Raw genomic sequence first — 57,671 nt, 5'->3', positions numbered from 1 at the left:
TGGTAGGCTCATCGAGCACTAATATATTGGCAGGCTTTAACAGCTGCTTGGCGAGCAGTACCCGGTTACGTTCACCACCGGACAAGGCTTTGACAGGGGTACGCGCGCGCTCCGGCGCAAATAAGAAGTCTTGTAAATAGCTCATGATATGGGTCTTTCGGCCGCCCACTTCGATGAAGTCTGAGCCTTCAGAGACGTTTTGAGCAACGCTAGCTTCTAGATCGAGCTGATCGCGCAGCTGATCGAAGAAAGCGATTTGCAGATTAGTCCCTAGCTCCACAGTACCGCTCTTAGTGACTTCATCGTCAGACATATCGAGTAGCGCTTTTATTAAGGTGGTTTTACCAGCGCCGTTAGGACCGATGATACCTATCTTGTCACCACGCATAATGGTGGTACTAAAGTTGTCGACGAGCATATTGCCATCGTATTCAAGATGAAGGTTTTTGACCTTACAAACCAGCTTACCGCTTTTTTCGCCTGCATCCATTGTGATGTTGACGTTACCGACTTGCTCACGGCGCTGGCTACGCTCTTCACGCAGGGCCTTTAGATCGCGCACGCGGCCTTCGTTACGTGTACGGCGGGCTTTGATTCCTTGGCGAATCCACACTTCTTCTTGCGCCAGTTTTTTATCAAAGTTGGCATTACTTTTTTCTTCAGCGAGCAATTGTTGCTCTTTTAGCTCTTGATAGCGCGCGTAGCCTTTAGCGCCTTGAGTGACATCATAGCTGGTCAATAGACCACGATCTAATTCGACGATGCGCGTTGCCAGCTTATTGACAAAGGCTCTATCGTGCGTGACAAATAACAAAGTTAGTCCTTGCCAATCTAACAAGAAGCGCTCCAGCCACTCAATACTATCGACATCCAAATGGTTGGTCGGCTCATCAAGCAATAATACGTCAGGCTTAGTGACTAAGGCTCTTGCTAGCAGTACTCGGCGCTTACGACCACCCGATAGCGAGGATAAGTCATCATCCGCGTTAAGCCCCATAGTGGTAATCAGCCGCGTCGCTTCACGCTCTAAATCCCAGCCATGTACCGCGTCGATATCGTGTTGCAAAGTCGCCATGCGCTCGCAGGCATCCATATCACCCTCAGCGCATAGATCGGTTTGCTGGTTATAGGCCATGAGCAGGTCAGCGGTTTGCCGACTGCCGCCCATGACGATGTCTAGTATACGCCCCGAAGTTTCAGGAACATCCTGCTCAAGCATAGCAACACGCACGCTGCTATTGATAATGACTTCGCCGCTATCAGGTTGTATAGAGCCGTTGATAAGCTTGAATAAAGTGGATTTACCTTCGCCATTACGACCGATCAGACAGACGCGTTCGCCAGCCTCAATGCTAAAGTCGACACCATCAAGGATAGGTGCTACGCCAAAAGCGAGGTGGATGTTTTTTAGATGTATCAGTGCCATAGAATGTCTTAAGCTTATATATAAGAGAGTGGAATAAATGATAAAATAGCGAGTTGCCCATTATTAATCATAAATTGATAATAAATTGTAGAGACTAGCAAATAGTCAGCAGTATAACATGAGCCTAGAGGACTTTAGGATGCGTCATGTTTTTTTATCGCTGTGACTCAATTTGCGAATATTCAATACCGCTTATCACCACCCAATAATCACATAATCGACCGGATATGTACTATGAAAGACGCTTCACACCACACCTCAGGGAATATAGAAAAAGAGCCTATAGCGAATGACTCGCTAGCCTCAGCGGAGCTAAAAGGTGAGATGATTGAGCTACAGATGAGTATGGCGCATCTTGAGCTGACCGTAGAGCGCCTAGATCAAGTGATTGCTCGTCAAGATAAAGATATTCAAACGCTACAGCGACAGTTGCAGCTTATCTATAACCAAATGCAGAGTCAAAACCAAAGTGACGGCATCGCTCCTTTTGATGTCCTAGCAGATAAACCTCCGCATTATTGAGAAAAATGTTATTTTCATCATTGCAATGTTTAAGTATCAGCCTGCTTAGATAGCCGCTTGTATGGTTTGAATCAAAACGCAGACCGAATTATATGAGCTTTTCTAAATGTAAAGTTGTGACTATATTGTGACGGCATAGTAATTAAATAATTATTTTTTATGGTTGTCATCAACTTCAAAAGCTATTAGTATTTTGTCCTTCAATCCCCCTTGTTTAGCGAAGTTTGGTTGAGTTAACTGTTCTTAGCTATGCTAAATAAGGAAATAAAACAGTTAGGATGTTTGGAGAGATTCAATGCGCAATACTTTTAGTTTGAAGACGCTTAGCGTAGCAGTAGCTGCATTTTCTGTAGCGAGCGTAGCTAGTGCAGCGGGCCTTGATCGTTCTGGTCAAGATATTACCGCATTTTTGCAAGATGGAACTTATGCAGAAACTGTCTATACTTATATCGATGCCGATGTAACGGGTAAAGATACCTCAGGTAATAAGATCGACGACATTGCTGAGGATTATGATTTTTTCCGCTATGGTGTAAAGACTGACATCAACGATACCTTTAGCATTGGTGTTTTATATGACGAGCCTTTTGGCGCAGCAGCTGATTATGTGGGCGATAGCAACTTTGTAGATGCAACAGGCGAAGGTACCAATGTTGAAGTTCGTACTGAAAGCTTAACCGGTATCCTTGGTGCGAAGTTTGGTCAAAATAAAAACTTCCAAGTGTATGGTGGTCCTGTCGCGCAGCGTGTCAAAGCTGACGTAAAGCTACGTGGTGAGGCTTATAGCGTTGCTAATGGTTATACTTTAAATGTTAATGCGGATCAAGACTATGGTTGGTTAGCAGGTGCGTCGTATAGTAAGCCTGAGATTGCTTTAAAAGCAGCATTGACTTACCGCTCGGAAATTGAGCATACTGCTAATTCTGCTGAGCTATATCCTTTTGTCGATAGTCTACCTATCCCGGGCCTTTCAGCAAATCGAAGTGGTGATATTGAAATTACCACACCTGAGTCAGTAAACTTTGATTTTCAGACCGGTATCAACCCGACGACATTAGCGACTGCAAAAGTACGCTGGGTACCGTGGAGTGATTTCGCGATTACACCAGGACTATATAATGGTTTTAGTCAAGTATTAGCAACTCTGCCTCAAGGTACTGGTATACCTCCTGAAGGTTTAGATTTAGTCAGCTATGATGACGATCAGTGGCAAGTAGAGCTTGGTCTGGCCAAACGTCTAACTCCTGCATTAGCAGTTTCAGGTAATATCGGTTGGGATAGTGGTGCAGGTGACCCAGTGACGTCACTAGGTCCTATCGAGGGCTACTATAGTGTTGGCCTTGGTGCAAAGTATAATATTACCGAGAACTGGGCCGTATCTGCTGGTGGTAAATACTTATGGTTTGGTGATGCTGAAGGTCAAATTCCAAGTAAAACGGTTGTTAGTAACTTCGAAGACAATGACGGTTATGTACTTGGGGCAAAGATTTCTTATCAGTCTAAGTAATAAGTCTGATTTAAGCTCAATAAAAAAGCGATCCTTAGGGGTCGCTTTTTTAGTTAGTAATAAAGTAATAAATTAGTCGGATATTGAGTCAGTTGACAGGTGATTACGGATAGCTACGTTTTGTACTGTTTAGTCATATTTAAGAAATAAAGTGTTTTAAATGTTGTTTTAGTGCAAAAAAGCCATTACTATTCAGTCTAGGACATCGTTTACATATTTAGTAACACCTACTTATGTCGATGATAAAACAATTGGGATGTTTGGAGAGATACAATGCGCGCCACCTTTCATTTAAAAACCCTTACAGTAGCTATTGCTGCTTTTTCAGTCGCTAGTGTAGCTAGTGCTGCTGGTCTTGATCGTTCAGGTCAAGATGTCACTGCCTTTTTCCAAGATGGCGTTTACGCAGAGGCTGTCTATACTTATATCGATGCTGATGTTAGCGGTAGAGACAACGCATTTAATGGAGACAGTAATACGCGGTTTGAAGAAGGCAACAAGACAGGGGATATTGCCGAAGACTACGACTTTTTCCGTTATGGTGCAAAAGCCGATGTTAATGATACTTTTAGTGTAGGTATTATTTATGACGAGCCTTTCGGTGCTTCTGCAGAATATACAGGTGATAGTAATTTTACAGGTTCACCAACTACTGCAATTAATAATCTTATCGGTCAAAGAGTAACTCCATTGGTACCGCAAGTTACCAACGCTCAAGAATTAAGTGCTTTTGTAGATCAGACTCAGCAGGGCTTAGCTCAGGCTAGAGAACAAGTAGCACAAGCACAAGCAGCACTAGCTGCCAATCCAGCACTAGCACCAGTTTTAGGACCACAAATTGCTGCTGGTCAAGCGGGTATTGCGGCTGGAGAAGCACAAATAGCGCCATTGGTAGGCTTTGACAACTATGCTGATGCTCAGCTCGCAAACACTCAAACGACTAAAGTTGAAGTACGTAGCCAGAGTTTAACAGCTCTTCTTGGTGCTAAGTTCGGTGCTAATAAGGAGTTCCAAATCTATGGTGGTCCAGTTGCTCAGCGTATTGAGGCTCAAGTAAGATTACGTGGTAGTGCATATGATCTTGCTACTGGTTATACCTCTAATAGCAACCCAGATATGGATTATGGTTGGATTGCAGGTATGTCTTATAGTAAGCCTGAGATTGCGCTAAAAGCCGCATTGACTTACCGTTCTGAAATTGACCATAATATAGATATTACTGAAACTTACCCACTAGCAGGACTACTAGCTGGTGATCCCGCTGCCGCTACACAAACTAATGATTACGAGATTACAACCCCTGAGTCCGTTAACTTTGATTTTCAAACAGGTATCAACCCAACGACGCTAGCTACAGCAAAAGTACGCTGGGTACCTTGGAGTGATTTTTCAATTACGCCGCCATTATATAATGAAGTTAGCAAAAATAATCCACTATACGCTGATGATGGTTTAAATCTGGTTGACTATGAAGATGATCAGTGGCAAGTAGAGCTAGGTTTAGCTAAGCGTCTTGCTCCAGCCTTAGCAGTTAGTGGTAGCATAGGTTGGGATAGCGGTGCAGGCGATCCAACGACATCTCTGGGCCCTGTTGATGGTTACTATAGTGTTGGTTTAGGTGCTAAGTACAATGTCACAGAGAACTGGGCTGTATCAGCGGGCGGTAAATACCTATGGTTCGGTGATGCTCAAGGCGCGTTACCGACAGGAAAAGTTGTTGTAGATGCTGAAGACAACGATGGCTTTATCTTAGGTGCCAAGATCTCTTATCAAGCTAAGCAAGGCTTCTAATCTAACTTTTAGAAAGTAAGTTTTGCAAAAAAAAACGATCCTTAACGGGTCGTTTTTTTATGGGTCTTTATATTCTAAGTGAAGTGTTTGAAAGTTATCTAAAACCATGATTGCTGTTGAATACACTTTTAGCTTGCCTCAAAGCGAGTAAGTAGTTTATACAAAGTTATAGACCTAGTAGAGGGCAAGCAGGGCTTATAACGTAATAAGCTTTTCTCAAAAGTTCAATTGTAGGTAGTTCTTGATAAGGAGTGTTGACGAAGTTTGTGCTGTAAGCAAACTATATTATGCAGTGTAAGTAACTTTGCCTATTATGATGATCGTGATGAAAAGACAGCAACGATACTATTAACCAAGACTTTCTAAGTATCTTACCAGTTTTGTATGAGCCAAATAAAGCCCTCGCTATCTGAGATAGCGAGGGTTTTTAGTGTTCGATAGTTTATGAATTTATTTGTTTAAATTCAGCTCCATTTCTTTATATCTAGCAGATACCGTAGGTCTTGGACCGCCAGTCATGATACTTACTGCAAAGATCGCAATGGTGCTCAAGATAAAGCCTGGAACGATAGCATATAACCAACTATTTAGGGCGACTCCATTCATCTCGAATGGACCATAGACCCACAAGATGACCGTCAATGCACCGACAACCATACCGGCGACAGCGCCGTTACGGTTCATGCCGCGCCATGTCAGACTAAAGATAACGAGCGGGCCAAATGCCGCGCCAAATCCTGCCCACGCGTTAGAAACGAGGTTCAGTACTGAGCTGTCTGGGTTTGATGCCAGCAAAATAGCGACAACAGCAACGACAATCACAGAAATACGGCCGACCAGTACTTGACGCGCCTCTGGGGCTTCTTTATCAAAGAACAGCTTATAGACGTCTTTCGTCAATGAGCTTGATACCACCAATAGCTGAGAGGAGATGGTACTCATGATAGCGGCCAAGATAGCCGCTAATAAGAAGCCTGAAACCAATGGATGGAATAAAAACTGCGTGAATACCAAAAAGATAGTCTCAGGATCATCTAGTGTCATGGCAGTCTTTTGCACATACGCACGACCAGCAAAACCAGTCATCAGGGCACCGATAAGGCTGATAATCATCCAGCTCATACCAATATTACGGGCGGTCGGAACGTCTCTAACTGAGCGAATCGCCATAAAACGTACGATAATATGCGGCTGACCAAAATAACCCAAGCCCCAGGCCATCAGTGAGATGATACCAAGTGCTGTCATACCACTGGTAATATCGAGCAAGCTTGGATCGATATTTTGAACTGCGGTTGTCGTAGCTGAAATGCCGCCAAGATCAGTAAAGGCAACGATAGGGACGATCACCATAGCAAATAACATGATGACCCCTTGTACGAAGTCAGTCATGGATACAGCGAGAAAACCACCGAATAGTGTATAAGCAACTACCACACCAGCAGTAACCCATAGGCCTGTGCTATAAGATAGGTTTAATGAGCTTTCGAAAAGTTTACCACCCCCTACAAGACTTGCAGCGGTATAGACGGTAAAGAATAGAATGATGACAACGGCTGAGATGACACGTAGCATGTGTGACTTGTCTTCAAAGCGGTTAGCGAAGTAATCGGGTAGGGTAATAGCGTTGTCAGCTACTTCGGTATACACCCGAAGACGCGGTGCCACGATCAGATAGTTTAATAATGCCCCTAATGTCAAACCAAGTGCGATCCAAATACTAACCACACCATCGGCAAACATATAACCAGGTAAGCCAAGTAGTAACCAACCTGACATATCTGAGGCACCCGCTGAGAGTGCCGTTACTGCTGGGCTGAGATTACGGCCACCGAGCATATAGCCTTCTGTGTCATTGGCCTGCTTAAAGTAAGCATAAATGCCAATCCCAATCATCACTAGGAAATAGGCGGCAAGCGATATCAGCACGCCACTAGAAACTCCGTTCATATAAATTGTCCTTAACCAACGCTGTTGGCTGTTATTATATTTTGCTATCGAGATAAAAATAGAAACTCAGCACAAAAGATAATATCTAAAAACAATAAAAGCCATTAGATATCTCGTAATGGCTTTGCACTTATTAACTTTGCACTTATCAATAAGTGATTACTTTTGACTTTACAGGATTGATATAATTACAGTCAGCTTTAGGCTTACACCGATAAATAAAAGTAAGTCATCCTTTATTCATCGCAGTGAAGGATATCAATCGTTTAAAATCGTCAGTTTTACCATACGTTTATCGATATGACTCTAAGAGCAGATAATAAGCTCTTTTTGAAAATGAGCTGTCATTTATGGTTGTATAAGTCATCTTACTCACAAACATAAAGGAAACTGGCTGCTAATTATACTGTCTTTAGTTATGACCTTTAATACTTAAGCAGATCTTAAATCAATAGCATTGCAAATCAGTGATACTGTCAGCTACTTTTAACACTAGATTCATCACTAAATTAAGTAGCATCAGTTATCAAGTAGATCAGTCAGTAACCTTACTTCAATAATGATAAAGCATTAATTAAAATGACATAGTTATCACTGAAGTAACTGAATGTTAAAATTCATACTTAAGAATTATAACGCATCACAATATCAATTACTAATCGTAGGTTAGATGCGACTAGCGTGACATAAGCTCCTCAATACTTTTGAGCTATAGAATAACTATAAAAAAAACGTGACCTTGTAGATCACGTTTATCATATTTGTTACGTTTATATTACTAACGGTATCATGAATTAATCAATAGGTGCAAGTAGCTCCAATAGCGCCTCGACACTGCTAGAGCGCGTCAATTTTGGATTGATAACCACGCCTAAGTAGCGTTGCAGCTCGATATTATCCGCCATATTGATACGCTCTAAGTCTTGGCTTATCAGGGTTTGCGGCAGTACCGACCAGCCCAGTCCTACGGAGACGAGCATACGAATCGACTCAAGTGGATTGGTACTCATTGTGGCATAAGGCTTTAAGTTATGTTTGGCAAATTCAGCCAAGGTGATCTGACTCGTAAAGGTATTGGCAGAAGGTAGAATAGCTGGATAGTGTGCTAGCTGCTCTAAAGTCACATTGGTTTTTTGCGCTAAGGGCGATAACGTGCCGGTCATGAAATATAGGGGATCGGACCATAGCGTATGATAAGTCAAGCGCTTGTCATAGACGGGCGGTAAGGTTAAGAAAGCCAGAGATAAGTTACCATCAAGAACGGATTTGTGTGCCTCTTCAGAGTCGACAAAATGCACTTCTAACTGCACAGCAGGATAAGTTTGAATAAAATGCTTGAGCACTGGCGCTAAGTGATGTAGACCAATGTGATGACTCGTACCAATGACTAGCTTGCCTGAGACCACTTGTTCTGAGTGCTGAAGATTAATCCTAAAATTATCATAATCATCGAGCCAACGCCGGGCGTGCGGCAGCATCTCGTTAGCGGCTTGGGTAGGCACGATACCGCGGCCTACGGTGTCAAATAGCGTAATATTGAATTCGTCTTCTAAGTTTTTGATACGTTTGCTGACGGCAGGCTGAGTGATAAACAGCTTTTCTGCTGCTCCTGAGATACTGCCTGTTTGCATAACGGTGACAAACGTTGTCAAATTGGTGGTATTCAAACCGGTATCCTTAGCTATATGTAGAGCTATAATTAAAAGTTGGCTAATCCAATCACAATTTATTAGAAATATAAGTTTGGGAATGGATAAAAATCATCAATTATTATTATAGGATTAGGCTGCTATAATCACAAGAGATGAACCCACTTTTTAACACTTTTACTTTGTTATTTTTGTTAATTGTTAAGTTTAGCAAATAAATAGTTATTAATTAAATAGACTACAGCGTTATCGATTTAGCTTATAAGGTATAATTAGGATATTAGCGTTAAGTATAGGCGCATACTAATTGAAGCTCAGTTCAAAGATCAATAACCGGAAAAGGACAGCTACATGGCCGCTCAAACATTATACGACAAACTTTGGAATGCTCACGAAGTCAGTAAGCGTGATGATGGTTCTAGCCTTATTTATATTGACCGTCATCTACTGCATGAGGTGACGAGTCCGCAAGCTTTTGAAGGCTTAGAGCTGGCCAACAGAGCGCCATGGCGTCTGTCGGCCAATATCGCAAGTCCAGATCATAATGTACCGACGGTGACCAAAGAGCGTCTAGAAGGCGTTGAAGGTATCAAAGATAAAGTATCGCGTCTGCAAGTGGTCACGCTCGATGACAACTGCGCCAAATTCAATATTGCTGAATTTACGATCAATGATGCGCGTCAAGGTATCTTGCACGTGGTAGGACCTGAGCAAGGTTTAGTGTTACCGGGTATGACGGTTGTCTGCGGAGACTCACATACCGCTACTCATGGTGCGCTTGGCTGCTTAGCGCATGGTATCGGGACCTCTGAGGTTGAGCATGTCTTAGCGACGCAGTGCCTGATCACCAAAAAAATGAAAAATATGCAGATCCGTGTCACCGGTGAGCTTGGTGCTGGGGTGACGCCAAAGGATGTGGTGCTCGCGATTATCGCGAAGATCGGTACCGCCGGCGGCAACGGTCACGCTATCGAGTTTGCCGGTCAGGTCTTTGAAGAGATGAGCATGGAGGGCCGGATGACGGTCTGTAACATGGCGATTGAAGCAGGCGCGCGCGTTGGCATGGTGGCAGTTGATGATACTACCATCGATTATGTCAAAGGTCGTCCTTACGCACCCACTGGTGAGCAGTGGCAGCAAGCAGAGCGCTACTGGCGTACTTTGTATTCAGATGCTGATGCGGTATTCGATACTGTCGTTGAGATTGATGGTAGCCAGATTGCCCCGCAAGTCTCTTGGGGCACCTCTCCTGAGATGGTCGTTGATGTCACGGGGTCCGTTCCGACGCCAGAGCAAGCGGCAGATGCCACTCAAGAAGAGGGCTGGATGCGCGCATACCGTTATATGGGACTCAAGGCAGGTCAGCCGATCACAGATATTCATCTTGATCGTATTTTTATCGGCTCTTGTACCAACTCGCGTATTGAAGATTTGCGTGATGCGGCGGCAGTAATTAAAGGGCGCACGGTCGCTGATAGCGTCAAAGAAGCGATCGTCGTTGCTGGCTCCGGACAAGTCAAACTGCAGGCAGAAGCTGAGGGCTTAGATACGCTATTTACTGATGCAGGGTTTGAGTGGCGCGAGCCTGGTTGCTCAATGTGCTTGGCGATGAATGCCGATAAGCTTGAGCCCGGTGAGCACTGCGCGTCGACCTCTAACCGTAACTTTGAGGGCCGTCAAGGCAATGGTGGGCGCACGCATTTAGTGAGTCCAGCGATGGCGACAGCGGCCGCATTGGCGGGTCACTTTGTCGATGTGCGTACTTTTTAGAAGAGGATAATCGATTACTCTTCTAACATTCGATAGTTATTTATAGGAAACACTATGCAAGCTTATAATATTCAAACGGGCATTGTATGCCCTTTAGACCGCTCAAACGTTGATACCGATCAGATTATCCCTAAGCAGTTTTTAAAATCTATTAAGCGCACCGGTTTTGGCGTCAATTTATTTGACGATTGGCGATATTTGGACGAAGGGTTTCCGGGGCAAGATAATAGTAAACGCCCGATCAACCCTGATTTTGTCTTAAATCAGCCCCGCTATCAAGGCGCAACAATTTTGCTTGCGCGTAAAAACTTTGGTTGTGGCTCTAGTCGCGAGCATGCGCCATGGGCCCTCTCAGAATACGGCTTTCGTACGGTGATTGCGCCAAGCTTTGCCGATATCTTTTATAATAACTGCTTTAAGAACGGAATGCTGCCCATTATTTTAGATGAAGCTATTGTCGATACGCTTATGCAAGCCACGCAAGCGAATGAGGGCTATGAGCTGACCGCTGATCTAGAGCGCCAAGTGGTCATCACCCCGACAGGAGAAGAGTATGCGTTTGAGGTCGATGAGTTTCGCAAGCATTGTCTGTTAAATGGTCTAGATGATATCGGTCTAACCTTGCAACAAAGCGATGCTATCAAAGACTATGAGCATAAAATGATGCAAAAGACGCCTTGGATATTTAATCAAGTGCATGCTTAACCGAAATTTCTAGGCGATGCTCTATCGGCAGTAGCGTCTTATGAGTATTTAACACTCTTAAGGCTATTTACTTATTTATACCAGCGTTAATAATAGTTATACAGTGAGCAATACTGTGTTGAGTTATGGCGGCAAGATAGCTATTAGACCTCTTGCAAAAGTCATAGTCTAAGCTCGGAATTAATGATACCAGCAAACAGCTTCATTCTAAGATCATAGCGCTGACGACGGTTGCGATATTTATGAGCCACGATTTTAAACAACTTGATTAAGCCTATTTTGTGCTCAACCACAATACGGAACTTTGCCAGATAGTGATTGGCCTGTTTGCATATCTCCAGTAACTGACCACCACGTGGCTTTTTAAAAGGGGTGAAGGTTTGCTTATGTAGCTTTGCTATACCTTGATAGCCACTATCTGCTAGTAATTTAGCATTGTCAGGAAGCCAATCAGGACAAGTATCTTTATAGAGCTTAAAATCGTGGATTGACCCTTTGCAGGTTTGCACATCAAGTATCAAGCCGGTTTGCCAATGGACGATAACCTGCGCTTTTAAGGTGTGTTGTTTTTTCTTGCCGCTGTAGTAGTCGCTTTGGTTTTTTTTGGACGCTCAATAGGGGTTTCGGTGGCATCGACGATGACGACTGACCAATTGATGTCCTCATCGACACGACTAGGCAGCTTTTTAGGCAATTCAAACTTGCCAGAGTCAATCAGTGTGTCTTCTACTTTACGAATGATACGGCTAGCAGAAGACTCATGAATACCAAAGTCCATACTGATATGATAAAGCGTGCGGTATTCACGCCAATAAGTCAGGGCTAGTAGTATCTGCTCCTTAAGACTGAGCACACTTGGTCTGCCTGATTTGGTCTTAGATGCTTCATGCTCTTGCATGGCATCAAGCATCTCATAAAAGGTGGCTTTATGAATGCCAGTGTAGCGTTTAAAACCAGCGTTACTTTGTTTGAGTAGCTTATTTATGTTTGGCATATCTATTAAGTAAGTAGAGTTCAATAATATACGTTGTGTCTTACAACTACTTTTGCAAGAGGTCTATTATAAAAGCAACTTTATCATTTAAAAAAAGTAGCCGTCATTATGAAAAAAACACGTTTTGCCGCTTATGTTGGTGCCACTTTCGCTATGAGTGCACTGTTATCAAGTTGTCAGCTTTTTACAGGCTATCATCAGATAGAAGCTGCTGATAGTGCTGACAATTGGTCTGGCAAGATTTACCCGGTGGCAGGCGAGACTAATATCGCTTGTGTAGGTACTTATCACTGTGAGATTACTCGCATCGATCAAACGCCGACTATTGCAGAAGAGACGCATCAGCCTGTTGACCGTAACATTGTAATAGTAGAACCTGAAAAAGATAAGGTGCCACTAGTCGATACTAAAGCTGTTAAGCTGGTGCCGTTATCGGCCTCTGGCATCTCCGGTTTGACTAATTATTACGCCCGAGTAACACCTATCAAGCGCGAAGTACAAGTGAATTTTTATCCTGAAAATAACTTAGAATACGTCGAGCGTTTCACGGTTATTCACGAGTTCGTTGCGGGTACTTATCAGCTGCGCGCTTATAAAGTTCAATCTCCACAAAAAGACAGTAGCTTATTAACGAGTGCATCGCCGAACCCTCTATGCATAGAGCTTATTCAAGATGGCACTATTGAGCGTCGTTTTTGTAAGCAAGTTGATACTGAGCGTCAAGGCGAGTTTGTAGAAACTGGCGTGTTTGATGATACGGTGACCAGTTAAATCCCTTTATAACGTTTTATCGCAATTATTAAAACCTCCGATTCCCACAAATAACTAAGTTTTGACAAGCTCTAGTTTTATTACAATATTCAAAGACAAGGAAAAGTATGGCGACTATATTGACACTAGCAGGCGATGGCATCGGTCCTGAGATTATGACTCAAGCTATCGATGTCCTAAAAGCGGCCAATGATAAATTCGATTTGGGCTTTACTCTGGAGTCGGGGCTTCTTGGCGGTGCGGCGATTGATGCGACTGGTGAGCCGTTGCCCGAGGAGACTTTAAGGCAGGCTCGTGCAGCCGACGCTGTACTGTTAGGCGCAGTTGGTGGCCCTAAGTGGGATAACATTGAGCGCAGTAAACGTCCTGAACGTGGTTTGCTCAAGATTCGCAGTGAGCTTGGTCTGTTTGCTAATTTGCGTGTCGCCAAACTATATCCGCAGCTAGCGAATGCTTCGAGTATCAAAGCCGATATCATCTCAGGGCTTGACTTATTAATCGTCCGTGAGCTGACGGGTGGTATCTATTTTGGTGAACCGCGCGGCATCCGTACTTTAGACAACGGCGAGCAGCAGGGCTACAACACTATGGTGTATAGCACCAGCGAGATTGAGCGTATCGGCAAAGTCGCGTTTGAGATGGCGCAGACTCGCTCCCAATCCAGCGGCAAGCCGGCTAAGATTTGTTCAGTTGATAAAGCCAACGTGTTAGAGGTGACTGAGCTGTGGAAGCAGACGATGATTAAGATGCAAGAAGCGGATTATAGCGATGTTGAGTTGTCGCACATGTACGCTGACAACGCTTGTATGCAGCTCATAAAGGATCCCAAACAGTTCGATGTCATGGTCACCGGCAACATGTTCGGCGATATTTTATCGGATGAAGCGGCTATGCTCACAGGCTCTATTGGGATGCTGCCATCAGCGAGCCTCGATGAGGACGGTAAAGGTATGTATGAGCCTTGTCATGGCTCGGCTCCTGATATCGCTGGACAAGATAAAGCCAATCCCTTAGCGACGATTCTATCGGTGGCTATGATGCTACGCTATACTTTTAAGCAAGAGACCGCTGCACAAGCGATAGAGCAAGCGGTCAGCGATGTGTTGGATGATGGTCTACGTACGGTTGATATCTTGGATAACAGCGAAAGTGGCCTGACGCAAGTGGGCTGTCGTCAGATGGGCGAGGCGGTATTGGCCAAACTGCTATAACTGTTTTTAAGTGCTAGTCCATATTTATGGATTTTTATCTCTCATTTAACCTATAAATCGTTTGCCGATTTATAGGTTTTTTTGTCCAAAAGAGCTTATTTATATATTTACTAAGTAAGCAGTTTTTTACGTAGATTTTACATAGTTGTTATATTTACATAGATACTATATGAGTAGACCGCTATTAACATAATGGGCTTATATGCTAACAGGGCGCTATGTCATTATTATTGAAGTATTTATATTAGTAAATACTTTCACAATAATAAAAAGTCACTATAAGACTATATTGAATATTAGAGGAAACTATGTCTCAATTAACCAAAATTACCAGTGCCATGCTAGCGAGCAGTCTATCTACTGTGCTACTAATGAGTCCAGCGCTAGCGGCAACTAACAGCGATGTTAGCCCCGTTACTAATGGCGTCAGTCAAAAGATAAATAGTGATAAAGCAGCAAGTAAAGCGACAGCTGAGTCTCTTAACGAGCTACTACCAACCATTAAGTATACGACAGAGGGACTATCAAAATCTGCAAAAAAAATAAACCGTGTTAATTGGAAAGAGGGGGAGAAGATAGATCGTGAAGTTGGCACTCGCTTGCAAGCGCTATTAAATTGGCACCATAGCGGCGTCGGCTCAGTGGATGGGTACTGGGGCAAAAACACTCGTAAAGCGATGCAAGCGTTTCAAAAGGCTAATGGTTTGAGCGTCACTGACCAGTTAAATACCGAAACTTGGGATGCACTGACAGCGAGTGAGGCATTAACCCGTCAACCTGTACTAGTGCGCTATAAATTAACCCCTGATGATGTCAATATCAAAACGACCACGATTCCAGCTGGCGCAGAAGCCAAGTCTAATCTGGAGGGCATGTATTATGAATCCGTGCTTGAGGCATTAGCTGAGAAGTTTCATATGAGTGACAGCTACCTGAAGTCTCTAAATCCGAAGGCTAGCTTTAATGCTGGCGAGACCATCACCGTCTATAATCCGGGCAATCCTAATACAACGCCGGTCAGCCGTGTGGTCGCGGATAAAACTACCGAAACTCTCTATGCCTATGATGAACAAGGCAATCTTGTGGCAAGCTATCCCACGACAGTCGGCAGCACTGCTACGCCTTCACCAACAGGTACGCATGAAGTAAAAGTGAAAGTCTATGGCCCCAACTATACTTATACTGGCGATAACGGAGAGAAGTTTATTATTCCGCCAGGTCCTAATAACCCAGTAGGCAAGGTTTGGATTGGCTTGTCAAAGCCGTCTTATGGTATACATGGTTCGCCAGATCCTGATCGCATTAGTCGCCAAGCCTCAGCAGGCTGCGTGCGTTTGACCAACTGGGACGCGTTATCTTTGTTAGGAGTTATCGACGATGACGCTACAGTAGAGTTTAAGTGATTTTATCTTACAACAAATCAAGTTGCTTACATCCTTAAGCTAGAATATCAGGCAAAAAAATACCGCTAGTACAATTATTAGCGGTATTTTTTTGCCTGACAAGAGATGCTAAGCGTGCTTAATTCTCTAGACTAGATCAAAACTTAAAGGTCATACGAAGTAAGTAGTTTAGTTCTTACCACGATAAGTAATACGACCTTTGGTCAAGTCATAAGGCGTCATCTCGACTTTGACTTTATCACCAGTCAAAATACGGATGTAATGCTTACGCATTTTGCCAGAGATATGGGCAATGATTTCGTGTCCGTTTTCTAAACGAACCTTAAACAGAGTGTTTGGCAAGGTATCGATGACTTCGCCTTCAAACTCGATAATATCGTCTTTTTTAGCCATAATTTATATCAATCAATGAAAAATAAGCCAATATTATACGTAAGTTTAGCGATTAAAGCAATATGGCAACGGGTTTTTGCTTGACAGCGTTTAGTGGTTATGTATGTCAAATTATAATTGAGCTTGAATATCTAAAAAATTAATCTGGCAGATTGAGCCAAATTGGAGTCAATGGCTCTTTTGGGAGCAGCGACTCGTACTCGTCAGGATAATACGCTTTTATAAAATAAAGTCCATCACCAGCAGCGGTCGGCGGGGCAATCGTACGATCTTTTTGCGCTAAAATAGCTAAGAGGTCGTCCGGCTGCAGCTCGTGACGGCCGATAGCGTACAGCGTACCCATTAAGTTACGTACCATATGATGCAAAAAGCCATCGGCTTGAATATCAAATACAATAAAGGCGCCATGAGCAAAGAGCTTGGCATGACTGATGGTACGCACCGGCTGATTGGACTGGCAAGCTGCGGCGCGAAAACTTGTAAAATCATGCGTTCCTACTATGTCTGCAGCAGCCTTTTGCATTGCGGCTAGATCAAGTGGCTGATGAATGTGAGTCACTTGGTGGTTTAAGATAGCCGGGCGCGTGTCTTGATTGAGCGTAACATAGCGATAACGCCGAGCGATGGCCTTAAAGCGCGCATGAAAATCGCTTGGCATCGGCTGAATCCAGCGTAGTGCAATATCATCGGGTAATAAGCTATTGACACCGCGCAGCCAATTATGGGTAGGTCGGTAGGCTCGAGTGACAAAGTGAGCGACCATGTTACTTGCGTGTACCCCAGAGTCGGTGCGTCCTGCGGCGACCACTTCTACTGTCTCGTTAGCGACTTTGCTAATAGCAGCCTCTAGGACTTGCTGGACGCCTAAAACCTCTTTTTGTCGTTGCCAGCCATAATAATGAGTCCCCAAAAACTCGATAGCTATCGCTAAAGTGTAAGTAGGAGTGTCTTCATCGGTGTGTTGGATTAGCTCGTCTTGCGGCACTATTGGCTGAGCGTTATCTGATAAAGAGTCGGTCATAATGGTTGAGGTGCTTAAGCTTATTTTATGAGTTTGGGATTGTTTAGCGCTGACGACTCGTAGAAGTTCCTGCTTGGTTAACGCTATAAGTCCAGCGCTGACGTCTACGGGCAGGGGTGTCGTAACGTAGCAATAACCACAGTAGGCGCGCGTAGATCGCAGAGAGAGTGAGGCGTCCACCAGCGATGACGTGATAATCATATTGCCAGCTGCCCGCGGCGTAACTGCTACTCACGCCGCCAAATGGGCATTGGCTTGCGCAGACTACCATATGGCCTTGTTTATAAGCCGCTTGTAGCGCCTCGGCAAGCTGCGGCGAGTAAGGTACGTTGCCGCTGCCAAACCCTAATAAGATAATGGCGCATGGCGGTTTTGACAGCAGCGCTTGTAACTGCTCGCTGAGCACGCTTGGATCGTTAGGCAAGCAGTAAAGTGCATGAACATGAGCGTGCTGTGGCTGATTTTGTACCGCTGCCAAAACTTGTTGTTGGTCATCAAGCCAATGCTGCCGGCGAGTATCTGTCAGCTTATCTATATAGCTATTATCAGGATAGGCAGCGCGGTGATGACCGGTAAAGGCCATAAAATCATGGCTATGAATCTTTTGCACCGTTTGCGCCGGCCAAGACTCACCGCCAAAACATATCTTCACCCCTGATTGCCCCGCTGCTGCTAAGCGCAGAGCTTCACGAAAATTATCCCAAGCATCACCGTGGCTGTCGATTTTATAAGCGTGCAGCTCTTCGCTATCTAGTAGTGGACGCATGCTGCCTGTGAGAGTAATACTGATGTCAGAACCGGCAAAAGCTTCTGCCAAAAACGCTCCTAAGTAGCTTAAGGTGTCAGTCCCTGTGATCAGCACAAACTGGCGCTCGCCAGCTTGATAGGCCGAGAGTAACAGCGTATAAAAATGTACAAAGTCGCTTGGCGTTAATTGGCTACTGTCTTTGATAAGCGAGTTATCTAACCAACACAGCTTAGGTAAAAAAGCGGCATCATCGTGCTCAGTGACAAGTTGCTGTAAGGCGGGTAAGAACACTTCGGCGGCAAGCGGCGCTAGTGGCCGCCCATAACTGCCAAAGGTGCCGCCTGCATAAATCAGCTGTACAGACTGCGAGTTGAGAGATGATAATGTGGAACGTGAAGCCATATTTAAGTCGCAAAATGTTATTAAAAACCGTTGATGAGATGACGATAAAAAAGAAAAGTAAGGCGGTATGGCTCTATTAAACCAAGCCGCCTATCATTTATACAGTGCGCTCTAATAGCGTTTGTGCCTGAGCCTGTTGAGCGCTACTGCCTTGCGCAATAACTTCGCTGAGTAAACGTTTGGCGCTATCGTATTCACCAAGCTCCAAATATTTTGCTGCTAAGTCTAGAGTGATTTGTTGATTATCTAAATCATTAACGAAGTCAAAATCCGCGGCAAACTGCGCCGCAAAGTCTGTATTATCTGCTTTGTCCTCTGTGACGACTGGGCTAGCTGTCGTGGCTGCGTCTTCGAAGATAGAATCATCGAGACTAAAATCCTCTTCAAAAGGCGTCTCGTCATCGAACATCAAAGGAGAGTCAGTTTCAGTCGTGCTTGGCTCATTCTCAATAGGCTGCGAATCAGTTAAATCGAAGTCGAAATCATCTAGCTCGGTAGTGAGTGTCTCGATAGAATTGGATGACGCCGTAGAGGATAAGTTTTCTTCTACTGCTAAAGTGCTATTGTCGTTTACCGTCTCTTGGGTGTTTGTTTGTTCTAAACTGTCTAATGATAAAGCGTCTAGTTGCAGCTCGCTTGAATTATCATCGTCTAAGCTCAAATCCAAGTCAAAACTAGAGACGTCCGCTGTCTCTTCTTCAGTCGTAAGATCAGAAGCAGCAAGCTCAGAGTCGCCAATAGTATCAATATTTATGTCGGTGTTCAGGTCGGTGCTTATGCCTGTATCGCTATTTGAAGGGTTATCTGATGCTAGATCATCAAAATCTAGTACAAAATCTTCTTGTAAATTGTCATTTTGACTGTCGGTAGGTTGCAGCGCTACCGTCTCACTGCTCAGGGAATTCGCCGCCGGCTCATCAAAATCAAGGCTAAAGTCTTCATCAAGATTCAATTTATCAGAGCTTACTTCATCAAAGCTCACTTCATTAGAGCGAGCTTCAGCAGCACTAAAATCTTCGCTGATAAGGTTACTCTCCTGACTATCTTTGACAGGTGTAGATGCAGCAGTGCTATCGCTCTCAAACTGCTCGTCTAAGCTCAAAGTATGGCTATCTAAGCCAGAATCGTTAACAGATAGATTGCGGGCTGTATTAGCAGTAGCCTCATCAAAACTTTCACTCTCTAAATCATCTAAGGTCAGATCAAAGATAGCATCAGCACTGTCATTGCTACTCGTATCATCAGTGATAGTACTCTCATTAAAAGAGCTCGCTGATGGAGCCGAAGATACAAAGTCTAAGTCAGTAATAGAGTCAGTACTCGCCGCAGTTTCTTGAGACGTACTGAATTTATCCTGTTGATGACTCTGCGTTTCATTAGAAACGCTTGCGACATCGAAGTCGAGGCTCTCGTAATCCGCTGCTACTGCCTGCTGCTGATCATTAGCATGGGTATCGTCACGTGCTGCTATAGGCGTCTGAGAATGTTCTTGGTCAAATAGTGCCTTTAGGTCTTTGGCTTGGGCGATAGTAGCGGCATCGCAATGAGCACTGATAGCGTCATAAGTTCTATAAAAATTCTCAGTCTGCGTAGTCAGAGCATAGATGTTGAGAAGCTTGAGTGACAGCTTAGCATCATGAGGCTTTTGGATAAGGCCGCGCTCTAGTACCTCGATTGCTTTGTCATAACGCTGCTGATCGATAAACCGCTCAGCGACAGTCAAATTGTCAAACTTAGTCGCGCCTGCTGTTGCATTGGTACGAGCCGCATCATAGTCGGTAGGCACGCGTCTAGTACTGGACGGAGCATCGTCTATATGTCTAGCGGTTGGCTGCGCTTTTTGCCTACGCATAATCAACACAGCTATTAGTAAAACAATGATTAGTCCTGCAATGATATATAGCATATTATCCATAATGATTCCTACGACTATTCGTGCTGAGTATAGCAAGCTCAGAGCAAGTGTTGCTAGTCAGCTAAGCGGTTATTGATTGCGTAATTTTTTTAGTCGAGCCTCAAGCTCAGCCAGTTTTTGATTTTGTAGTTGCAGTTTTTGTGTATAACTACCAAGGCTATTATTCATCAGTTTTGTGCGCTGAGCTTGCGTAGCAGTGCGCTGCCGAGACGACTTTAGGGAAGCGAGAACCTCAGTACTTAGCCCATTGCCTGCCGCCGCATCTGCTTTGGTTTGAGTGCCATCAGCTTGACCTTTACCCCCTGGAGCCACTACCGAAAAACGTGCTTGTGGTAGTGTCCGAGTCGTAGGTTTTGCTGTGCTATTAGCCGACTTAGTTGGTTTTGCTTGGGCTATCTGCGAGGATACTGAGGCTGCACTTGTAGTATTGTCCGCTGTTGCTTTTTCGCTAGATGCTTTAGCAGTTTTTTTATTGGCTCGTAGATAGCGTGCTCGCTGTTCAGATATGGCGGCTTGGATGCTGCTTTGTGAGGGTATTACCTCATAATTAGGTAAACGCAACTCGGCATTGGCTTTGAGCTGATCGGCGTCTTGATTAATAAAAGCATTGGGGTTTTGCGTTTTGATCTGACTCATCACCGCTGATATATCAAGATTATTCTGCTCAGCGATTTGCTTGGAGATCAGCCATAGGTTGTCGTTACGCTGTACGGTATAGCTAACCATTTTCTCATTAGCGACTGGCAAGCTATCGGTTGCTGCAGTCTCGCGGCGAGCGCTGATGGTACTGGCAGAAGCGCTATCAGCGGCGTTCTTACTAGTCGCCACAGGCTCAGGCACAGCGCTATCTGCGGCAGTTGCTAAGTTATGCGCTACTTGACTGTTTAGCTTGGCAGTATCATCTGAGTTCAGCGAAGCCATACTCTCATCGAAACTCAGCGCCAAAGTAGGGCTATCGGTACTATCGACTTTGTTAATAGGGCTATTACGCACGGTAATCTGCCGCGAGACTTGTATATTTAGCGTATTACTATTCGTACTGCTGGTTTTAGCAGTTTTGTTTTCTAAAGAAGGCTGATTATTTTGGGTACGGTTATTGGCTGGCATTTGCGCTAATAAGGTTTGCTGCACGTTAGTTGCCGCATCAGCAGATGCTACCGAAGTTGACGCTTTTACCAAGCCTTCCACACTTTTAAGTTTTTCAACACTTTCAATACTTTCAACATCTTCAACGCTATTAATGTCTTCAACGCTGATAGCTGTATCATTACGGTTAGGGATTGGCTGCAAAGCTTTGGCGCTAGCATTGATAGGGATATCGCCGTTAGGGGGACTTGGTTGAGTAGGGCGGCTACTTACGCGGCGATTGTTTTTTATATCTAGCGTATTAGTTTTGGCCATCGATGGCGCAGGGTTAGCAGTCGTTTCGAGGTCAAATCTTGACGCTGGTGCCAGCGGTAGATTCGGAGCCGCTGCTACGCGCGCAATAGGTAGAGCGCTACTATTTTTGGAATTTACGGTATTGATGGTGCCTGAATTAGCCGCTGAGCTAGACGGCGCAAGTAAAGGCGGCGGCGCTTCGCGTTTAACTGCTAAGGGTTTAGTGCTGCTAGTAGCAACAATGGGCGCTTTTTTGGTGACTGGCGATGTTACAGTTGGCGCTGAAATCACTGGTAAATTGGGTTTAGGAGCACGAGCGACTATAGGTTTTGCAGATTTTACACGTTCTGAGCGTTTCGCTGGCTGAGCAGAGCCTAGAGGCATCAGCAAGGTTTTTGGCACTGTATTGCGCTGACCATTGTCGTTGATTGCTAATACCACATCGGCAAAAGGCTTTGAGACTGGCTGAGAGGTGCTTATCATCAGCTGTCCGGTGCTAGCAGAAGTAGGGATAAAGCTCACGGACATGGCATCAGTCGGGGTCAATCCTAGCTGTTTATACACCTTAGGGTTGGCCAAATTGGCTGAGAAGTCTGAGGATTCGATGTCAGAGATGCTAATAATAGCGACAAGCGGCTCATGCTGTGCTGAGGTAATGGTTGTTTTACCGATAGTCGCCGCCATGGCTGCTGGCAACAATATAGCGCTGCCCATTGAACACAATAGCGCTGCAGACACTGCACAATGAAGACGAGTCGGTCGATAAGGTAATTGCCAAGCCATGCGCTGCCCTTTGAGTAGCCACTGAGAGTATAGCAAGTTAAAGTCTATAAGGTATTAAGCTGATACCAATACACCATAAACATATTAACTGAATTATAACGTTAAGCAACATTAAAACGCAGCAATATTCTAGAGTTTTTTAAACTGCGTGCAATAGTTTTACTCATTGGCGTTAAATCTCACCTTACTATGCTAAGCCGATTTGTTCTGGCAAGTGACCTATAGGCCGTCTTAAGCTTTATCCAAAAGCATCGCATCGCCATAACTAAAGAAACGATACTGCTGCTCAATAGCATGCTGATAAGCGTGTTCAATAGCCGACTTACCAGCGAAGGCCGCAACTAGCATTAACAAGGTCGATTTTGGTAGATGAAAGTTAGTAAGTAGCCGGTCTATTACCCCAAATTTAAAACCAGGATAAATAAAGATATCTGTATCACCAGACCAACTGGCTAGCGGCTGCCCATTGACTGCCGTCTGCTGATAAGCACTCTCTAGTACTCGAGTGACAGTCGTACCAATAGCAATGACTTGATTGCCATTAGCGTGAGTCTGATTGATCAGATCGGCAGTCGCTTGCGGCAAGTGCGCATACTCGCTGTGCATAGTGTGGTTGAGAAGATTGTCGGCTTTGACAGGGGCAAAAGTACCTGCACCAACATGCAGGGTGACAAAAGCGCTATTGATGCCTTTATCTTTGAGCATTGATAGCACTTTTTCATCGAAATGCAGGCTAGCAGTAGGCGCAGCGACACTGGCAAGCTTGGCCGGGTCGTGAAAGACGGTCTGATAACGAGTGTTGTCAGTTGCATCAGCATGGCGCTCAAAATAAGGCGGTATCGGCAGCTCGCCATAGCGCTCTAAATCAGGCAAAATAGGCGCGGCGAAAGCTAAGATAAATAGGTTCTCTTCACGGCCGACCATAAGTGCTTCGATATGACCATCAGCCAATAACAGCTGCTGACCAAGCTTAGGTGCTTTGCTGGCTTTGACATGGCATAGCGCTAGATGTGGATGAGTTGTTGCTGCTTTTGCTATGTTGAGAGTATCACTATCGACATCATCGCGCTCAAGTAGTCGCTCGATTAACACCTCAATTTTGCCGCCAGTGTCCTTTTGACCGAACAAGCGCGCTTTCATGACTTTAGTATCATTAAAGACAATTAAATCGCCAGTATTGAGTAGCGCTGGCAAGTCGGTAAATAAATGATCGATCGGTGCAACTGCCGCCTCATCAGTATTAGCCGGTAAATAAAGTAGCTTAGAGGCTGAGCGCTCAGCGAGAGGATAACGAGCGATTAGATGATCAGGCAGCTCATAATCATAGTCGCTGACGCTTAGGTAGTTAGGAGTATCCATAGCTGCTGGTTCATCGGCAATAGAGGCAGGTTCGGTCAAAATAGTAGGATCCATATTGGTTATGATTCGATCATTAATGAGAGAGATTTTGGCATAATTGTAGCAGAAAGTAGTCTTGAGGGGATAACTTCTAAGTCGTTTGCTAGCTGTTGTATTTGAACCGTCCGTAGAAGGGTAGACAGTGGTAAAAGGGCAAAAAGTATCAGCTAAAACCAAAACTAAAAATCAAATAGATTTAGCTGCGGTAAGCTCTGACTCGCTGGCGCTAAAGAAGAGTAAGTGACGCCGACGAGCCTGATCGGCAGCGTTCGGGCGATATCAGCAAACAGTTTATCAAGCCAATAGTGAGCCGATTCTGCGCTAGTAAACGCGGTGGACAAGGTGTGTGAGCGCGTGATCTGCGTAAAGTCAGCATACTTAACTTTTAGAGTGATGGTATAAGCAATAAGCTGTTTTTTTTGCAATTGACTAAAGGCGTCAGCATTTTGCTCATAAATCTGCGCAAGTAAAGGCGCATCCGCACTCAAGTTATCTCGAAAAGTCGTCTCTGAGCCTACTGACTTGTGTTGCCGCTCGGCTTTAACTTGGCGCAAATCCTTGCCATGGGCAATATCGTAATAAAACTGACCGCGTTTACCAAACTCATTGACCAGTAGCGTCGCCTCAGTACGGCGCAGATCTGCACCAGTACTGATACCTAGCGCATGCATACGCTTAGCAGTGGCCTTGCCAATCCCATGAAAGCGCTCAATTGGTAGGCTACTAATAAAAGCCTCAGCGTCCGCTGGGGTGATCACGGCGATACCATTGGGCTTATTGATGTCCGAGGCGATTTTTGCCAGCATTTTATTAAAGGACACGCCAGCAGAAGCGTTAAGGCCGGTGTGCTCAAGTATTTGCGCGCGTAACCAGTTCGCCATCAAGGTCGCTGAGCCTTTATGAGCACTCAAGCCTGTAACGTCAAGATAAGCTTCATCTAAGGACAGCGGCTCGACTAGCGGGGTCAAGCGATGCATGATTTTGCGAATATCGGCACTAACGGCGCGGTAAACATCGAACCGTGGCCTGACAAAAAGCACCTCAGGACAGCGTTTGCGCGCTTCATAGCAAGACATCGCAGAGCGTACCCCAAACTTGCGTACTTCATAGCTGGCAGCAGCGACCACTCCGCGGCCATTAGGATCACCGCCGACGACTAGAGGCTTGCCCCTTAACTCTGGAAAATCGCGCTGTTCAACACTGGCATAAAATGCGTCCATATCTAAATGAATAATTTTACGCAGAGTCGGTTGGGTTGAGGCAGTCATAGGTACTATTTTACCTTAATTTAAGGATATTTTATGGATCAATATTCTAGATAAGACTCCTTTCATACCAAACTTGCCTTTATTTAAGCTACCGCTCATCGCTATATCAGTACCTTTTATTATAAATTGTTCTTTACAGTAGTATATTTGTACTATTCTAAACTAATAGCTCATTCGTTATAATTAATATGAAGACTATGAAGTTACAGTCAATAATAATAAAACTTAGGGTCGAGCTAAGATGGATAGAACTCTAAGTATTTATTGGCCGATCGGTACATTTTAGAGGTTCAATAATCAAGGAGCTGACGATGAATAGTACTAAAATAGTAGGTAGTGATTTGACCCGCTTTATGCTAATGAGTGGTAACCAAGAGGTTTGGTGTGCGATAAGCGATGAGAGTGATGAGGAGGCCATGTTAGATCACTATGGTAACGACTTCACCGCTTATATCGTGTCTTTTGATAATGATTATTTTTATTGTAATCATGGTAGAGCTTGGGCTTTTGCGGTACCTATAAGGATAGTCGCAGTCGGACAAAGTCCTATAGAAGAAGAATTTAGTCCGGTTAGTTTGAAGTAATATTATCATTTAGCCCAGAATTTAAGATCGAAGAGTTGCCTTGTTATATCGTGATAAACGTTACTATATGATGACTCTATAAGAGTATGACTTAACTCTCTATAGCTATCTTCTAAGAGATATTTAGAAAATAGCTATAGAGGGTTTTTGACAAATGATCCGATAAATCCATAGTTATTAGCAATGTCGATTTGCGATATACTAGGTAACCGCCTATATAACCACTTATAAGTCTATGAGACTAAAACCCTAGTCTACGTGCCATTTAACCCTGTTACTTTTATACTTGGAGTTTTGCGAGAGTAGAGCATATATCAAAACAAGCCTAAATAAGCGATAATGCCTGTCATAGATTCTGTGACGCCCTAATCGGTGCTACACGCTAGAATAATAGCCACAGACATCAATACCGCAAATCTCTAGTACAAGGCCGCTTTGCATGACCAATAACAATCCCTTTAATCTTATTCCACTGACACCTACAGGTAGAAATGAGACAGATAACGTCAATCTCTATTCTCCTGATGACATGATTACTATCTATGAGCAGCAGTTTTTGACCGAAGTGCCTGACGACAAGCTCACCGAGTTTTTGCCCGCTCTAAAAGCCTTTTATGACATCGACGATAATACCTTAGATATCAGCGCCGTGATTTTTGACGCTATTGGCGATGCCGCTATCATTTATAATCATAAAATCAAAGTAGGCGACTATCAGCTATTGGGCGAGCTGGTCAAAGAGAGCATTCTAGAAGAAACTGAAGAGCAATCAAAAGATCAGGCTAATAATGACAGCAACGATGCTCAAGCCTTTACCATCGACTGTCTGCGCACCTTTTATATCAATGAGATCCAAATACCGTATCATTTTAATTTATTCATCCAAGGCGATGGCTACTCGACTTTGACCGAAAAGAACACCGTACTCGAAAAGCTCTACTGGTTCGTCCACGATGGTTTTGATGAGCATTTATTGGGAAATCCTGACGATGTCATAAGCTTAGAGTCTATTAACGCTGAGCTCAATAAATTAGGCATCAGAGAGATGGATTTGACCACTGTTCATGCTGTCGTCAATTACATCGAAGATCACATTATCGATGATGCCATGGCAGACGCGCTCAATGAAAAGATAGATGCAGCGGAGTAAGGTTTTTTATAGAAGGTAGATGTGTAGAAGCAATAGACAAAAAAATACCGCTAAGCTTAATGGTTAGCGGTATTTTCTATATACAGCTATATTTTTTTGATTTCTACAATATCATTTGATTCAATTAGCGATTGGATATTACCAAATAAACTTTGAATATAATCAGACGCTATATGGATATCTAAATCCTCCCTGCTACGCCATTCTTCTAAGAAGAAATATCTACTCGAGTCATTTTCGCTAATATAAAGCTCATATTTCAAGCACCCTTCTTCTTGAAGCGTAGGCTCTATTACACTTTTTAAAAGCGCTTCTAACGTCTCTTTTTGATCTGATTTTGCCTTAAAGTTCGCAATTATTGAAATAGTCATTATTTCACCTTGAATTTGTTTTAGGGCTTGTCCCTATTTTAAAAATGGTGATAAAAATGAGATAAATTAAAGGCAAACAAGGAAAATAACGCAGGTAATATCAAGATATTGGTCAGCTATTTGACACCGTTTGCCAAAGATTTAGCCATTTTTAGCCCATTTAGTCATAAACGCTTGAATTAGGGACACGCCCTAGAAGTTTTCTAATACAATTTTGCCTTTTGACTTGCCTGATTCAAGTAACTTATGTGCTTTTTCCAAGTTTGCAGCGTTAATGTTGCCTAGATTTTGGTTGAGGGTACTTCTAATTTTTTGCTGGTCAACTAATTGGGCAACCTGTTGCAACAGATCACCTTGCTTTTCAATATCATCGGTTTCATACATTGAACGGGTGAACATCAACTCCCAATGGATAGAAATAGATTTAGTCTTAAACGGCATAATATCAAAGGTTTGTGGATCATCGATCAATCCAAGCTTGCCTTGTGGTGCAATCAGAGAAACTATTTGTTCGATATATGTTTCTGTATGATTGGTAGAGAATACGTATTTTGGTTTTGCAATGCCTAGTGTCTCGATTTGTGCATTTAAATCTTTGCTATGATCAATGACATGGTCGGCACCAAGTGATTCCACCCAAGATTTCGTTTCTTCACGTGACGCTGTTGCTATAACGGTCAGATTTGTTTTTGCTTTTAGGAGTTGGATAGCGATTGATCCTACACCTCCTGCACCACCAATAATTAAAATACTGCCAACTTCTGTTTCTGAAATTTGAAACCGATCAAACAGCATTTCCCATGCCGTTATTGCAGTTAATGGCAATGCTGCTGCTTCTGCATTAGATACTGTAATTGGTTTAAGACTGATAATTCGTTCATCGACTGCTTGATACTCAGCATTACTACCATCTCGGGTTAAATCGCCAGCATACCAAACAGAATCTCCTACTTTAAACGAGGTAACTTTTGAGCCAACTTCAATAATTTCCCCAACGGCATCCCAACCTAAAATACGATCGTCTGCTTCAGACGAATTTTTTCTCACTTTGGTATCAACTGGATTCACAGAGATTGTCTGAACTTTTACCAGTACATCACGCTCTTTAAGCGTAGGCTTCGCTTTTTCAATATCTACCAATGAATTTTTAAAATCATCATGGTTGTCTATAACATACGATACGGCTTTCATAGATTTGTCCTCAGCTTTAAAAAAATATAGGGCGTGTTGAACATTCGACCATGGCACTGACAGCGACTATTTTTTAGGCGATTCGATGTTAAAAATAATAAGTTTAGTCATTCTAAGCGCTTATTTTTAACGATGAAGCGGCAAAAAAGAGTCCTGTCCCTGTTGTTGTCGTGAGGGCTGATGCTAAAATTGCCCCATACTGCGTTACAAATCTCGCTAAGGCATCTGCATTATCGTCGCTTTGTTGCCTTGTCTGGAACAATTTTAGCGATCAGCAGTGCCTATTTGCGAATGTTCAACACGCCCTAGTAAAAATGGGAGCGAAGTGCTCCCATTTTATATTATTCAATCATTAAAACTCTTGGCTCGTTGGGCGCAAAACAATTTCATTAATATCTACATCAGCAGGCTGTTCAATTGCATAAGCAATTGCTCGAGCGACTGAGTCAGATGGTATGGCTTGCTTGTAGAAATCAGTAACAAACTCTGAACTCTCTTCATGAGAAGAACCGAATTTTAGTTCTGACTCAATTGCACCAGGCTCAATAGTAGTCGTTCTAATTGTTTCCCCAACTTCATGACGAAGGCCTTCTGAGATGGCTCTTACAGCAAACTTAGTACCGCTATAAACCGTACCTCCTGGACTAAATACTTTTACCCCTGCAACAGATGAGAGATTAATAAAGTGTCCAAAGTTTTGTTTTTGGAAAACAGGTAGGGTAGCTGCTATTCCATAAAGAACACCTTTAATATTAATGTCGATCATACGATCCCATTCATCAACTTTTAGCTCACTTAATGGTGCAATAGACATCAATCCAGCATTGTTTACCAATACATCGATTTGACCAAATGCGCTTAATGCCTTTTCAATAAGTGCTTGCACTTCATGTGGTTTGGTTACATCCACACCAATAAATTCAGCTTGACCACCTTCAGCACGAATGTCGTGAACAATAGCCTCTAATTTTTCAGTACGTCTAGCACCAATGACAACCTTTGCACCTTTTTTAGCAAGTAAGCGAGCAGTAGCTTCACCTAAACCACTACTTGCACCAGTGATAACAATAACTTTATTTTCTATATTATTCATACAAGTAACCTTCAACCTATTTGTCAATCATATTTGAGGGTTAAGTATTACAGCCTTGTTAGGTATAATAAATGAATAATATTATCTTTCAGAATTCCTATTTACGGAATAATTACTATAACACAGGATTGGACATGCAGAACAAATTGGAAATGATGCGTATCTTTTGTGTCGCAGCAGAGTCTCGAAATTTTAAAGAGGCAGCAACTCAGCTGGGTATTTCCCCACAGGTAGTGACACGGGCAATAAAAGAGCTAGAAGAGCAGCGCGGAGAGATTCTGTTCTACAGGAGTACTCGACAAATTAAAATTACTGCTGATGGTGAGCGTCTGGCAAAGCAAGCACGTCTTGCGGTGGAATCGATCGATACTTTGCTTGTAAAAGACACCAAGGAAAAACGAGATGAAATGCGTGGGACTGTCCGTCTTACTGTGTCGTCTGTGTTAGGGCGTAAAGTGGTAGTACCTGCACTAGCAGAATTTGCCATACGTTATCCAGATATTGTCGTGGATTGTGTGCTAACAGATTCACACTCGGATGTGATCGATGAGCGGATAGATATCGGGATCAGATTTGGATTTTTGCCGGACAATCGATATGTGGCAAGGGAATTGGCTAAAGTGAAATTTTATTCTGTGGGTACGCCAGAGTTAATTGATAAGGTTGGAATGCCCAAAAAAATTATTGACCTTGATAAATACCCTCTAACAGCACTATTCGATCATAAAACAGGGCGTTACTGGCCATGGACATTCACCGAAAGTCGAAGCTTTACGCCATCAAAGCCTCGTTTTATTACAGATGATCTAGAAGCTGAATTTCAAGCTATTCTCGCTGGAGTTGGATTTGGACACATGCCTGGATTTCTAGTTTTGCCGTGGCTTAGGAGTGGTAAGCTCATTCATATACTTCATGAGGAAACCTCTCCCGTTTGGCGCCTGTATTTATATCGTCCACAGCGGGGCCCGACACCTTTGCGAATCCGAGCATTGTTTGATTACTTAGTGGAAGTGCTGGGCCGTATAGAAACCTGAATCAGATGGAACTAGGGCGTGTCCCCATTTAGTCATAAACGCTTGAATTAGGGGCACGCCTAACCTTTTTTCTACAGTCAGTTCGAAATAAAAGTGTTATAAATTTAGAGACGCTACTGGTATAAATTTTACTTGCGTGCTGCGTTCCCAGAGGCTGCGCAAAATTCATCCCAGCAGCGCTATACCATTTTTAGAGCGAATCGACTATAGAAAGTAGAAATCAGATAAGACCATCATGTATTTAGAGTAACTACAATTTTTCCTATTTGCTGATTTGATTCAAGATAGCGCTGAGCGTCATGCATGTCCTCAAAGTTAAAGCAACGGTCGATCACTGGACGAAGGTATCCTGCACCTATACTGCTCAGAATAAATCGTCTGGCTTGCTCCCTTAGAACAGGGTCATGGAGAACCTCAAGGAACAAAAAACCTCGCATGGTTAAGCTCTTGCGTAATGCAATTTTAAGGGGAAATGGTGTAATCTCCGGGCTAAGCGCACCATGCATAACCATAGTTCCTCCTACAGACATCGCTTTTGCAATCTGTTCAATATGAGGCCCTCCTACAGCATCGAAGGCGACATCAAGATGTTCTCCACCTAAACGTAAAACAAGCGCCTCATACAAATCTGGTTCGTCTTCACTGGCTATAACATTTTTAACACCGAGATCCAGTAAACGCTGCTTTTTCTCTATCGTCTGTGTACTTGCAATGACCTTAGCACCCGCTGCTTCAGCTATCTGTATCGCAGCTAGTCCTACGCTACTTGAAGCTGCTGTGATCAAGATCGTTTTTCCTTTCGATAATCCACCAGCATGGATTACACCACCCCAAGCCGTCAAATACTGCATCCAGATTGAAGAAGCTTCTTCCCAGCTTAAATTATCGGGTTTGTGAACTAAAAAAGTTTCTGGAATCAGAAGCTTGTCCGCATATGTTCCATATTTGGCTAGATTGTCAGTCGGAAGAATCGATACTGCATCTCCTGGAGAAAATTGGCGTACACCTTCACCTACCGCAAGAACTATGCCTGCTCCCTCATATCCCAGACGAGAAGGGAATACTGCCTTTTGAATATAAGTACCACGCCGAAACATTACATCAGCCCGGTTGAGTCCGATCGTTTTAATCTGTATTAGAACTTCTCCTGCGGCTGGTAAAGCAACAGGAAGTGTTTCTAATGTCAGAACATCTGTATCTCCAATACAATTGAAGCGCCAAGTGTTGGCCTGAAGTGCGTTAAATGACATCGATAACTACCTTAATATTGGCAGAGCGATCTTGAACAGCATCATGAGCCTCAATCGCTTGGTCTAGAGTAAAATGACGAGGATCAACAATAGCACGCAGTTTACCTTCCTCAACGAGACGAGTCGCGGTCTTAAGGATATCACCATGATGAGAACGGCGATTGCCTGTTAACGTCGGCATTAGGACGAATACGCCAGACACTGTGGCACACCGTAGAGATGAATTCGCTAAATTATGATTGCCAAATGCAGCACAGCTGGTGATGTGGCCATAGTGAGTCGTCATGGAAAGTGACGCTTCGAGTACTGGACCACCCACAGTGTCGTAAACAATGTTAAAACCTTGACCCTCAGGGCTTGCAGCAATAATGTCATCGGAAGATGCTGTCGTGTAATCGAGAGGTGTTGCACCGAGTTCTGAAATCAGTGATTGATCAGCTGTACGACCAGTCGCCCAAACATTTGCATCAAGTGCTTTTGCAAGCTGAACAACCATATAACCAACGCCACCAGCACCACCCTGAACCAGTACAGTTTGCCCTGGTTGGACCTTAGCATTATCCACTAAACCTTCCCAAGCGGTGAGGAACGTCAATGGTAGTACTGCTGCCTCGCGCATAGAGATATTCCGTGGCTTTAATGCGATCAGATCAGCATCTGCTACAACATATTCTGCTAAAGATCCTTGAAGACCACGAACGCCACCTATCAGACCGTAAACTTCATCTCCGACGTTGAAGTGGGTGACACCTTCACCAACAGCAGTTACAACTCCAGCCATATCCGTTCCCAACACGGCAGGAAGCTCTGGCATAGCATATGTTGCTTCACCAAGACGAATTTTATAATCAATAGGGTTTACACCACTGGCATGAATACGTACTAGAACTTGCCCAGCCTCTGGTTGAGGTATAGGGAGTTCTACACGTTTAAATTCATGATCACCAAAATTTTCTAGGATAAGCGCATTCATCATCTTATTCATAGTTGTTCCTTATTCTTAACTGGGGGATGATATGCACAATACCAAAGTAAATTAATCCAATAAATGATATTTATAGGATTTAATAATTCCTAAATAATGAATAATGAATATCATCCGCTCACTAAAAATATTCTAGTACAGTCTGTAAAGGCAGTTTAATCTAAACTGTCGGTAGTATTTTCAAGGCTTGAAACGTTCAAAATATCTACAAAGTGGCTAAAATTTGAAACATAATTCTAAAAGGTCACAGCATTACAAAGAACATTAGCCAAAATAAAAAATGGGAGCTAAAAGTCCCATTTTTTTGTGACTTTCGCATAAGCTCTATGATGTTAATTTAAAAAAAACTAAAAACAGGGATAGAAAATTTTCGCTAAAGAGCTTTTTGATTTTCGATTTATAAAAAATATTGCTCTTTTTATACTATGGGGTACTATAGTATAAAAGCTAGCAAATAAGGAGGTCTGATGCCTAATCAGGTTGAAGACAAAAAAAAGATTCTTCTACGCGTCAGAAGGATCAAAGGTCAGACGCAAGCGATTGAAAAAGCGTTAGAAGACAATGTGGAATGTGGTGCAATTCTGCAACAATAGCATTATGTCGAAATAAAAACCCAGATTTTGGCTCAGCTATGGGAAATTGTTTTAACTTTTGTACAACAAAACTGTCTGACATGCATATATTAGAAATGTCAGAATCAGTTTTAATTCTAATAATTATGGAGTTTTAGTCATGCTTAAAACAGCTTTATATGTCCGTCTTGAAGCTAAACCGGGTAAAGAAGACGAAGTGGAAGCTTTCCTTAAAGCCGGTTTACCTATTGTAATGGAAGAACCTGCGACAGTTGCGTGGTTTGGCCTACGTCTTGGACCTACAACATTTGGTATTTTTGATGCATTTCCTGATGAGGCGGGTCGCGAAGCACATTTATCTGGCAAAGTTGCAGCTGCTTTGATGGATCAGGCCGATGAGCTATTTTCAGAGCCACCGTCTATTGAAAAAGTAGATGTTTTGGCTAGTAAACTACCAGGTCATACCGACACTTAAATGTATGAGGGTGCTGCCTGAAATTTTGAATGAAAGGCAGCACTTCAACATATCGCTACGATCATCAATGTACTCAAATCGACCGTAAGCGCTTCCATTAGTATCTTTAGTGGTATGACCCAATGCCATCTCTACAAGCACAAGCGGATACTTTAGCTGCTCTTGTAAGAGTGTCTTTGCTGTCGCTCTAAAACCATGAGCACAATGTATGTTTTGATAACCTAAATCCTTGAGGCGTTTGTTTGCTGTATTTTCAGAGATGATCTGGTGCTTTTTTGCCGTTTCGCTAAAAAAGACATATTCGGTATGACCATTAATCTTTTGCTGTTCACGTAGTATAGCTATAGCTTGAAGAGGTAGGGGAACAACCATATCTTTAACCATAGTTGGACTTAGCTAATTGGCTCTTAATAAGTGCCGCAGGATTGCTGCTACAAAATCCACGAGCCCCAGCATAAATAAATACGTCACTAGCGTTACCTGCACAGCGTTCAGCCTTATCTGTGGGCTTACCAGCTTTATGTAATGAATTAGCTTGGATGTCTAGTAACACTTCGAGCATTCTAGGTGAGCCAATTTCACTAATAGGTTCATTACCAATATAAGAACATATAAGCTCTAAACGGCCTTTCTTACGAACAAGCGTGTTACCTTTTTGAGTTTGCTCTAAGCTATCGAAATACTCTAAAGCAAAATCACTGAAAGATTTTTTAGTTTTACTAGGGCGTGTCCCTAATTCAAGCGTTTATGACTAAATGGGCTAAAAATGGCTAAATCTTTGGCAAACGGTGTCAAATAGCTGGCCAATATCTTGATATTACCTGCGCTATTTTCCTTGTTTGCCTTTAATTTATCTCATTTTTATCACCATTTTTAAAATAGGGACACGCCCTAATAAGACTATTTTTTTATTTATTCACGATAAGGTTTAGGGTCAATATTGCGGCTTAATAGATCTTCATATTCATACCAAATTTTACAGGCACGTGAGAACGATACGTTTGGATATACACCAAGCGATATACGTTTGTTTTTTGAATGAGTAGGGGACAGGTAACGATAAACCCAAGACTTAGTGCCATTAGGTCTGACCATAAGATAAAGCATCGGATGGTTTTTTGACAGAGACCAGATATTCTTTAACATAGGCTTTATGACTGCTGATGCTACGGTCAGAGCTGATCGGCTTGCGTGCTTCCATGACTGCCACCCCTAATGTACATTTAAAAACCAGTGTACATAGTAGTGTACATCAGATGCATGGATTAGGATAGATTCATAGGACAGTATGAAACACCAGATACGTCAAAGCCCCTGATATCAGGGGCTTTGACGGCTCTATAAGTAACTATAGAACTATATATTGGTACCAGTGGTCGGACTCGAACCGACACGCTTTTAAAGGCAACGGATTTTGAATCCTTTGGCTATCTCAAATAACTAGATATACTTAACGATAATAAGCAATGAGTAGAGATAAAATATATTTATAAACAATGACTTAGGGTTAAATTAACTATATTTAGCTATAACTAAAAAGATGTAACAATATTTTTCAAGTATCAAATAAGTATCAAAATTACTTTTAAAAATTGGTTTGTTTAACTAGTTTTAGATCTCGTCGTTAATTTTAATATGATGAAACGCATTTATGTAACGGACTTCGATTCAGTTAAGAGTACCAAAAAAGTTATCAGCAGATTGTACAAAATATTAAATTATATAGATTGTAATAATTAAACTTTGACCCAACCGTTTATCCCTAATTATTACATTGAATGCGCAGCATATCGAATCAGCTGCGTACATTTATTTATTGCTTAGCCAATAAGCTCTCTAGTATAGTTAAGTCTTTATAAAATCGATACAGCCCATATCATAAAACAGTTTAGGGAGATTATTCTCCATCCACCCTTGGCGCAGAAACTTAGCCTGTGCCCATTTTTTCTCAATAGGGTTTAGATCAGGGCTGTACGGTGGTAGCCAAAGAATACGATGGCCATGTCTGTTGAGTAGCTTTTGAATACGTTTGCCTTTATGAAACCGAGCGTTATCCATGACAATCACGCATTTAGTCTTGAGACTTGGAATTAAAGTGTGTTTGCACCAGTCGTAGAATATGGTGCCATTGATGTTCTGCTCAAAGTAATCAAGCGCAAAAAGCATTTTTTCATAGAGAGCTCCGATGACGTTGGTTCGCTTTTTTGCTTGCCAGTTGTAGCTATCGATACAGGGTGTACCAATCGGTGCATAGCCATGAGAACGAATGGTTTCAGCCTCAAAGCCGCGCGCGTATATATAGACAATGGGGTAGCCTTGCTGCGTAAAGCTATCAAGCTTATTCTGGAATACCGCTCTTTTTATCGGACACGCTTTTGGATGTTCTAAGGTCTTTTTTTTGACTGATACCAAGACGCTTTAAAGCATTAAAGATGCCAGTCTTACTACAGTTCAAGCGACGAGCTCTTTCATAGTTATAATCATCTGGATATGTTTTTACGTCTTCAATCAATGCGTCATCAGGTATTTTAGTTGGTGCTTTATTTCTGGTTGTTTTAGGAGTTAGGTTCTGCTGCCAGCTGTGAATGGTGCTGGTGCTAAGTCCATAAAACAGCGCAGCTTCTCGTATGGTCATGCCATCAGCGATGCTAGAAAGTACCTGTTTGCGATAGTCTATTGAATAAGTCATTGTTTATTTCATTAATTAAGATTGTTATAAATATTGTATCGGTTTTATTTGGATTAGACTATACATAATTCTTTATTATACATTAGATACAAGCAGTCCTTAGTAGTCCAAATGCATTTAATATCACTGATCCTCTTCAGATTCGAGCGATTGTCATTAAACTATTGATTTAGCGCGTTTGGATAGTCGAGCTTATTATTTGCTTATGCTTCCTAAAGGTGCAGATGACCTTTTTTTAATATTTAGTACTCTTCATAAGTAGCTTTAAGGTCACGTTAAGACATTTCTTTACCAAGGATCCATATTAGTCCAAGCATAAACATAACCGAGAACCTCTAAGCTGTCTGTTTTGGATTTAGAAATTTTCTCATCTGGATATTCCTTGTTCTTACATTGTAGTAGCAGGCCACCATCAGACTGATTAAATAGTGCTCTTACCCCGTAAAAGCTATCCGTTCTTATCAAGTAAAACTTGCCGTTTTTTATAGTGCGTTTAGTTAAATCTACTGAGCACTGTGCACCAATAGTGATTATCGGCTGCATGCTATGGTCTTCTTGATTATAGAATAGGGTCTTACTTAAGTTACTGTTCGTCCGTTCAGCAATTTCAGATTGCGACCTTAATGGTTGTTCTACATGTTTAAAATTTTCTATAAAAACACTTAAATTGGGATATTTCTTTATCTGTTCTAAGGTCGACCTATTTTCAATAAAATCATCCGCTCTTTCCTCCCATTCTAGCCACTCTTCATACTCTTCGATTTGACGCTCTTGTTCAGCAGAAGGCTCGTATCGTTTTTCAAACTCTTCATGCTCACTAAAAATCTTATTCTCAAACTCTTCTTTTAAAAATCTAATACTATACGGAAGTCTAGGTTCTAAACCGAGCTCTGTAATGTAATGATCCCTCATACTTTCTTCGTAAGCGTTCATATAGTCCATAGCGTCGTCAATATCTTCATAAGAACTATAAGGATATTCACCATTCAATAACCAATATTCTGATTCACCTAGAACCTGTGAAAGGCGGAGTAAATATTCGCCACTTGGTTTGGCTTTACCAGCTAACCATTTTGATATGCTTCCTTTAGAAACCCCCGTAGTTTTAACAATATCTACTTGTTTAAGTCCTTTCGCCTTCATGCACTCTTTAATTCTATTAGCCATCTGTTTTAGATCTTCACTCACAAATTTCCCCTTAACTCATAAAAAGTTTCTTGTATTTATTTTATCACGAGAAACTTTTAAAAGAAATAGCATAAAATAGTGATTTCTTATGCCATAGCTACTTGTACCCTGCTATACATGAAAGTTACATTACTTAACAATAATAATTTAGGTTTCGATTGATTTTGATAGTTTCGAGAGTAAACTATACTTACTAGTATTTAGAAGTAATAATCTATATCGACAAGGAAAGAAGTTATGTATCGCAAAAAAACTTGGTCAGAATATACAGATGATGAAAAAGAGATTTTAAAACAAAAAGTCATTGAAGCTGCTCCAGAAACTCCTTTTCCTCCTGAATTTGCCGCCGCCTATATTGGCAAGTCGTTGCACACATTACAACATATGCGCTGTCATCAATCAGACGCTATTACTTATAGCAAAGCTGGCAGGCATGTTTTATATCGTAAAAAACATCTTGATGAATATCTTGATGTCTGCCAAAGGTCATGTACATCAAATTAAATGTTTGTGAAAAGTATTAGTAAATTCAGGACAAATTATATTTAAGGATATTAATGATGAGGAATTCAAAAAATACACCAATTAGCTCTAGTGCCATGCATTATGTTAATCATAATTTCGGTGACTGGGAGCTTGAAACTCGCCATATGACGCGTATAGAGAAAAGCATATATTTAGATATGCGTACGAATTATTTAAAAGATGGTAAGCCGTTTACTTCTGATGTAGATCTATTGGCGCACAGGTTATCTTGTAACAGTGATAATGAAAGAAAGGCCTTAGAAATAATTTTAAAAGATAAATTTAAATTGGATAAACGTACTAAATCTTATAAACACACTGCGTGGGAAACTACTCTAAAAAATTATAGGGCTCGCAACTGGGAAAATAGTACAAACGATACAACAGGCAGTAGTGATGTCACGACTGATGATAGTAACACTATCTCAAACACTCCCTTAACTGATGCTCAAAGAAAAGCCAAGTCACGTGATGCTGAAAAGATAATGCGTCAGCAGTTATCAGACATAGGTGTAGATAGCACAGGCACTAAAGGCATGACTAAGTTGCGAAAATTATTTGACATACATCAGCATAAAATTAACTCAAACAACAATAACATTGCAACGTGTCACTCTGAGAGTCACGCAAAAAGAAGCTATAACTATAAAACATGAACTAGAAAACAGAAAACAAGAAACATTTGAGAGAGAGGCGCACTCACAAGGTTCTTCTATTGTGTGCTCAGATGTTCAAACTGATTTTGTTGAGCAAAATGATACTAACCATGATTTATCCACTAGCGGTTATGATGGTATTGAAAAATGGCAAGCACCCTCAAAGAGCGTTATGCAAGTTGATCTATCTCAGGCAAGTGTGAAATTAGAAATGACAGATAATGAGTATAAGTTACACGTTGAAGATTTTAAAACTTATTACGCAGAGAAGGCTCAGAACGGCAAGCCTTTAGAAAGTGAAGGTATTCGTAAGCTAAGACTACGCCAATGGTTACAACGTGTTGCAGATCGCCAACTCACTACTAAAGAGCAGACTGATAAACGCTTCAATATCGATGATGAAGACTGGGAAAATGAGAGAAGTAGCAAATCAAATAAGAATGATAGCAGAGAGAGTACGACTGATGTTTATCACCCAAGTCATAAAAATTCATCAACTTCTAAAGTTAAAGCCAACCCTAAAATTAATGTAGTTCTTAACGGATTATGGAAATCAACTTTACCTAAAATGTCAGTTGATGAAACCTACTCATATATAGAACAGCATCACATGCCAGGCGAGTCGAAGGATGAGACGTATGATCGATTGATAACTGAAATACAAAAAGAAAATAAATTTGAGACAGTATGAAAACTACAAACTTAAAACCGAATCAAAAGCTTATTAATTTAAATAGAGACAAATTGCTTATACATCCGCAAGCTGAGCAAGCTTTAATAATTTGGCAAAGACTCAGGCTCAGCTCATCTTCTGTAAGCATTAGATATCTAGATAAGTTTTATTGCCCGCCTATTAGAGTGATCAAAAACAGTAGTGATACATTATTTTTTATTAATGATTTTAAGAGAGTTGATGAGATATTAAGACTGCAAAGTACGGACAGTTATCCATGTCTCATCACACCAGAAAGTATTAAAGATATTCAAATGCTGGCATGGGCTGAGGTAGTGCAACTCGTCAACCTAAAAAATATTAATCACCCTGACTTATTTAAGGCGCTTCAGCAGAAAGCGCCCAGCTCAGTTATTTGTAAATTGATGCGCATAGATGTTTTATCCGTTGAGTCGTATTGTAAATTTGCAGGTATTAAAAAGGCAAACTTTGAGTATCAACAATGTAGAAAAGCTATTGAGAACGATGTGATAGGTATTCCAAAAAACATGGATTGGCTGGCGAACTAATTATGATGAATTTAAATAAGAATGAGCTAAAAACAGTTCTTAATAAGTTAATACCTGAAGGTTCACCTGACAGTCTAAAAATACAAAATTTGATCATTTACGTTTTGGGCTTTAGACCAAATTTTGCTTTGAATATAAACTTCGCTATAGATGTGTTTGAGGTTAATTTTACAGAAAGTGAATGCTTTGACATAGCAACTATTATTATTAAAGAGCAGAAAACTGAAGAATGGGCTGTAACATACATGCTCGTACTGTTTTATAAAAGATATGGAACGGTAGATAGCAAAAACAGTGCTTGGCAGTTTATGAGTGTTTACCTGCAAATAATTATAAGAATCACAATGCGTGGGGATAATCACTTTGCTAAGGTCAGTCAGTTAGGTGTTAGAGTCAGAATGGGATTGAATGCACACAATCCACAATCTGAGCTAATAAATCAGCTTATTGATATACATGCCCAGCGGAGTTCATTAGAAAGTGTACTACATGCTATTTGCCAGTATGAGGTTTTAACTAAGCAGTCAGAAGCCTCAAGTAAGGTTGTTAATAAAAAGCTGGCAGGAAAGATTGGTCGTATTAGGCTCGCTTACGAGGTCGTAGCGGAAGATAAGGCGTTTATTGGCAAGACTTATTCTAAGTCTGATGACACTGACAATAATAGTGTTGGTTTAAACAAGGTTTTTCTTGATAGTGATGATGAACCACTTAGAGCCACTATATTTGGAATAAGTCACCAAAACGATAATGTGTCCTCCAATGAAAATTTAGCTGATGATGATCCAGAGAAGCTTTTAGATAACGATTTTAAGCCTTCTAGATATACTGCTAAGTCTGCTGAACTGCAGCAATGGAAAATTAAAAATAACTTTCGTCACACTAGGCGCAATCAATTTGGCTTTCCAACAAGTTTGCGGCAGCTAAGTTTACTGAGTATTCAAATATTGTTTGATAGAGTCTGGCAACTTTCAATGGTTACGGATGATGATAGTCGTTTTGGCTATGTAGTTATCTTAATGTCATTGCTTAGTGGACGTAAGATCCAAGAAGTCATTAATGAAATTGGTAAAGAGAAAAGCCAACGCACATGGCTCAGCAGTAAAAAAAGGATAGATGAAAGCTACTATGCTTTAAAGATCGTAGTAAACGTCACTATGAATCGCAGAAGTCATCTAATACAACATCGTCAAAGCATTGATAACGAATTTATACTTCTTTTACCTCCTCAGTTGCATTCCATTATAGAAAAAATAGTCAATATCGAAAATACAGATATATCTGAAATATTAAAAGACCTACAAGAACAATTAGACCTGCCTGCACTCAGTTATCAACACATAAATTTAGCTCTATATTTCATCATAAAAAATAAGTTAAATGAGCCATTGCACGCTGATTTAATCACTGGTGTTGACGTTAGACATAGCTCGCCTCTTTACTACACAAGCATTGATTCTAATAGTATTGAGAATACATATAGAAGTGCCATTTTATTGATGGGCAAGCATTGTCCTAATGTGATTCAAGCAAAGCTTCGTCAAGACTACAAATCTAAATCAGAAAATATAGAGCGTCAGAGTTATATCGGTAGTGAGATGGCTTTAAACAAACTAACATGTCAAAAGTTCTTTGCAGAACTAGCGAATGGAGCCGAAAGTTTTAATGGACGCCTTGAGCGAAACTTAAGTATTCGAAAGGATCGTTATATAGAGCAGTTTAATGCCTATGGTATTTGGCTATGGCATATTATCATGATTCAGACAGGTATAAGACCTGTTGTACATGCGCCAGGTGTGTTAAACCAGCTTGATTTTATAGCAGGGTTGTTTTGGGTCTCTGATAAAGAAGAGCGTCAAGGACAAGAGCAGGGAAGACTCATACGAGACCATCCCAGATTCTGTGTAACTGCCATTTAGATTAAATGCCTGCTAATACGATCATCAAACATAATCATAAAGCGATTAAGGGCAGACGTCCAGTTACGGATGGGCATCGACCACTTTTTGGATGCCTGCTGAGTCGCCAGATAAATCACCTTGAATGCTGCCTCATCAGAGGGGAACACCTTACGCTTATTCACTGCCGTCCGAATCACACTGTTTAGCGACTCTATCGCATTGGTGGTATAAATCACTTTTCTGATGTCTTTCGGATACTCAAAGAACACCGTTAGGCCCTCCCAGTTATTACGCCAAGACTTGACCACGTGCGGGTAATCTTTGCCCCAAGTCTCATCAAAGTGCTCAAGATTGGCCTCTGCCATCTCAAGGGTATCAGCACCGTAAATGGCCTTTAAATCAGCCGCTACGGCCTTCTTATCTGTCCAAGGTACAAACTTCATGGAGTAACGTACCATGTGTACGATACACAGCTGAACCTGTGCCTTTGGATAGACGGTGTTAATGGCATCAGGGAAGCCCTTTAGACCATCGACACAAGCGATTAAGATGTCTTGTGCGCCACGGTTTTGAAGCTCGGTAAGAACACCTAGCCAGAACTTAGCGCCTTCATTCTCTGAGAGCCACATACCAAGCAGCTCTTTTTTACCGTTAAGGTTAACGCCTAGGGCTAAGTAAATGGCTTTGTTGATGATCTGCTTGTCTTGACGTATCTTCACGACGATGCAGTCTAGATAGACAATAGGATAGATGCTGCTCAGTGGCCTGTTCTGCCATGCGGTGATGTCATCTAAGAGTTTATCCGTGACTCTTGAGACAAGAGAGCTTGATATATCAACGTCGTAGATGTCTTTGATGGTTTCGACAATTTCAGTGGTGGTTTGACCCTTGGCATAAAACATGATTATTTTATCATCGAGACCTGAGATACGGGTTTGATGCTTACGCACTAACGCAGGTTCAAAGTCACCATCACGGTCTCTTGGGGTGGAGATCTCAAGATCGCCTGTGTCACTGCGGACGGTCTTTTTAGTGTGGCCGTTGCGCTTATTGGGCTTGTCTGCCTTCTCATGTTTAGGGTAGCCGAGATGATCTTCCATCTCAGCTTCTAAGGCAGTATCAATAAAGGATTGCATGAGCTGCTTTTGAAAATCTTTGATGTCATCGAAGCTTTTCATGCTACCAGCCATTTGCTCGGCTAGTTTTTTAATGTCAGATTGAGTCGTCATTGCTTATTCTCCTGTTAATGGATTATAAGCAGTTACACAGTTTTTAGGAAACTCCCAATAGTAGCGATACGTCATCTATTAAATGACCTATCGCTACTATGTTTAGAGCTCTCTATCTTTAGAGTAATGTCTTTAGAAGCTATTCTCTTTCTAATACCACTCTGTAGCGAGCATTACCGCTTTCTAAGCGCTCAAACGCTTCGTTAATCTCAGACATTTTATAGGTTTCAGTTACTGGCTGGATATTATGTCGAGCAGCAAAATCTAACATTTTGCGCAGCGTCGATGGTGAGCCACCGGGTGAGCCTGATAGGCTTTTTTGCGCCATAATCATGGGCGCGACCGATATCTCTAGCGGTGCTTCTAATATACCAACAAAGTGTAGTTTGCCCTTTGGCTTCAATGTCTGAACAACCAGATCCCAATTCATATCGACGTTTACCGTTGAGATGATCAAATCAAAAGAACCCGCGACTTTTTCGATTTCGCTATCTTCTCTTGAATTTAGCGAATGATGAGCACCCATCTCTTTTGCTTCTTCCAGTTTCGACTCACTGGTGAATGCGGTCACTTCACAGCCCCATGCATTGGCAAACTGCAATGCAAGATGACCTAAGCCACCAATACCGATCACGGCTACTCTTGAGGTTGGTGTGATACCGTACTCTATAAGTGGGTTAAACACGGTGACACCGCCACACAGCAGTGGTCCCACTGCATTAAAATCTAGACCTTCAGGTACTTTTATGACACTGGTATCTTTTGCGCGTACTTTATCTGCAAAGCCACCATGGTTACTAATGATCGTCCCTTCTTGCTCAGGGCATAGGTTATGATCTCCACCGATACATAGATCGCAGACGTTGCAGTACCCTTTATGCCAACCAAGTCCAACTTTGTCGCCTAGCTCCAGATGCTTGACATGTTTACCCTTATTGAGGACTTTACCTGCAACTTCATGACCACCGACGAACGGGTACTCGGTCATGCCCCATTCGTTTTGCCACATTGATAGATCACTGTGGCATATGCCGCAGCTGTGTACTTCGATTTCTACTTCGTGATCACCTAGAGCACCTGGGTCATACTCATAAGGTTCAAATTTGCCACCTTTCTCTTTTGCTGCATATGCATTAATCATCGTTATTCCTTATTTTTAGTCATTGTGATAGTTAGATTTTTGGTCGTTGTGATTGTTGATTTATAACTCTATTAGCGATTGGGACATCAAATACATTGTTGAGGTCATTTTTTGCCAAGGGATCAACATTACTAAGATATTTACTGAGATACCTGTTGATTCGATATAGAAAATATTTTGGATACAAACGTTTTGAATAGAAATAAAAACGTCTTCAATAAATCCAATTGAGCGGACTATAGCAAAGACTGACGCTATAGTCAATGCACTACAAAAGAGTTATGTTTTGGATGAATATCATAAAACAATTTAGATAAGTCATTTTCCATCCAACCTTGGCGTAAAAACTTCACTTGAGCCCACTTTTTCTCGATGGGATTTAAGTCAGGACTATAAGGAGGTAAGAATAATAGCCTGTGACCATGCCTGTTAAGCAGCTTTTGAACGCGCTTATGAAAGGCTGCATTATCCATAACGATTACACATTTTCTCTTAAGCTTTGGTATCAGCGTGAACTTGCACCAGTGATAGAAAATCTTTTTATTAATGTTGGTCTTTAAGCAATTGAGTGCAAACAGCGTTTTGCCATATAGTGCACCAATGACGTTGGTTCGATCTTTGGCTTGCCAATTGTAACTGCCAATGCAGGGGCTACCAATGGGTGCATAACCACAAGGACGCATCGTTTCACTCTCAAACCCACTTTCGTCCATATAGACAATAGCAAAGCCTTGAGCAATGTAGTGGTTAAGCTTGGCTAGATAAGTCGCTCTTTTCACAGGACAGGCTTTGGGATGCTCAAGTGTCTTTTTTTTTGCTAACACCAATACGCTTTAAGGCTTTACTGATGCCTGTTGGGCTACAATCAAAACGCTGTGCTCGCTCATAGTGATAATCGTCAGGGTGGTCTTTGACATCTTGAGCTAAGGCTTCATCCTCTATTTTGTAGGGCTTAATATATCGAGTGGTTTTACTATGAAGACGCTTTTTCCACTTCTGGATAGTCGTTGGACTGATATCATAGAAAACAGCAGCTTCAGCAAAGGTCATGCCCTCATCTAAGCTTTTTAAGACTTGTTTGCGATAATCTAGGGAGTAAGTCATGGTTATTTATTGTGGTAGTCGTTTAGTTGATTTATTTTATAACATTTTTGTGGTCAGGTGACTATACTTAACTCCAGCCAGTAAAGAATTTAGTATTAAGTATTATGGTTTATTAGATATTGTCAAACATGAAGTACCCGATGATATAGATTCTATATTAAAGAATAAAGAAATTTTTCTTAAACCTGACTGTCCAGAAAACCAATATATATGGTCGCGTTGCTTAACGACTATGAGGAAAGAATCGATAGAGAGTTCAGATGTCAGAATTTTTGCAGGAGGTAAGTTAGGGGGATACTTAGGTAAGATGCCTGGAGTACTAGAAGAGTTTCTGATAGCTATCGACTTAAATAAACCGATATATTTGGCTGGAGGTCTGGGTGGACTTTGTCAAAAACTGTGTGACAGTATTCTAAATAATGAAATAAGCGAAGAATTTACTGAAGAGTGGCAGATAAGTCATAATGCGAGATATATCGAACTTCAACAGATTGCAAAAAGTAATTCTTTTGAGGCTGATTACGAACAGGTAAAAACGTTAATTCTAGGTTTATCGGTTGAAAAATTGTCTTTAAGATCTGGTTTAAGTAAAGAAGACTACAATCGCTTGATGACGACGCCTTTTGTTGACGAAGTTGTTCATTTGATACTTAAAGGGTTAAACCAGTTAGAAGGCAAACCCCAATATTAAGCACACCACCTAAGTAAAATGATAAATACAAACCCCCATATCAACAACATCACCTAAGAAAATTAGACTTCACACTTTAGCCCTATACGCTATATAAGTAATAGCATATATGGCTTTTTTGACTTATCAAAATAGAATAGACCTATAGTAGGTCTATATATTATTAATATTTTGAACACTAGGATATTGAGGTGTATGCTACTTAGCAATCAATAATCCTACAGTAACTTCAAAACAATACTCATCTTTGATAGTGATATTGACCGTCCCTTTATGAGCATTAGCAATAGCCTGAACGATAGATAAACCCAAACCTGAGCCTGAGTGGTGCTGGCTAGTTTTATCATGACGATAAAAGCGCTCAAACAATCGATCTGCTTCGCTTTGGTTTAACGGTTTTTCTAGAAGATTAGTAAAAGTTATCTCTAGCCAAGATTGCTTCGCGGTTTGAGTGTTACTTTGATCGTCTTCAAGCATCTTATAAGTATTAACGGAAGTATTTGGAGTGTTGACAGTGGCTGATATTGTGACGACACTATTACTAGCGGCGTAGTAGATCGCGTTTGATAGCAGATTAGCAAATAGCCTTTGCAATAAACCTTCATCGCCTAATACTGCCTTAAAATCTCCTAATTTTACAAAAGTTATTTTACGATCCTCGGCAATCATTTCAAAGTAATCTAACAGCTTATTGATTAGGACCTCAGTATCTACAGTAGTCACTTGCGAATCACTCAGTCCTTTTTGGGTTTTTGCTAGCAGTAGCATGTTGTTAATCATCGACGATAATTGCTCTAAGGTGTCATGTTGCTGATGTAATTGTTCGACATATTCCTCTTCCTCTCTAGGCTTATTTAACATGACTTGCGTTTGCGTAATCAGCGTCGCTATTGGCGTGCGTAGCTCATGCGCGATATTGTCTGAAAATCGCGACAACGACTCAAAATTGCTTTCAAGCTTAGCCATCATCGAGTTATAGGATTCTGCTAAAGGTCTTAGCTCTAATGGCATATCACTAACTATTACTCTTTCGCTCAATCTTTCAGGATGAATACCTTTCATCCTTTGCACGATAGTGGATAAAGGGGCAAAACCCCAATACACGCTTAAGGCTGCTATTGAAACCAACAGTAGTGTGATGGCAAATAGGATCAGACTAATTTGACGGTTAAACTGTAATAAATACTGATGATGCACGTCAATGGGTAAGGCGATAAGGGCAAGCATGTCATCGTCTCCAATAACCATAGCTCGATAACGTCTGTCTTTAATATTTATTACAAACTGTCTGTCATCATGATTTTGCTGTAATGATAATAGGTTAAAGTCGGCACTTAATTCATTAGCAAAGTTTTTGGGAGTACTAGATAGCAATCGCCCCTCTTTATCAGCAATGATAGTTTTTAGATCGTAATCTAGCGCTGATGAATGCAGGTGATCATCATTTTCTGTGGCTATTGTAGGAAGTAGATTTGAAGAAGCTTTCGAGCTTAGCGGTTGTTGAGTGTTTGATGGACTTTGAGGCTTAGGTAGTGTCTGAGAGGCTATTTGGTTATCCGCCTCTGTTACGCGCTTACGTAGATTAAAGGCTGCGTGGGTAATGATTTCAGCATCCATTTGCTCAAAATGGCCTTTAACAGAGTGCTGTACCCAGATATAGATTATCAACTGCGATAAAACGACAAATATCGTCAATAAAAACACAGTTCGCCATAGTAAGGGTAAGCGTCGATTGTCCAATCTATTTATCATATTGGCTATCTTCCGTTTCGCTGGCAGCTTTATTACTAGCTGAAACGTCGACAGCATCTAATCGGTAGCCCATGCCACGCACAGTATGAATTAGCTTGGTATCAAACTCATCGTCTATTTTTATACGCAGACGTCTTATTGCCACATCAATCACATTAGTATCGTTATCAAAGTTCATATCCCATACTTGTGAAGCAATGATTGAGCGTGGTAATACTTCACCGCGGCGCTCTAATAGAAACTGTAATAGGGAGAACTCTTTTGCGGTTAGTTTAATGGGCGTGTCTCCTCTATGTACAGTGCGCTTAGCAATGTCCATTTTGAGATCCGCTATTTGCATGAGCGTACTTTTATAGTCGGCTTGATTGGCGCGTCGTAATAAGCTTTTTATCCTGACTATTAACTCTGCAAAGGCAAAAGGTTTGGTCAGATAATCATCACCGCCAATCTCAATCCCCTTGATTTTGTCATCTAAATCATCTTTTGCGGTTAGAAATAACACTGGCGTATGCTTGCCAGCCGCTCGGTAATTACGTACTAGCTCAAAACCGCTAACATCAGGCAGCATAACATCCATGAGTATCACGCTAAACTCTTCAGTCATCATAGCATGGTAGCCATCTAAACCTGTCAGCTGATGATCAACAATGAAGCCTGCTTCACTTAAGCCTTTTTTTACATATTCGCCGAGTTTTAATTCATCTTCTACTAGTAGTACTTTCATAGTAATCCTTCAATATAATTATGATTTTATAATACCCAAATCAATATAAATGACAAAACGGACTGGTATCTGACAAAGATGTCATGCGCTCGTCATCAAATGGTCAGTCTTCGTTTGTTAATCTATACCTATAGTACATAGCGGCTCATTCTTGATACGAGTAGCTACTATGAATTATTACTACAGGTAATTAGTTTCAATATTTAATAATTTATTAAGGATGTTATATGAAAAGCTATCGTTCATTCAAAAAAGTGGTGCTGCTATCCGCTTCGATGCTTATCGGTATATCAGCAGCTAATGCGCATACTACCAATCTAAGCACTTCAATTATCGATAATTGCGATAACTTAACTACGTTTGCCAGAAATCTAGATCACAATAACGCGCAGATGTCTGATGCTCAAATGAAAAGCTATGTTGATGCACGAGTCGCTTGCGAAGTTCAGCATCAAAATCAACATCTGCAGTCTGAAAAGTATTTTATAAAAAAATATGGTAGCGATCGTGATAGAAATGCTGATGCCATACTAAATGAATACGTGCAGCATTAAAATATAAAAGTAGCAAGATGACAATATTGTCATCTTGCTGTCATCTCTCTGTCAGAATCAATAAGTTATGCTTTAGACTGAATTAATATCCTAAAGCTTTATGTACCCTCAACTAAATCAATTAAGGATTAACCATGTCACTCTTTAAATCAAAGTCTTTACCTAAAGCAATCGTAGCCACTGCCGTCGCTCTAGTCGTTTCAACCTCAGCTCTAGCACATGATCCAAAAATGCATGCTGAAAAAGATCAGATGAACTGTGAAAAAATGCAAAAGCATATGCAAATGATGGGAAAAATGGATCATAGCAAGATGGACATGAGCGATCCTGCCATGAAAGCGATGATGGCTAACATGGGTAAAATGAAGCAAATGTACCAAAAACACTGCGTTACTAACGACAGTAAATCTTAAAAATTTTAGCTCTGTTAAATAGCAGTCAACACTTAACGGAAATAAATTTTTAGGAAAACATATGAAGTTTTTACTAGGAGTACTTTTCACTGTCGTGGTCGCTATTGTTGGTGTCTTTACTGTGGTTATGAGTGGTGTCATTAATATTGGCGCTGATCAAGGACATAGTCCATTGGTTTATAATTTCTTGGAGACGGCTCGCACCCGTTCAATAGCCTACGCTAGCAAGGACATTATTGTTCCAGATTTAGAAAAAGTAGAGATGATTAGCTCAGGCGGTGCCGATTACAAAGATATGTGCGCAGGCTGCCATTTGTCTCCTGGGGTAGAGAGCACTGATTTTAGTGAGAGCCTATACCCTAAGCCACCTAATTTCACTAATGCGCAAGTAGTTGATCGTTATAAAACGGATGCAGGAGCTCAGCAAAGTTTTTGGGCGATTAAGCACGGTATTATGGCATCAGGCATGCCAGCATGGGGTGCTTCTCATGACGACGATAGAATGTGGGCAATGGTAGCCTTCATTAGATCGTTACCTGAATTAGATGAAAGCCAATACACGATGCTAACCACTAGGATAGATGGCGATATGATGGACATGTCATTTGACGGTGATATGAATATGTCGGATGATGGATCTGGAATGCAGCATTAATTCTTCCATATTCCTTTATAAAAGCGCAGTGCTAAATAGTGCTGCCTTTTGGGATTTAAACTTTGCCTATACTACACTTAGTTATAGGGTATAAATCTTTAGAAGGTTCAACAGATAAGCAGACGCTTAGGAGTAAGTTATGAGACGCTATATAAATATAATGGGCAATGGACATAAAAAGGTATCAGCTTCTGCTCTTTTACTAGTAGCAACGTCAACAGTAATGGCTTGTAGTCAGCCCGATACTAGTGTTTCAAATTCTACTCAAACTGAGCCAACGCTTGCCACCAAAAGTGCTCAAATAGAGCAACCACAACCGCAAATGATGTCTGTCAGTGCTAATTCAGGTACTGGGTCGACAATTCTACAAAACGTCTCGGCTACAGTTTACAAAGATGCTAATTGTGGCTGCTGCAAAGAATGGGTAGGCTATGCCGAAGGTCATGGTCTAAGCGCAACTGCGCAAGACGTTACAGATTTATCTTTATTTAAAGAGCGTTACGGTGTCCCGCAGCAAATGCGCTCTTGTCATACCACCGTCACTACTAATGGTTATGTTTTTGAAGGTCACGTTCCTGCCAAATACATGGCACAGTTTCTAGCCAATCCGCCAACTGATTCCATCGGTCTTGCGGTACCGAGTATGCCAGTTGGTAGTCCGGGCATGGAATATCAAGATAAATTTATGCCCTATAAAGTCATGCAATTGAACAAGGATGGCAGCACTCAAGTGTATGCGGCTATTGAGTCGCCAGCGCAGCAGATGTAGTTCTATTAATAAGTTATCAGATATATAAGTTCAACTCTCATTTCATGGATTAACTTAGGTCAATATTATGAATAAAAACAGATTTAACCGCAGGCGTTTTTTGACAGGGTCATCCACCTTGCTCGGCGCGTCGATGCTATCCACACTACCGACGATGGCTAATAGTGCTTTAACTAAAAGCCAAAATGTCGTAGTCAATAGTGATAGAGCCGATCACATTGTACCTATACTAACGGGTAATGAATTTGATCTTTATGTCAGTGAGAAGATGATAACGGTCAACGGCAAGTCAAGCATGGCAACGCTGATAAATGACTCACTGCCTGCGCCAACGCTTAAGATGCAAGAAGGCGATACGGTCACCATTCGAGTCCATAATCAGCTGAATGAGTCGACCTCTATTCACTGGCATGGCCTCTTAGTGCCGTTTGAGATGGATGGCGTACCGGGTATCAGCTTTGATGGTATTCCTGCGGGTAGCACCTTCACGTACAAATTTAAACTGACACAGTCAGGCACTTATTGGTATCACTCGCACACTGGATTCCAAGAACAAACCGGTATGCGCGGGGCTATTGTGATTGAACCTAAAGGGCGCGAACGCTATCCTATTGAGGAAGATCACGTTATCCTGCTTAGTGATTGGACGCATCGCGATCCGCATAATCTGCTAAAACTACTTAAGCAGCGTGCTGACTTTGATAATTATCATCTGCCAGACTTTAAAAAGCTATTGTCCGATATTGCCGCTACGGATCTTGAGGCGGCTTATGATAAACGTAAAATGTGGAACCAGATGCGCATGATGCCGACTGATTTTACTGATTTATCTGGTGAGACCACGTTTACTTATCTTATGAATGGTAAAACGACAGCGGCTAACTGGACGCAACTTGTCAAGGCTGGACAGCCTGTCAAACTACGCTTTATCAATGGCTCCGCGCAGACGATATTTGATGTACGCATCCCCGGCCTAAAAATGAAAGTCGTCGCGACGGATGGGATTGATGTCGCGCCCGTTGATGTCGATGACTTCCGTATCGGGGTGGCCGAGACTTATGACGTCATCGTCACCCCAACCCGTGACGCGCATACCATATTTGCCCAAAACATCGATCGCACCGGCTTTGTCGCAACCACGCTTGCCACTAAAAGAGGCGCTCGCGCTGCCATACCTGCTATGGATGATGTTGAGTGGCTAACTATGTCCGATATGATGGGGGCTATGGGTGCTAATGGCTATGATGCCCGTCATGCTAAGACCGAATATGACTTTAAGACAGATATGCGCGTCGATAGTCCACGGATGAATCTCGATGATCCGGGTATTAATTTGCGTGATATTAATCGTAAGGTTTTAACCTATAACCAACTGCATTCTGTTGGCAATGAAATAATGGCCGAGCAGCGCAAGCCCACTCGAGAGATTGAAATACATCTAACCGGTAATATGGAGCGCTATATCTGGGCACTCGACGGCATCATGTTTAAGGATGCGCCGCCTGTCAATATCAAACCGGGCGAGCGTGTGCGTATTACCTTAGTCAATGACACTATGATGAACCACCCTATGCATCTGCATGGTATGTGGAGCGATCTGCGGATGCCTTCAGGTGAGTTTCAAGTACGTAAGCATACGATAATGGTACAGCCTGCACAAAAGATAAGCTTTGATGTCACCGGAGAAGCTGGCAGATGGGCATGGCATTGCCACTTGCTCTATCACATGGAAGCAGGGATGTTTAGAGAAGTTGCCGTTGTTTAATAAACCTTCGAATATGAGCCTTATTATGAAAATATATAAAGTAGGTCTACCGTTTATTGGCATGTCATCTTTGATGCTACTAATGTCACCTTTAGCAAACGCTGCTGAGATGTCGAACATGGATCATGGCAGTATGGACATGTCTGGTATGGATATGTCAGATATGGATCACAGCAGCATGGATATGTCGGGCAATATGTCAGATATGGACCATAGTGGCATGGATATGTCAGGCGATATGTCGGATATGGATCATAGTGGTATGGATATGTCAGGCGATATGTCGGATATGGATCACAGTGGTATGGATATGTCAGGTGACATGTCAGATATGGATCATAGTGGCATGGATATGTCGGGCGATATGTCAGGTATGGATCACAGTAGTATGGACATGTCAGGTATGGATCATAGCAGTATGAATATGGATATGTCTGGAATGCAAGGCGGCGAACCACCTCCTAATGCTCGTAGTCCCGACTACTCAAATGGTGTTGACTATGGACAGTATGGTAAACCGGTAATGATGGGTAGCTTACCGTTATGGGGTGTGTTAGTAGAAACTTTGGGCTATCAGTTTGAGAATGACCAAATCGATTTTGAAGCCCAAGGATGGTACGGTACTGATAGTAATCGTGTCACTCTACGCAGTGAAGGTAGTGCTCAAACTAACAATGATAAAGAGATCGATAGTCTAAGCTCACTCGCTTATTGGAAGCCGCTCGGTATCTTTTGGAATGGAGAAGCCGGTGTTGCTTATAATACTGAAAACGATAAGTCCGCAATCATGGCAGGCATTGCTGGTACGGCGCCGTACTTCGTTGAGACTGACGCAAGAGCTTATCTATATACTGATGGTCAAGTCCAGCTTGATCTTGGGACAGCGTACGAGTGGCGCTTAGATCAGCGTTGGGTGGTCAGACCAGAGCTGGAGCTGACTGCCTTTAGTAAAGATGATACCGATAACGGTATTACTAAAGGATTTAATGAGTTTGGGGCTGAAGTTAGGCTGGCTTATGAGACATTCAGTCGTCAGCTCGCGCCTTATGTTGGTTTCAGCTACGAGAGCGCCTTGGGTGATGCGCGAGACTTACGTCGTCAAGAGGACGAAGCTGTTGATTCTAGTAGTCTGACTGCTGGTGTGATGTTTTGGTTCTAGGTTCCTAGTTCTAAATGCACAAATATCTCATTATTTAAAGTGCTGAGATTAACGTTAGTATGAACCTTGATACTATTACTAACGTGTTAACGACTAAACAAGCACCTTTTAAAAGGTGCTTTTTTGTTAAATTATTATTTAGCTGAATTTAATAAGTATATTAATGGTTTGACTAAGCAACTAAAGATCAATTTTAAATTGGCTTAACCATATAACTATAAAAAAGGAGTAATCGCATGAACAACGATATGAACCATAAGCAAAAAATGAATCCTTATGTCAAATTTGGTCTGATGATTCTGACCTCCACCATCGTCATGTACATCATGATGTACTTTAATACCTATAAATGGGATCACGTCTATTTTAGTGAGACCCGTGCTTATATGGCGCTATATATGGGTGCGATGATGGCCGTTATCATGCTTGCTTTTATGGGTAATATGTATAAAAAAACTAAAGTTAATCTAATGGTTTACGGCTTGAGCGTGGTGTTGTTTGCTTTTGGATTGTGGGGTGTGCGCTCACAACAAACGGTCGATCAAGTGGATTGGATGCAGGCGATGATACCGCATCACTCGATTGCTATTTTGACCAGTTCGCGTGCTGATATCGAAGATCCACGTGTACGTCAGCTTGCTGATGAAATTATCGAAGCCCAAAGACGTGAAATCGCTGAGATGCAAGCGCTTATTGATGAATTGGAATAATATATTATGATACCAATAAGTAAGCTCTTCTTTAAAAACTATTTACTATATCGCGTCTTTTAATTCTAACTATACCTACTCCTTACTTCAAAAATAACCTGTAAAACTGAAGTTCTACGAAGAAATAGATTAAGGTCGAATAAATATGAAGCAAGATAGAGCGACTCGCTATCAGAAGGATAGTTTGACATTATCAGGAACAGTTATGCTAGGTACCGGTGTCATGATCGGTGCTGGTATTTTCGCTCTGACCGGTCAGATGGCTCAGATGACGGGTTCGCTTTTCCCACTTGCTTTTCTAGCCGCCGCAATCGTTGTTTCTTTTAGTGCCTATTCTTATATCAAAATCTCTAACGCTTACCCGTCGGCTGGCGGTGTTGCAATGTACCTGCATCAGGCATACGGAGATCGTTTACCGACTGGATTTAATGCCCTGCTGATGTATTTCTCCATGGTTATAGCGCAGAGCTTTTTGGCCCGGACGTTCGGGTCATACACTATGCAGTTATTCGGTGGCGATGACAGCGGTCGCATGGTATCCATCCTTGGCGCCGCGCTTATTCTTGCTGCGTTCTTTATCAATTTACTTGGTAATCGTTGGATTCAGGGGGTTGCATCGGTTATCGGTATTATAAAAATTGTCGGTATTCTTATATTCGGGTTGGTTGGTATCTGGCTAGCTGATAGCTTTGCAGTTGATTCTTCTACATTAGGTGACACTAATACTGTTGGTGACTTTCTTGGCGCAACGGCGCTAGGCATACTGGCATTTAAAGGCTTTACCACGATTACCAACAGTGGCTCGGAAGTAAAAAATCCTCATCGCAACGTCGGCCGTGCCATTGTAATATCAATCGCAATATGCGTAGTTATTTACACTCTAGTCGGTTTAGCGGTGTCTAGTAATCTATCTCTTGCCGAAATCATCGAAACTAAAGATTACTCCTTGGCTGCCGCCGCACGCCCAGCACTTGGCGACTATGGTCTATGGTTCACAGTTGCAATCGCAATGGTAGCTACCGCTGGCGGCCTCCTTGCTAGCATCTTCGCAGTCTCTCGTATGCTTGCTATGTTGACTGAGATGAAGCTGGTGCCTCATCGTCATTTGGGAATGCCGGGAAGCGTTCAAAAACATACGTTGGTCTATACTGTGGTGTTGGGTTTAGCTTTTACGACGTTATTTGACTTATCACGAATTGCAGCGCTTGGCATTGTTTTCTATCTAATTATGGATATCGCCATTCATTGGGGTGTTTTGCGATACCTTCGTCAGGATATAAAGGCGGTGATGTGGGTGCCTATAGTGGCCATACTTCTTGACCTGTTGGTTCTCGGCGGTTTTGTCTGGATTAAACTAAACTCAGATCCATTCGTACTTGGCGTAGCAGTCGTCACTATTGTAGTGATTGCTGTGGCTGAGCAGGTTTACCTGAAATCTTCAGCGAGGAAAAAAGCTATCGAAAAAGATACGCTTGCAGACCATCATTGACAGTAACATCAAAGAGTTTACAGAAAATTGTTTGGTTAAAAATTGCATAGATTTAAGCGTCTGCTTACTATCTTCAAGAATTGATTTCATGCAATACGATATTCATAAAGACAACAGGGAAAGTAAGCTATGAATGAGTCATTTAATCACGCTGGAACTTGGGGTCTCGCACTAATTGTTATTGTTCTGATTTCTTGGTTCTTTTACCGTTATTTCGCACCAAAGAACTGGCGTGAATGGGCGGGTGCTGGTGTAGTTCAGGCTTTCATTATTGCACTTTACGCAGAAATGTATGGCTTTCCGCTCACTATATATTTATTAGTACGGTTTTTTGGTTTGGACAGCCAATATGTCAGCGCTAGCTTATGGTCGACCCTTGTTGGTTTAGGTGAGACAGGCATGATGATCTCAATGCTACTCGGCTATGCTATTGCATTTTTAGGAGTCGGTCTTTTTGCTCAAGGTTGGCGCCAAGTCCACAAAGCACGAGGGGAAAATCGTTTAGTAACTGATGGACTCTATGCCTACGTACGTCATCCTCAGTACACCGGGTTGTTTATTGCACTGTTCGGTGAGGGTGTGGTGCATTGGCCAACTCTGTTTTCAATCGGTCTGTTTCCAGTGATTGTGCTTGTATACAAATGGTTAGCTCGACGTGAGGAACGGCATATGTTTGAAGAGTTTGGTAAAGACTACCTTGCTTACAAACAGCAAGTGCCAATGTTTATTCCTCAATGGGGTCAATGGCGTCAACTTGCCGCCGCCGCACGAGTTAAAAAGTAATATCAATACAGGATAAAGCTTTAATTCATACAAATCCTTAGAGTTAGCATGGTTAGATACGATTGGTTATCTTGAGCTTGAACCACATCATACAATAGTGAGGATTACTAAGATGGTCAAATCAAACTTAACAACAAGTACTTTAAGGATTGCCCCTGTTGGCAACAGTGTATCGTTGTTTCTACTTATTAGTTATCTATTATGCATAGGGGTTTGGTTTACTCGCACCCGAACAGATAGCGATGCACGAAGCTTGGGCACCTCTACTACCTGGCTTTGAGTGGTTAACATGGACAGGTTTTCTAATTGGACTTGTAGAATCATATCTTTACGGTTGGTATTTCGCCATCTTGTTCGTGCCACTATATCGTTGGTTCGCCAAAGTGCGCTAAAGATATTGATATATTAACAGTCAGTAAACCTCTTCGGTTCGAGTAAAAATTAATTGAAGAGTTGGAGTGATCACAGTTTAGACTGAGGAGAAATCATAATGAATGGGTCAATGCATGGCATGATGAACGGCTCAATGATGTATGGCATGGGCTGGGTTATGATGCTTATCTGTTTGTTATTCACCCTACTATTTTTCGCAGTACTAGTACTAACAATCATGGCACTGCTCAAGTATTTGCGTGATAAAAACTAAATTCCAATTAAAAAGTATAGAAATTATTTTTTAGAGGTTTTTAGATTAATGATTAGATGAATAGCAATCGAGGATTGATGATAGTGCTTTAAGAGTTGTACTTATTATCAATATTTATTGTCTTCAAGGAGTGGTTTTATGAAACATATTGCCGATGAAAAATCTATCAAAGGTGGT

56 protein-coding genes and 3 pseudogenes (2 of these 59 running past the window's edge) are annotated in these 57,671 nt (G+C 41.8%); 30 read left to right on the top strand and 29 right to left on the bottom strand.

Annotated elements, in window-relative coordinates:
• Window positions 1-1,426 carry the 5' portion of an ATP-binding cassette domain-containing protein gene (locus JMY03_RS03135; protein ID WP_201600958.1) on the bottom strand. It extends 512 nt beyond the left edge of the window, so the window shows 1,426 of its 1,938 coding nt (coding positions 1-1,426); its start codon is at window positions 1,424-1,426; its stop codon lies beyond the left edge, outside the window.
• Window positions 1,427-1,660: 234 nt separating this feature from the next.
• On the opposite strand from JMY03_RS03135, the gene JMY03_RS03130 reads away from it, so the two are divergent.
• From JMY03_RS03130 to JMY03_RS03120, 3 genes are all read left to right on the top strand, one after another.
• Window positions 1,661-1,948 carry a SlyX family protein gene (locus tag JMY03_RS03130; protein ID WP_201600955.1) on the top strand — a complete coding sequence of 96 codons (288 nt, stop codon included), beginning with the start codon at window positions 1,661-1,663 and terminating at the stop codon, window positions 1,946-1,948.
• Window positions 1,949-2,243: 295 nt separating this feature from the next.
• Window positions 2,244-3,455, top strand: a complete 1,212-nt coding sequence (locus tag JMY03_RS03125) for an OmpP1/FadL family transporter (RefSeq protein WP_201600953.1) — start codon at window positions 2,244-2,246, stop codon at window positions 3,453-3,455.
• Between the two features lie 273 nt (window positions 3,456-3,728).
• A complete protein-coding gene (locus JMY03_RS03120; protein WP_201600951.1) occupies window positions 3,729-5,246 on the top strand; it encodes an OmpP1/FadL family transporter in 1,518 nt (505 codons plus the stop codon).
• A 450-nt stretch (window positions 5,247-5,696) separates the two neighbouring features.
• Here JMY03_RS03120 and putP read toward each other — a convergent pair whose 3' ends face one another.
• On the bottom strand, window positions 5,697-7,196 hold the full coding sequence (gene putP, locus JMY03_RS03115; protein WP_201600949.1) for a sodium/proline symporter PutP: 1,500 nt from the start codon (window positions 7,194-7,196) through the stop codon (window positions 5,697-5,699).
• Window positions 7,197-7,990: 794 nt separating this feature from the next.
• Window positions 7,991-8,863, bottom strand: coding sequence for a LysR family transcriptional regulator (locus JMY03_RS03110; protein WP_201600947.1), 873 nt, complete (start codon window positions 8,861-8,863; stop codon window positions 7,991-7,993).
• A 333-nt stretch (window positions 8,864-9,196) separates the two neighbouring features.
• Here JMY03_RS03110 and leuC point away from each other — a divergent pair, with 333 nt between their 5' ends.
• A complete protein-coding gene (gene leuC / locus JMY03_RS03105) occupies window positions 9,197-10,615 on the top strand; it encodes a 3-isopropylmalate dehydratase large subunit (RefSeq protein ID WP_025647245.1) in 1,419 nt (472 codons plus the stop codon).
• Window positions 10,616-10,669: 54 nt separating this feature from the next.
• Window positions 10,670-11,320: a 3-isopropylmalate dehydratase small subunit gene (leuD, locus tag JMY03_RS03100; RefSeq protein WP_201600945.1), complete on the top strand. Its 651-nt coding sequence runs from the start codon at window positions 10,670-10,672 to the stop codon at window positions 11,318-11,320.
• Window positions 11,321-11,481: 161 nt separating this feature from the next.
• Here the strand turns inward: leuD and JMY03_RS03095 are convergent.
• Both JMY03_RS03095 and JMY03_RS03090 read right to left on the bottom strand, forming a co-directional pair.
• Window positions 11,482-11,865 (bottom strand): annotated as a pseudogene (locus JMY03_RS03095) (transposase family protein); the annotation flags it as partial.
• Between the two features lie 8 nt (window positions 11,866-11,873).
• Window positions 11,874-12,314, bottom strand: coding sequence for a transposase family protein (locus JMY03_RS03090; RefSeq protein WP_201600943.1), 441 nt, complete (start codon window positions 12,312-12,314; stop codon window positions 11,874-11,876).
• A gap of 108 nt (window positions 12,315-12,422) precedes the next feature.
• Here JMY03_RS03090 and JMY03_RS03085 point away from each other — a divergent pair, with 108 nt between their 5' ends.
• The 3 genes from JMY03_RS03085 (at window position 12,423) to JMY03_RS03075 (ending at window position 15,699) form a co-directional block, all read left to right on the top strand.
• Window positions 12,423-13,085, top strand: a complete 663-nt coding sequence (locus JMY03_RS03085; RefSeq protein WP_201600935.1) for a hypothetical protein — start codon at window positions 12,423-12,425, stop codon at window positions 13,083-13,085.
• Window positions 13,086-13,192: 107 nt separating this feature from the next.
• Entirely contained in the window at window positions 13,193-14,296 is a 1,104-nt protein-coding gene (gene leuB, locus JMY03_RS03080) for a 3-isopropylmalate dehydrogenase (RefSeq protein ID WP_201600933.1), read from the top strand.
• A 308-nt stretch (window positions 14,297-14,604) separates the two neighbouring features.
• Window positions 14,605-15,699, top strand: coding sequence for a L,D-transpeptidase family protein (locus tag JMY03_RS03075; RefSeq protein ID WP_201600930.1), 1,095 nt, complete (start codon window positions 14,605-14,607; stop codon window positions 15,697-15,699).
• A gap of 168 nt (window positions 15,700-15,867) precedes the next feature.
• Here JMY03_RS03075 and infA read toward each other — a convergent pair whose 3' ends face one another.
• From infA to dinB, 7 genes are all read right to left on the bottom strand, one after another.
• Window positions 15,868-16,092 (bottom strand): translation initiation factor IF-1, encoded by a 225-nt coding sequence (gene infA, locus JMY03_RS03070; protein ID WP_019671605.1) that lies wholly within the window; start codon window positions 16,090-16,092, stop codon window positions 15,868-15,870.
• A gap of 139 nt (window positions 16,093-16,231) precedes the next feature.
• Window positions 16,232-17,113: a tRNA pseudouridine(38-40) synthase TruA gene (truA, locus tag JMY03_RS03065; RefSeq protein WP_201600927.1), complete on the bottom strand. Its 882-nt coding sequence runs from the start codon at window positions 17,111-17,113 to the stop codon at window positions 16,232-16,234.
• Between the two features lie 43 nt (window positions 17,114-17,156).
• Window positions 17,157-18,263 carry an asparaginase gene (locus tag JMY03_RS03060; RefSeq protein ID WP_051397414.1) on the bottom strand — a complete coding sequence of 369 codons (1,107 nt, stop codon included), beginning with the start codon at window positions 18,261-18,263 and terminating at the stop codon, window positions 17,157-17,159.
• Window positions 18,264-18,360: 97 nt separating this feature from the next.
• Window positions 18,361-20,178: a FimV/HubP family polar landmark protein gene (locus JMY03_RS03055; RefSeq protein WP_201600923.1), complete on the bottom strand. Its 1,818-nt coding sequence runs from the start codon at window positions 20,176-20,178 to the stop codon at window positions 18,361-18,363.
• Between the two features lie 69 nt (window positions 20,179-20,247).
• Window positions 20,248-22,341 carry a FimV/HubP-related protein gene (locus JMY03_RS03050; protein ID WP_201600921.1) on the bottom strand — a complete coding sequence of 698 codons (2,094 nt, stop codon included), beginning with the start codon at window positions 22,339-22,341 and terminating at the stop codon, window positions 20,248-20,250.
• Between the two features lie 231 nt (window positions 22,342-22,572).
• A complete protein-coding gene (gene queA / locus JMY03_RS03045) occupies window positions 22,573-23,700 on the bottom strand; it encodes a tRNA preQ1(34) S-adenosylmethionine ribosyltransferase-isomerase QueA (RefSeq protein WP_051397395.1) in 1,128 nt (375 codons plus the stop codon).
• A 218-nt stretch (window positions 23,701-23,918) separates the two neighbouring features.
• Complete coding sequence (gene dinB / locus JMY03_RS03040; RefSeq protein WP_201600917.1) at window positions 23,919-25,007, bottom strand: DNA polymerase IV; 1,089 nt, start codon at window positions 25,005-25,007, stop codon at window positions 23,919-23,921.
• Between the two features lie 311 nt (window positions 25,008-25,318).
• On the opposite strand from dinB, the gene JMY03_RS03035 reads away from it, so the two are divergent.
• Complete coding sequence (locus tag JMY03_RS03035) at window positions 25,319-25,591, top strand: hypothetical protein (RefSeq protein ID WP_201600915.1); 273 nt, start codon at window positions 25,319-25,321, stop codon at window positions 25,589-25,591.
• 439 nt (window positions 25,592-26,030) lie between these two features.
• A complete protein-coding gene (locus JMY03_RS03030; protein ID WP_201600913.1) occupies window positions 26,031-26,741 on the top strand; it encodes a hypothetical protein in 711 nt (236 codons plus the stop codon).
• 86 nt (window positions 26,742-26,827) lie between these two features.
• Here JMY03_RS03030 and JMY03_RS03025 read toward each other — a convergent pair whose 3' ends face one another.
• The 3 genes from JMY03_RS03025 to JMY03_RS03015 form a co-directional block, all read right to left on the bottom strand.
• Window positions 26,828-27,112 (bottom strand): putative quinol monooxygenase, encoded by a 285-nt coding sequence (locus JMY03_RS03025; protein WP_201600911.1) that lies wholly within the window; start codon window positions 27,110-27,112, stop codon window positions 26,828-26,830.
• A 192-nt stretch (window positions 27,113-27,304) separates the two neighbouring features.
• On the bottom strand, window positions 27,305-28,303 hold the full coding sequence (locus JMY03_RS03020) for a zinc-binding alcohol dehydrogenase family protein (RefSeq protein WP_201600909.1): 999 nt from the start codon (window positions 28,301-28,303) through the stop codon (window positions 27,305-27,307).
• 352 nt (window positions 28,304-28,655) lie between these two features.
• Window positions 28,656-29,396 carry an SDR family oxidoreductase gene (locus tag JMY03_RS03015; RefSeq protein ID WP_201600907.1) on the bottom strand — a complete coding sequence of 247 codons (741 nt, stop codon included), beginning with the start codon at window positions 29,394-29,396 and terminating at the stop codon, window positions 28,656-28,658.
• Window positions 29,397-29,530: 134 nt separating this feature from the next.
• On the opposite strand from JMY03_RS03015, the gene JMY03_RS03010 reads away from it, so the two are divergent.
• Complete coding sequence (locus JMY03_RS03010; protein ID WP_201602104.1) at window positions 29,531-30,430, top strand: LysR family transcriptional regulator; 900 nt, start codon at window positions 29,531-29,533, stop codon at window positions 30,428-30,430.
• A gap of 233 nt (window positions 30,431-30,663) precedes the next feature.
• On the opposite strand, the gene JMY03_RS03005 is transcribed toward JMY03_RS03010, so the two are convergent.
• Window positions 30,664-31,680, bottom strand: coding sequence for a zinc-dependent alcohol dehydrogenase family protein (locus JMY03_RS03005; protein ID WP_201600904.1), 1,017 nt, complete (start codon window positions 31,678-31,680; stop codon window positions 30,664-30,666).
• On the bottom strand, window positions 31,670-32,665 hold the full coding sequence (locus JMY03_RS03000) for a zinc-dependent alcohol dehydrogenase family protein (protein WP_058024907.1): 996 nt from the start codon (window positions 32,663-32,665) through the stop codon (window positions 31,670-31,672). Before JMY03_RS03000 ends, JMY03_RS03005 begins: the two co-directional genes overlap by 11 nt.
• A gap of 467 nt (window positions 32,666-33,132) precedes the next feature.
• Here JMY03_RS03000 and JMY03_RS02995 point away from each other — a divergent pair.
• Window positions 33,133-33,255, top strand: a pseudogene (locus JMY03_RS02995) (metal-sensing transcriptional repressor); the annotation flags it as partial.
• A 142-nt stretch (window positions 33,256-33,397) separates the two neighbouring features.
• Window positions 33,398-33,712 (top strand): putative quinol monooxygenase, encoded by a 315-nt coding sequence (locus tag JMY03_RS02990; RefSeq protein WP_201600902.1) that lies wholly within the window; start codon window positions 33,398-33,400, stop codon window positions 33,710-33,712.
• Here the strand turns inward: JMY03_RS02990 and JMY03_RS13080 are convergent.
• The 6 genes and pseudogenes from JMY03_RS13080 to JMY03_RS02970 form a co-directional block, all read right to left on the bottom strand.
• Entirely contained in the window at window positions 33,689-34,096 is a 408-nt protein-coding gene (locus JMY03_RS13080; RefSeq protein ID WP_227675466.1) for a tyrosine-type recombinase/integrase, read from the bottom strand. The genes JMY03_RS02990 and JMY03_RS13080 overlap by 24 nt on opposite strands.
• Window positions 34,089-34,355: pseudogene (locus JMY03_RS13410) on the bottom strand (phage integrase central domain-containing protein); the annotation flags it as partial. The pseudogene JMY03_RS13410 and the gene JMY03_RS13080, both read right to left, overlap by 8 nt.
• A gap of 269 nt (window positions 34,356-34,624) precedes the next feature.
• Window positions 34,625-34,807 carry an Arm DNA-binding domain-containing protein gene (locus tag JMY03_RS02980; protein ID WP_265089611.1) on the bottom strand — a complete coding sequence of 61 codons (183 nt, stop codon included), beginning with the start codon at window positions 34,805-34,807 and terminating at the stop codon, window positions 34,625-34,627.
• A gap of 750 nt (window positions 34,808-35,557) precedes the next feature.
• Window positions 35,558-36,124, bottom strand: coding sequence for an IS630 family transposase (locus JMY03_RS02975; RefSeq protein WP_227675465.1), 567 nt, complete (start codon window positions 36,122-36,124; stop codon window positions 35,558-35,560).
• Entirely contained in the window at window positions 36,051-36,401 is a 351-nt protein-coding gene (locus JMY03_RS13075) for an IS630 transposase-related protein (RefSeq protein ID WP_102093161.1), read from the bottom strand. The genes JMY03_RS02975 and JMY03_RS13075 overlap by 74 nt, the downstream gene beginning before the upstream one ends.
• Before the next feature lie 288 nt (window positions 36,402-36,689).
• On the bottom strand, window positions 36,690-37,589 hold the full coding sequence (locus JMY03_RS02970) for an XRE family transcriptional regulator (protein ID WP_201567757.1): 900 nt from the start codon (window positions 37,587-37,589) through the stop codon (window positions 36,690-36,692).
• Between the two features lie 237 nt (window positions 37,590-37,826).
• On the opposite strand from JMY03_RS02970, the gene JMY03_RS02965 reads away from it, so the two are divergent.
• The 5 genes from JMY03_RS02965 to JMY03_RS02945 are packed head-to-tail and all read left to right on the top strand — an operon-like array spanning window position 37,827 to window position 41,928.
• On the top strand, window positions 37,827-38,093 hold the full coding sequence (locus tag JMY03_RS02965; RefSeq protein ID WP_201600900.1) for a helix-turn-helix domain-containing protein: 267 nt from the start codon (window positions 37,827-37,829) through the stop codon (window positions 38,091-38,093).
• A 56-nt stretch (window positions 38,094-38,149) separates the two neighbouring features.
• Window positions 38,150-38,770 (top strand): DUF1376 domain-containing protein, encoded by a 621-nt coding sequence (locus JMY03_RS02960; RefSeq protein ID WP_201600898.1) that lies wholly within the window; start codon window positions 38,150-38,152, stop codon window positions 38,768-38,770.
• Window positions 38,715-39,461, top strand: coding sequence for a hypothetical protein (locus JMY03_RS02955; protein WP_201600896.1), 747 nt, complete (start codon window positions 38,715-38,717; stop codon window positions 39,459-39,461). Before JMY03_RS02960 ends, JMY03_RS02955 begins: the two co-directional genes overlap by 56 nt.
• A complete protein-coding gene (locus tag JMY03_RS02950; protein ID WP_201582891.1) occupies window positions 39,458-40,012 on the top strand; it encodes a hypothetical protein in 555 nt (184 codons plus the stop codon). Before JMY03_RS02955 ends, JMY03_RS02950 begins: the two co-directional genes overlap by 4 nt.
• A 2-nt stretch (window positions 40,013-40,014) precedes the next feature.
• On the top strand, window positions 40,015-41,928 hold the full coding sequence (locus tag JMY03_RS02945; RefSeq protein WP_201600894.1) for a hypothetical protein: 1,914 nt from the start codon (window positions 40,015-40,017) through the stop codon (window positions 41,926-41,928).
• Here JMY03_RS02945 and JMY03_RS02940 read toward each other — a convergent pair.
• The 4 genes from JMY03_RS02940 to JMY03_RS02925 all read right to left on the bottom strand — a co-directional run bounded on the left by JMY03_RS02940 (window position 41,925) and on the right by JMY03_RS02925 (window position 45,384).
• Window positions 41,925-43,139 carry an IS256 family transposase gene (locus JMY03_RS02940; RefSeq protein ID WP_201600892.1) on the bottom strand — a complete coding sequence of 405 codons (1,215 nt, stop codon included), beginning with the start codon at window positions 43,137-43,139 and terminating at the stop codon, window positions 41,925-41,927. The genes JMY03_RS02945 and JMY03_RS02940 overlap by 4 nt on opposite strands.
• A 139-nt stretch (window positions 43,140-43,278) precedes the next feature.
• The gene (ahr, locus tag JMY03_RS02935; RefSeq protein WP_201600889.1) at window positions 43,279-44,280 is read right to left on the bottom strand and encodes an NADPH-dependent aldehyde reductase Ahr; all 1,002 of its coding nucleotides are present in this window, start codon (window positions 44,278-44,280) and stop codon (window positions 43,279-43,281) included.
• Window positions 44,281-44,540: 260 nt separating this feature from the next.
• Complete coding sequence (locus JMY03_RS02930) at window positions 44,541-45,104, bottom strand: transposase (protein ID WP_201600886.1); 564 nt, start codon at window positions 45,102-45,104, stop codon at window positions 44,541-44,543.
• Window positions 45,079-45,384, bottom strand: coding sequence for an IS630 transposase-related protein (locus JMY03_RS02925; RefSeq protein WP_075103765.1), 306 nt, complete (start codon window positions 45,382-45,384; stop codon window positions 45,079-45,081). Before JMY03_RS02925 ends, JMY03_RS02930 begins: the two co-directional genes overlap by 26 nt.
• A 94-nt stretch (window positions 45,385-45,478) precedes the next feature.
• On the opposite strand from JMY03_RS02925, the gene JMY03_RS02920 reads away from it, so the two are divergent.
• Window positions 45,479-46,075 carry a hypothetical protein gene (locus JMY03_RS02920; protein WP_201602101.1) on the top strand — a complete coding sequence of 199 codons (597 nt, stop codon included), beginning with the start codon at window positions 45,479-45,481 and terminating at the stop codon, window positions 46,073-46,075.
• A gap of 198 nt (window positions 46,076-46,273) precedes the next feature.
• On the opposite strand, the gene JMY03_RS02915 is transcribed toward JMY03_RS02920, so the two are convergent.
• A complete protein-coding gene (locus JMY03_RS02915; protein ID WP_201582913.1) occupies window positions 46,274-47,827 on the bottom strand; it encodes an ATP-binding protein in 1,554 nt (517 codons plus the stop codon).
• Window positions 47,817-48,551 carry a heavy metal response regulator transcription factor gene (locus JMY03_RS02910; protein ID WP_025645672.1) on the bottom strand — a complete coding sequence of 245 codons (735 nt, stop codon included), beginning with the start codon at window positions 48,549-48,551 and terminating at the stop codon, window positions 47,817-47,819. Before JMY03_RS02910 ends, JMY03_RS02915 begins: the two co-directional genes overlap by 11 nt.
• 227 nt (window positions 48,552-48,778) lie before the next feature.
• Between JMY03_RS02910 and JMY03_RS02905 the strand changes: the two genes are divergently transcribed.
• The 11 genes from JMY03_RS02905 to JMY03_RS02855 all read left to right on the top strand — a co-directional run.
• Window positions 48,779-49,105 carry a hypothetical protein gene (locus JMY03_RS02905; protein WP_201600883.1) on the top strand — a complete coding sequence of 109 codons (327 nt, stop codon included), beginning with the start codon at window positions 48,779-48,781 and terminating at the stop codon, window positions 49,103-49,105.
• A 134-nt stretch (window positions 49,106-49,239) separates the two neighbouring features.
• A complete protein-coding gene (locus JMY03_RS02900; protein ID WP_201600880.1) occupies window positions 49,240-49,518 on the top strand; it encodes a hypothetical protein in 279 nt (92 codons plus the stop codon).
• 61 nt (window positions 49,519-49,579) lie between these two features.
• Window positions 49,580-50,173, top strand: a complete 594-nt coding sequence (locus tag JMY03_RS02895) for a c-type cytochrome (protein WP_201600877.1) — start codon at window positions 49,580-49,582, stop codon at window positions 50,171-50,173.
• 139 nt (window positions 50,174-50,312) lie between these two features.
• Window positions 50,313-50,942, top strand: coding sequence for a DUF411 domain-containing protein (locus tag JMY03_RS02890; RefSeq protein WP_025645678.1), 630 nt, complete (start codon window positions 50,313-50,315; stop codon window positions 50,940-50,942).
• A 67-nt stretch (window positions 50,943-51,009) separates the two neighbouring features.
• The gene (locus JMY03_RS02885) at window positions 51,010-52,707 is read left to right on the top strand and encodes a copper resistance system multicopper oxidase (RefSeq protein ID WP_201600875.1); all 1,698 of its coding nucleotides are present in this window, start codon (window positions 51,010-51,012) and stop codon (window positions 52,705-52,707) included.
• Between the two features lie 25 nt (window positions 52,708-52,732).
• On the top strand, window positions 52,733-53,866 hold the full coding sequence (locus JMY03_RS02880; RefSeq protein ID WP_201600873.1) for a copper resistance protein B: 1,134 nt from the start codon (window positions 52,733-52,735) through the stop codon (window positions 53,864-53,866).
• A gap of 236 nt (window positions 53,867-54,102) precedes the next feature.
• Entirely contained in the window at window positions 54,103-54,576 is a 474-nt protein-coding gene (locus tag JMY03_RS02875) for a DUF305 domain-containing protein (RefSeq protein ID WP_201600871.1), read from the top strand.
• 145 nt (window positions 54,577-54,721) lie between these two features.
• Window positions 54,722-56,065 (top strand): APC family permease, encoded by a 1,344-nt coding sequence (locus JMY03_RS02870; protein WP_265089590.1) that lies wholly within the window; start codon window positions 54,722-54,724, stop codon window positions 56,063-56,065.
• Between the two features lie 129 nt (window positions 56,066-56,194).
• Window positions 56,195-56,848 carry a methyltransferase family protein gene (locus JMY03_RS02865; RefSeq protein WP_201582926.1) on the top strand — a complete coding sequence of 218 codons (654 nt, stop codon included), beginning with the start codon at window positions 56,195-56,197 and terminating at the stop codon, window positions 56,846-56,848.
• A 490-nt stretch (window positions 56,849-57,338) separates the two neighbouring features.
• Window positions 57,339-57,494, top strand: a complete 156-nt coding sequence (locus JMY03_RS02860) for a hypothetical protein (protein ID WP_156770962.1) — start codon at window positions 57,339-57,341, stop codon at window positions 57,492-57,494.
• A gap of 138 nt (window positions 57,495-57,632) precedes the next feature.
• Window positions 57,633-57,671, top strand: partial view of a copper-transporting P-type ATPase gene (locus tag JMY03_RS02855; protein ID WP_201600869.1) — the 5' portion only. The gene runs 2,571 nt beyond the window's last position; 39 of the gene's 2,610 nt are visible here — the first part of the coding sequence; it begins with the start codon at window positions 57,633-57,635; its stop codon lies beyond the right edge, outside the window.

The sequence above is a fragment of the Psychrobacter submarinus genome, from assembly GCF_904846685.1.
Taxonomy (GTDB): Bacteria; Pseudomonadota; Gammaproteobacteria; order Pseudomonadales; family Moraxellaceae; genus Psychrobacter; species Psychrobacter submarinus.
This window is presented reverse-complemented; position numbering and strand designations above follow the sequence as displayed.

What these genes read in the sequence shown, in the direction of transcription:
- JMY03_RS03130 (WP_201600955.1), top strand. Translation starts at nt 1,661, where the DNA reads ATGAAAGACGCTTCACACCACACCTCAGGGAATATAGAAAAAGAGCCT.
- JMY03_RS03125 (WP_201600953.1), top strand. Translation starts at nt 2,244, where the DNA reads ATGCGCAATACTTTTAGTTTGAAGACGCTTAGCGTAGCAGTAGCTGCA.
- JMY03_RS03120 (WP_201600951.1), top strand. Translation starts at nt 3,729, where the DNA reads ATGCGCGCCACCTTTCATTTAAAAACCCTTACAGTAGCTATTGCTGCT.
- putP (WP_201600949.1), bottom strand. Translation starts at nt 7,196, where the DNA reads ATGAACGGAGTTTCTAGTGGCGTGCTGATATCGCTTGCCGCCTATTTC.
- leuC (WP_025647245.1), top strand. Translation starts at nt 9,197, where the DNA reads ATGGCCGCTCAAACATTATACGACAAACTTTGGAATGCTCACGAAGTC.
- leuD (WP_201600945.1), top strand. Translation starts at nt 10,670, where the DNA reads ATGCAAGCTTATAATATTCAAACGGGCATTGTATGCCCTTTAGACCGC.
- JMY03_RS03090 (WP_201600943.1), bottom strand. Translation starts at nt 12,314, where the DNA reads ATGCCAAACATAAATAAGCTACTCAAACAAAGTAACGCTGGTTTTAAA.
- JMY03_RS03085 (WP_201600935.1), top strand. Translation starts at nt 12,423, where the DNA reads ATGAAAAAAACACGTTTTGCCGCTTATGTTGGTGCCACTTTCGCTATG.
- leuB (WP_201600933.1), top strand. Translation starts at nt 13,193, where the DNA reads ATGGCGACTATATTGACACTAGCAGGCGATGGCATCGGTCCTGAGATT.
- JMY03_RS03075 (WP_201600930.1), top strand. Translation starts at nt 14,605, where the DNA reads ATGTCTCAATTAACCAAAATTACCAGTGCCATGCTAGCGAGCAGTCTA.
- infA (WP_019671605.1), bottom strand. Translation starts at nt 16,092, where the DNA reads ATGGCTAAAAAAGACGATATTATCGAGTTTGAAGGCGAAGTCATCGAT.
- truA (WP_201600927.1), bottom strand. Translation starts at nt 17,113, where the DNA reads ATGACCGACTCTTTATCAGATAACGCTCAGCCAATAGTGCCGCAAGAC.
- JMY03_RS03060 (WP_051397414.1), bottom strand. Translation starts at nt 18,263, where the DNA reads ATGGCTTCACGTTCCACATTATCATCTCTCAACTCGCAGTCTGTACAG.
- JMY03_RS03055 (WP_201600923.1), bottom strand. Translation starts at nt 20,178, where the DNA reads ATGGATAATATGCTATATATCATTGCAGGACTAATCATTGTTTTACTA.
- JMY03_RS03050 (WP_201600921.1), bottom strand. Translation starts at nt 22,341, where the DNA reads ATGGCTTGGCAATTACCTTATCGACCGACTCGTCTTCATTGTGCAGTG.
- queA (WP_051397395.1), bottom strand. Translation starts at nt 23,700, where the DNA reads ATGGATACTCCTAACTACCTAAGCGTCAGCGACTATGATTATGAGCTG.
- dinB (WP_201600917.1), bottom strand. Translation starts at nt 25,007, where the DNA reads ATGACTGCCTCAACCCAACCGACTCTGCGTAAAATTATTCATTTAGAT.
- JMY03_RS03035 (WP_201600915.1), top strand. Translation starts at nt 25,319, where the DNA reads ATGAATAGTACTAAAATAGTAGGTAGTGATTTGACCCGCTTTATGCTA.
- JMY03_RS03030 (WP_201600913.1), top strand. Translation starts at nt 26,031, where the DNA reads ATGACCAATAACAATCCCTTTAATCTTATTCCACTGACACCTACAGGT.
- JMY03_RS03025 (WP_201600911.1), bottom strand. Translation starts at nt 27,112, where the DNA reads ATGACTATTTCAATAATTGCGAACTTTAAGGCAAAATCAGATCAAAAA.
- JMY03_RS03020 (WP_201600909.1), bottom strand. Translation starts at nt 28,303, where the DNA reads ATGAAAGCCGTATCGTATGTTATAGACAACCATGATGATTTTAAAAAT.
- JMY03_RS03015 (WP_201600907.1), bottom strand. Translation starts at nt 29,396, where the DNA reads ATGAATAATATAGAAAATAAAGTTATTGTTATCACTGGTGCAAGTAGT.
- JMY03_RS03010 (WP_201602104.1), top strand. Translation starts at nt 29,531, where the DNA reads ATGCAGAACAAATTGGAAATGATGCGTATCTTTTGTGTCGCAGCAGAG.
- JMY03_RS03005 (WP_201600904.1), bottom strand. Translation starts at nt 31,680, where the DNA reads ATGTCATTTAACGCACTTCAGGCCAACACTTGGCGCTTCAATTGTATT.
- JMY03_RS03000 (WP_058024907.1), bottom strand. Translation starts at nt 32,665, where the DNA reads ATGAATAAGATGATGAATGCGCTTATCCTAGAAAATTTTGGTGATCAT.
- JMY03_RS02990 (WP_201600902.1), top strand. Translation starts at nt 33,398, where the DNA reads ATGCTTAAAACAGCTTTATATGTCCGTCTTGAAGCTAAACCGGGTAAA.
- JMY03_RS13080 (WP_227675466.1), bottom strand. Translation starts at nt 34,096, where the DNA reads ATGGTTAAAGATATGGTTGTTCCCCTACCTCTTCAAGCTATAGCTATA.
- JMY03_RS02980 (WP_265089611.1), bottom strand. Translation starts at nt 34,807, where the DNA reads ATGGTCAGACCTAATGGCACTAAGTCTTGGGTTTATCGTTACCTGTCC.
- JMY03_RS13075 (WP_102093161.1), bottom strand. Translation starts at nt 36,401, where the DNA reads ATGACTTATTCAATAGACTATCGCAAACAGGTACTTTCTAGCATCGCT.
- JMY03_RS02965 (WP_201600900.1), top strand. Translation starts at nt 37,827, where the DNA reads ATGTATCGCAAAAAAACTTGGTCAGAATATACAGATGATGAAAAAGAG.
- JMY03_RS02960 (WP_201600898.1), top strand. Translation starts at nt 38,150, where the DNA reads ATGAGGAATTCAAAAAATACACCAATTAGCTCTAGTGCCATGCATTAT.
- JMY03_RS02950 (WP_201582891.1), top strand. Translation starts at nt 39,458, where the DNA reads ATGAAAACTACAAACTTAAAACCGAATCAAAAGCTTATTAATTTAAAT.
- JMY03_RS02945 (WP_201600894.1), top strand. Translation starts at nt 40,015, where the DNA reads ATGATGAATTTAAATAAGAATGAGCTAAAAACAGTTCTTAATAAGTTA.
- JMY03_RS02940 (WP_201600892.1), bottom strand. Translation starts at nt 43,139, where the DNA reads ATGACGACTCAATCTGACATTAAAAAACTAGCCGAGCAAATGGCTGGT.
- ahr (WP_201600889.1), bottom strand. Translation starts at nt 44,280, where the DNA reads ATGATTAATGCATATGCAGCAAAAGAGAAAGGTGGCAAATTTGAACCT.
- JMY03_RS02925 (WP_075103765.1), bottom strand. Translation starts at nt 45,384, where the DNA reads ATGACTTACTCCCTAGATTATCGCAAACAAGTCTTAAAAAGCTTAGAT.
- JMY03_RS02915 (WP_201582913.1), bottom strand. Translation starts at nt 47,827, where the DNA reads ATGATAAATAGATTGGACAATCGACGCTTACCCTTACTATGGCGAACT.
- JMY03_RS02910 (WP_025645672.1), bottom strand. Translation starts at nt 48,551, where the DNA reads ATGAAAGTACTACTAGTAGAAGATGAATTAAAACTCGGCGAATATGTA.
- JMY03_RS02905 (WP_201600883.1), top strand. Translation starts at nt 48,779, where the DNA reads ATGAAAAGCTATCGTTCATTCAAAAAAGTGGTGCTGCTATCCGCTTCG.
- JMY03_RS02900 (WP_201600880.1), top strand. Translation starts at nt 49,240, where the DNA reads ATGTCACTCTTTAAATCAAAGTCTTTACCTAAAGCAATCGTAGCCACT.
- JMY03_RS02895 (WP_201600877.1), top strand. Translation starts at nt 49,580, where the DNA reads ATGAAGTTTTTACTAGGAGTACTTTTCACTGTCGTGGTCGCTATTGTT.
- JMY03_RS02890 (WP_025645678.1), top strand. Translation starts at nt 50,313, where the DNA reads ATGAGACGCTATATAAATATAATGGGCAATGGACATAAAAAGGTATCA.
- JMY03_RS02885 (WP_201600875.1), top strand. Translation starts at nt 51,010, where the DNA reads ATGAATAAAAACAGATTTAACCGCAGGCGTTTTTTGACAGGGTCATCC.
- JMY03_RS02880 (WP_201600873.1), top strand. Translation starts at nt 52,733, where the DNA reads ATGAAAATATATAAAGTAGGTCTACCGTTTATTGGCATGTCATCTTTG.
- JMY03_RS02875 (WP_201600871.1), top strand. Translation starts at nt 54,103, where the DNA reads ATGAACAACGATATGAACCATAAGCAAAAAATGAATCCTTATGTCAAA.
- JMY03_RS02870 (WP_265089590.1), top strand. Translation starts at nt 54,722, where the DNA reads ATGAAGCAAGATAGAGCGACTCGCTATCAGAAGGATAGTTTGACATTA.
- JMY03_RS02865 (WP_201582926.1), top strand. Translation starts at nt 56,195, where the DNA reads ATGAATGAGTCATTTAATCACGCTGGAACTTGGGGTCTCGCACTAATT.
- JMY03_RS02860 (WP_156770962.1), top strand. Translation starts at nt 57,339, where the DNA reads ATGAATGGGTCAATGCATGGCATGATGAACGGCTCAATGATGTATGGC.